The following is a 57671-nucleotide window of genomic DNA, read 5'->3' on the forward strand; positions in this document are numbered from 1 at the left end:
CCGCGCCGCCCGCGCCCACGACCTCATCGGCTACCTGGAAGCCGACCGCCTCTTCCACCTCACCCTGCTGGGCCTCGCGGGCAATGACCGCCTCGTGGAAACCGTCGGCGACCTGCGCAAACGCTCCCGCCTCTACGGCCTCACGGCCCTGGACGAGCGAGGCGACCTCATCCCCTCGGCCGAGGAACACCTGGAACTCCTCGACCTGATGCTCACGGGCGACACCGAGGGCGCGGAAGCCTGCATGACCCGCCATCTCGGCCATGTCCGGTCGCTGTGGGCGGAGGGCGAGAGCGGGGAGGGGTGAAGGGGGGCGGGTCCCACTTGGGCGACCGGCGGGGAGGGTCTTTTCGGCGCAACGTCTCACCGCATCGCACTGCTTCGCGGATTCGACTGGGATGGGAAGGAAACCCTCGGACACACCCACATCGGCGTCTACACCCATGTTCGATTGCTCCGTCCTCGGTGGTGATCGTCCGCCGACTTCTTTGCTGGTTAAACGGACTGTAGAGGGAACCGTAGGGCATGGTGCCGGGGTGCGGATTTTAATGATGGAAGTTTCGGTGAGCGGCTTGTAGTGCATGGCATGAGTTCGGGGTGGCAGTGGGATTGGATGCCATGGTCAAACCTCTCTTGCTGGCCGCGAACTGGTCGAGCTTGGCGGAACATCGGCCAGAGGGCGTGGCTTGAGTCAGGCGGTACACGTCCGCTGACGTTTTTACATGTTGCTGTTGAACGCCCCAGGAGTCCCTGACCGGGAAATTGAGGCCAGGGACTCCACGTTCACTCTGTCGAACTACTGTCCGTCCGTCAGTTAAAGGGGCACTTTTCGGGAGCTGAGACCAGGCCCTCCTGTAGCCTTACAACCAGATTGGGCCCCGACTTCCTCGCCGCCTCAAGTGCTTGCTTCACCCGTCGGTCGACTTCCGAGTCGGACGTCATCACGTGGATCCGAGAAGATCCCTCCGGCAAATAGGTGAGATGCGGCTCAATGTGGACCGCGATATCACCCCCCAGTCGCCAGGATGTCTCCCGCGATGAGGCGAACTCGGCTTCGGGAAGTCCGTTCAGGTCGTCCAGAGCTTCCAGTGCGTCGCTCGGATTACCGCCGCACGGGGCCGATCTATTCCATCCGGTAAGATCGGCCCAAATTGCGCTTGATTCGATTAGATGACGTACATCGACATGCCACGGAAGGAATTCTCCCGACCACGATACTCCGAAGTAGCCATCCACCCTGCAGGCGAGTCCGTGCCGAGCTGTACCGACTCGATGTTGTCGGCGAGGGTGGAGAGGTAGCCGCGGCCGTCGGTGCTGAGGTAAGAGGGCCTTCCCTCGAGGGTGGTCCAGGGCAGCAGGCGCGGACCGGTGATGCCTGCTGCCGCGTCGTGGAGGTCCCGGCGGCGCATCCGGTCCGCGTCGCTCCTGGGCTGGTTCATCGTGTACCCCCGGGCCTGGGTCGCTGATAGGGGCACGAAGACCGTGGGTATTGACCAACCGTCACTCCAGTTGCGCATCACGGAAATTGGTGACACCGGGTGCGGGAAGCGTTGCGTGGCGTGGCAGTTAGCCGACGACGCCCAGGTGGTCGGCCATCTCGCGCATGTCGGCGGTGAGGGTGCGCTTGCGCTTCTTGAGGATCTCCTACATCGTCTCGGCGGCCGTCCGCTGGTGCCGCAGCCATTCAGGGGAGGCGTGGCGGACGCCGGCCAGTTCGTCCATTGCGCCGGTCAGGTAGCCGGTGCGGGCGTGGGCGCGGGCCACGTCGAGGCGGTGGCGGTTCCAGTTGCCGTCACTGGGGCGGCCGGTGTGCTTCCGCGCCTTGGGCGACATGGCGTCCTCGCTGGACTTGCGGACCACGGTGCGGGCGTCGCCCACGATCGTGGCGTCCTCGACGCCCTTCATGCCGACGGTGAGCGGCCCGAAGGCGGTTCAGTGCCGGAAGAACGATCCGGTGTGTTCCCGGCCGGCGGGGGCTGCGGCGGTGGCCACCCGGTAGTAGTGGCGGGCTTCCTGGAGGCGGTTGTCGCGGCCAGCGGCTGCGGCGGCGCGCAGGGTGAGCCATCCCCAGGCCGCGCATTCGTCGGGTGTCGCGCGCGAGAGCCGGGGCTCGATCACGTCGGTGGTCTGGGCCGCGAGTTGTTCGGCTTCGTCCAGGCGTCCCTGGCGCAGCAGCAGCCAGCACATGCCGATGATGCCGGAGGCCGAGGTGAGGGTGTCCCCGGTGTGGCGGGCGTCGGTGATCGCGTGGGACAGGGCGGTGTAGGCGAGGTCGTACTGGCGTACCTGGGTCAGATAGCGGCCGGCCAGTTGCATGGCCTCGGCGCGGGCAAGGAGGGCCTGGTGGTGTTCGTCGCCGTGGTCGAAGTGGGCCACGGCGGTGTTGGCGTCGCGCAGGAGGGCGGGCAGTCGGGAGGCGACGCTCCTGTAGCTGTCGGAGTGGTAGAGCACGGCCCCGTCGTGGACGGCGCGCCGAATGCGCCGCAGGTTCGGCTCCTCCGTCGCGCTCTCGCCGTCGGTCTCGGCCAGTCCCACGGGTGGGGTGGGGGCGGCATAAAGCTGGATCAGGTTGGCCCGGTTCGGATCCTCTCCCCGCCCAACCGGCTGAGGCGCGTCCGGGGCCAGCGGGGTCGCCGTGGTCACACCCACGCCGGAGCCTTGTGGGCCCGATTCACCACCTACCTGCGCCGGGAGGTCGCCGCCCGACCCGGCATGACCCAGAAGGCCGCCCGCGAGGTGCTGCGCGTCTCGTTCGCCAAGGTCGCCGAGTATCAGAAACGCGGCCTGGTCCACTTCCACGCCGTCATCCGCCTCGACGGCCCCCACGGCAGCACCCAGCCTCCACCACCCTGCGCCACCGTCGGCGTCCTCGCCGACGCCATCCGGGCCGCCGCCTCGCGGGTCTGCGTCACGGTCGAGTCGGATGCGATCGGGGAGCGCGAACTCGCCTGGGGCGAACAGCTCGACGTGCGCGAGATCGCCGCCTTCGGCACCGATGCCGAACTCACCGATCAGGCCGTGGCCGCGTACGTGGCCAAGTACGCCACGAAGTCCGCCGACGCCTCCGGCACCCTCGACCGCGCCCTGTTCTGCCGCCCCTGCCAGGGACGCGGCGCCACCCTCCTACCCCACGGCACCCAGCTCCCCTGCACCACGTGCGACGGCACCGGACAGGCACGGCCGTTGCCCCGGCTCGCCGTCGCCCGGCACGTGCGGCAGATGATCCGCACCTGCTGGGAGCTGGGCAAGCTGCCGGAGTTCGCCGATCTGAAGCTGTGGAAGTGGGCGCACATGCTCGGCTTCCGGGGCCATTTCTCCACCAAGTCCCGCCGCTACTCGACCACGCTGGGCGCGTTGCGCGACGCCCGCCGCGCCTGGCGCACCGAACAGGCCCGCGCCCACGCCGGCCTGCCCGAGCACGCCCCAGACAGCACCCTCGTCGTCGACTACTGGGCCTACCTCGGCACCGGCTACAGCCCCGGCGCCGTACTCCTCGCAGCCGCCGTCTGGCACCGCAGAGAACTCGCCTGGCAGTTCATCGCGGAAGGGGGCTGCTGATGACCGCCCTTCGGACCATCGCGCCCGACGAGACGCCGAGCACGCCCGACGAGCTGCTGACCGTGCCCCAGGTCATGGCCCGTCTCCAGCTCGGCCGCTCCGCCGTCACGACCTGCTCCGCACCCGCCAGCTCGCCTCGATCACCCTCGGCCGTGCGCGCCGCATCCCCGCACATGCCCTGGCCGACTTCATCCGCACCCGCCTCGAACAGGAAGCCGCCGCCTGATGACCACGCCCCGCGACACCCCCGCCTCCCGCCGTGTCCGAGCCAACGGCGACGGGACCGTCTACCAGCGTAAGGACGGCCGCTGGGAAGCCGCCGGATACGTCCTTGCACCCGGCAACACCCGCCGCCGCGTCCGCGTCTACGGCACCACCCGCAAGGAAGCCCTGGCCAAGCTCACCGAAAAGCTCGCCGCCAGCAACCGCGGCCTCCCTATTCCGTCCGCGCAGGGCAGCGTCGGCGCGTACCTGACGTATTGGCTGGAGAACGTCGCCGTACACCACCTCCGCGAGAACACCCACACGCGGTACGCCGCATGCATCGACCGGTACCTGATCCCCGGCCTCGGCAAGAAGAAGCTGGCCAAGCTCACCGCCAAGGACGTCCGCACCTGGCTCGACCGGCTCCGCACCACCTGCCAGTGCTGCATGCGTGGCATCGATGCCCGGCGTGATGAGCCCCGCTGCTGTGCCGCCGGCCAGTGCTGCCACAAGCTCTCCCCGCTGACGCTCACCTACATCCACTCCGTACTGAAGTCCGCCCTGGAGCACGCCGTCCGCGAGGAAGAGATCCCCCGCAATGTCGCCCGCAACGTCCGCACCGGCACCCCACGGCCCCGGCGCTTCGAACCCCTCACTGTCGACGAAGCCCGTCAGCTCCTCACCACGGCCCAAGGCCACCGGTTGCATGCCCTGTTCGAACTCGCCTTGCACACCGGACTCCGCAAGGGCGAACTCCTCGGCCTCCACTAGGGAGACCTCGACCTCGACGCGGGCACCGCCGCCATCCGCCGCACACTCCAGCGCACCGGTACCGGCGGTCTCACCACGCTGCCCACCAAGACGCGAGCCTCCGAGCGCCGCATCGCCCTCCCCGCCCGCTGCGTCCGGTTTCTGAATCTCCACTGTGAGCAGCAGCAGCGCGAGCGGGAGGCTGCGGGCGCCGCGTGGCAGCACAGCGGGCACGTGTTCACCACTGCGCAGGGCACACCGCTCGACCCGACCAACCTCAGCCGCGCCTTCACCACGCTCCTCCGTCAGGGCGGCCTCCGCCGCATCCGCTTTCACGACCTCCGCCATTCGACTGCGACCCTGCTCCTGGAACAGGGCGTCGAACTCGTCGTGATCAAGGAACTCCTCGGCCACGCCCACATCGGCGTCACCGCCACTGTCTACGCCCATGTAAGGCTCCGCCTCCAACGGGACGCCTTGACCGCACTCGGCAACTCCCTCGACCGTCCCTGACCACGCACGGCAACGGCGGCGAACACCCCTGGTGTTCGCCGCCGTTGCCGTCAATTACTGACGTCAGCGCCGATCAATACCGACAAAACCGACACTCCGAGAAGTCCGAATTCACGGAAGTGAACCTGTCGGCCCGGAATCAAGGACGCTGTGTCACCCCTCTTCAAGCAATTCACCCCTGATTTCACGATGAATGAACACCTGATCGCTAACGCTCGTACGCAGCAGCGACTTCAAGCCCTGAATGCTCTCAATCGGATTGACCGCCCGCGCTACTGGAGTTGCAATCTTTTCGACAAGGCCCATTCGAAGGGAATCCTCACCACGCGCCTCCGCTGCTTGTCCAGATAGGAGGTCGAGATCTTCGCGGGAAATGGAGGTGATTGCGTCCGCCCTGAACCTGACGAGACATTTCGACTCCGGGAGCCACCCCGCCTTGGCATTGACCGCTGGCGCGAATCCGACATTTACGTAGCACGACTCATCCCAGCGGGACTCCTGGACGCCGACTACACAGTAGAGATCGCCAGACACTCTGTACCAGTTCGCCGACTTCTTTCGAAAACCCAGCGGCTTGAAGACTTCATTGAGAGCCTCCAGGAGGATTGAGTTAACCATCAGCCGAACCTCTTATACGTGTCGAGATGGCCAGTCCAGCTCTGACCGGTCATATCCTCCAACTCGGCGACGTACTCCTGCAACTGTCGCCGCCCCGTCGCCTGGCTGCTCGTCGCATCCGACTTCAACTCACGCACGACACGGTTCTTCCAGTCGACCGCATCAGGCCGGAGCCCGCTCGGAAGCCTGACTTCGAAGTCGTACCCGGCCCCCAGGGCATTCTTGTAGTTCAAGTGTGTCTGACGGCCACGGGCCGCGTCCGCATTCTCCCCAGACGTGAACTGCCCCTTCTCGTTACGGGCGACGCCGCAGTTGCTGTTGTGAACGAGTACCGGCGTAGCTCCTGCCAGCACATAGTACGTGTGCACGCCCATCACCGTGAGGTCATGCGTGCGCTGGTGCTCGTCGAAGTGGCGGGTGGCCGTGAGCTTGGCCGTGGTGCCGTCCGCGGTGCGGAGGGTCATGCCGGGGTGGAGGTCGCCCGCCTCGATCCACTCGCCTTCGGACGCCACCCAGAAGGGGTGGGTCGTCGTCGAGATCAGAGCCTCGGGCTTTCCGGACTTACCCGAGATCGTGAGGTCGACGAAGTGCTTGTCGTCCTCGGTGACGATCGTGCCCACGATCTCGCGGACCGTCGTCTCACCGGTCACCGGATCAGTGGCGGTGACCTTGTCGCCCAGGGTGATGTCCTTGATGGGCTTGGTCGTGCCATCGGACAGGAGGACCTGGGTGCCGGGCAGGAAGCTGTGCTCACATATTCCCTTGCCCTTGTTCAGGGCTGCGGAGAGTTTCTCCCTTGCCGCGGCCAGCGAGTCCTTTGCCTTCTGGACTGCCTTCCGGTTGTCCCACCACTGCTTGAACCCGGAGTACATCTCCTCGGCGAGACGGGCCACCCTCTTGAGGAGATCAGCAGCCTTACCCAAGCGCAGGGCGTATTTGGCGACAAGCTTGCCTGCGAGTCCGCCTACGAAACTCCCCGCGACGTTGAGTGCCGTCTCACCGCACGATCCGAGGTCCCCGCTGGAGAGACAGTCGAGCGCGGCGTCGATTCCCAGCTCGTCGCGAGCGATCTTGACGAGTTCCTTGGCTGCCGTCGTCACCCTCTGAGTGGCAGTGGTACTCCGGCGCTCCGCATCGTCGAGGTTGTTCTCCGCCTGGGTGACGACACCCGCCGCAACTTCGCTCTCGGAGGGATCTTCCGTTGGCGCCGCAGAGTCCGGCTGCCCGTTCGTGCAATGTGCGTGTCCTCCGATCCAGCAGTCGTCCGACATGAGCCCGCTGGGGTCGGACTGTGTCACCGGCGAGTTGTTCGCGTAGTTGTAGCCGTTCATCTGGTGCGGCTGCGAGAAGTCGATCAGAGGGTCGGCGGAGATGAACCGGCCGGTGCTCGGGTCGTACTCGCGTGCGCCCAGATGGGTCAGTCGGGTCGACGGATCCGCAGTTCCGCCGACGAAGCCCTTCTCGCCGGGCCAGACACCGGTCGCCTGGCCCCGCTCCAGCCCGAAGGGGTCGAAGCGGCGTTGCGCGACCGCGCCGGTCGTGGCGTCGATGGCCAGTTCGCCCGTGCCGTGGTGGTCGGACGCGAGGAACGAGACGTTTCCGCCGTTCATGCGTACGGCGACGGTCTGGCCCGCGTGCGAGTAGTAGCGGGTGGCTTCCTTCTTGGTGCCGTCGGCGGAGAGCTTCAGCTCGGTTCCGGGCAGGTAGACGGTCGTGCCCGTCGAGTCCTTGCGCAGAACCCGGCTGCCGGAGCTGTCGTACAGGTAGGTCGTCTTGGTCCCGTCCGCCTCCGTAGCCGTGGCCAGCTTGCCCGTGTCGGTCCAGGCCAGGGTCTGGGCGTCGCCGCCGATGGTGCGCTTGGTGCTGTTGCCTGTCTTGTCGTACTCGAAGGCCATCTGGCGGCTGCCCGTGGGCCCCGTCTCGGTGACCGAGGTCAGCTGGTGAGGACCGCTGCCGAGGGCACCGGCACCGCCGTGGGAGTACGTGCGGGTGGTGTTCTTCGTCGGGTCGAGACCGACGTCGTGGTGGGTGTCGGACGTGCGGTTGCCGATGGCGTCCGTCACATACGACTTCCAGTACGGAGCGGGGCCGCCCAACGGGGTCGCGCCGGGCGTGGCGTCACACGCTGCCGGACCCGTGCCCGAGACCGGGGCGACCGTTCCGAGCGTTCCGCGCTTGGCGGCGTCCTGGACGGTCGTCGCGGGGGTCCACGCCTCCGCGAGCCGCTTGCGCCCGTCGTAGGCGAAGCACTGGGCCTCGGGGGAAGCCGGGTTCGACGTGTCCGCGATGGACAGGACGTTACCCGCCTGGTCGTAGGAGTAGTTGCTCTCCTTCACGGGCGCGACGCCGTAGACGTCGACGACCGAGCGGGTCAGCCGGTCGGTTCCCGTCTCGTAGTCGAAGGTCTGCCAGACCTTCTTTCCTCCGGTGTTGAGTTCGAGCTGCTGGAGGTGGCTGGTGGGAGACCAGATCGTGTTGGTGACGTACGAGGTCGTGCCCGTCAGCGTCGTCGGCCGTTGGAGCGTGTCGTAGCCCGTTACCAGTACTTCGGCTGGAAGGTCACCCATCGCCGGCATACCGGCGGACTGCTGGGTGCCGTCGCTGTTGTACGCGGCGGTGAACGTGTAGCTGCCGGCGAGGGTTCCGGCGGAGGCGGGAACCACGTAGTTCGTCTGCAGCGGACGGTAGCGGGAGTCCCGCGTCAGGACGGTGGTGCCGAGCGACTCGGTCGGCGTGACCCAGGTGATGTCGGCCCAGGCGTAGCCCAGCGCGCCCGCCTTGTCGTACCGCGTCTCGGTGAGCTTGGTTCCCTTGGTCACCTCACCTTGCCAGGTGGACACGACACGACTGAGCTTGTCGTACGCCGTCGAGATCTTCTTCTCGCGACTGTTCGTCGTCGAGACCGGACGATCCAGCTTGTCGTACTCGAAGGTCGACTTGCCGGCATCGGGATCGACGCTCTCCGTCTGTCGGCCCAACTGGTCATACGTGAAGCTCCACTTGTTGCCGTCGGCGTCGGCGACGGACTTGAGCTCGTTCCTCGGCGTGTAGGTGTACGTCGTCGTGTCGTAGCCCAGGAGCGCGTTGGGTGAATCGCCGCGGTAGTGCCAGACCTGCTGGGTGTTGCCCTGAGGGTCCTGGATCGTCGTCGTGGGCACGCCACCCTGGGGAGGGTCGACCGTCGTGCGCTCACCGTTGTACGCGATCGTGGTGCGCCACTGCTCGACGCCCGAGACCGCCGTGATCTGAGCGGTCGGACGGCCGAGGCCGTCGAACTCCGTGAGGTTCTGCCGGCCGACCTGCCCGCTGGGCACGGTCAGCAGGTCCGGGGAGGCCGCTCCGGTCGCGCTGTACGTCTCGTTGGTCTGCTTGACCTGCCCGGCGCCGTCGTAGAACACGTCAGCGACGAGCCGGGTGCCGCCGGGGCCTTCGGTCTGGATCTGACGTGGACGCAGCATGCTGTCGTACAGGTCGTACTCGGAGCCGTAGGAGCCGTCGTTCTCGATCTTCTCCGTACGGATCCAGGTGACCTTGTCCTGGCGCGCCCCGTACGTGTACTTGATGCTCGGGGTCTGTGTCTTGATGCGGTCGGGCAGCCAGACCGAGGTCAGCCGGCCGAGTCCGTCGTAGGCGAGGTCCGTGCGCTTGCCGTTGGGGTCGGTCTGGCCGCTCGACATCCCCCAGGCGGGGGCATAGTCGGTGGTGGTGACATGGTCCAACGCGTTGGTGGACTTCACCTGCGAGAGCAGACCGTTGACCTCTGCGTACACCGTCTTGACCGTGTTGTCCGCGCCGTCCTTCTGGGACAGCGGGCGTCCGTAGACGTCGTACGTGGTCGTTCCGGTGGTCTCGTAGGTACCGGTCGTGCCGTCGTGGGAGGTGAGCCGATCCGTCTGGGTGGCGTCGCCCTTGGTCGGAGCCGCGTTGAACGCCAGACCGTCGTACGAGGTGCGCTCGTCCGCGAAGACCTGCGTCTTGCGGTCCGGCGTGGCCGAACACTTCACCCCGACCGACTCGCTGCGCGAGGGCAGGCTGAGGATGTTGGCGGTGGCGTTGTCCGCGTACCAGATGCGGGTGCAGGAGTCGTCAGCCGGGTTGGAGACGTCTCCCTGGTCTTCGGTCTCCGTCATCCGACCCGTCCCGTTGGAGGTGTCGTACTTGGTTACGGTCTTCGACTCCAGCCACGTGCCGTTGGCTCGCAACTGGTAGTTCCGGTGGGTGTCGGCGCGGACGATCGTCGAGTGCGAAGTGCCCCAGCTCTGCGTCTGCGTGGCGGTGTCGACCTTCCACGGCTCGGCGATCACCTTGGAGACGACGGTGGGACCGTTGTAGGTCCATGCCTCCAACTGGTGGCCGGTGAACTCCTTGGAGTCGGTCCAGGTCTTGCCAGTGGAATCGGTGACGGAGGCCGACTTGATGCCGTCCGCCGAGGTTTTGTCACCGTCCAGACCCTGCATGTAGGTGTAGTCGACCCGGGTGTTCTGCTTGTCGGCGGTGCCGGAGGTCACGGTGACCTTGCCGTACCCCTGCCAGGAGCCCCACGTCAGGTACTTCGGATCGGTGATGCCGTCCGGCTCTGCCTTCCGCCAGCCCGCGTTGCCCTTGTAGTCGTACGTGGTGACGAGCTGGTCGCTGCCACCCGTGCGGTCGGTCTCGACGATGGCGGCGACGACGTACTTGTGGAACCAGTCCGTGATCGGCTCGATGTTGCCCGGAGGAGCCCATTCCACGGGATAACAGCGCTTGACGGAGTTCCCGGGGGCAGGCAGTGACGCCTTGGTGCACTCGGCCGGTGCGTAGTTCACGTCGAGCTGTGCACCGGTCTCGCTGAGGACCGCCGTGAGCCGGTAGCGGTGGAAGGGGGCGATGTTGTCCCCGATCGCGTCGACACGGTTGACGAGCTGCTGGCCGAAGAGCTCCAGCGTGGGCAGTTGCGCGACGGTGCCGACCCGGCCCGCGTGGTTGATCTTGGAGAGCCAGAGGGTCTTGGAGGTGTCGCCGTTGTCCGTGAACAGGTGGGTGAACGTCCAGGCGTCCACGTCCTGGTACTCCGTGGCGCTCTTGCGCATCTTGGTGGTGATGCCCACGAGCCGCTTGGTGGTCCAGAAGGTCTGGCCGACGGTGCACTTGGTGTTGGCCTTGCACTCCTGGTCGATCGGAGTGTCGGGCCAGTACGCGGCGTTGGCGGCGGTGCGCTTGCCCTCCGTGCAGTCGAAGCCCGAGGAGGGGATACAGCGCTCGGTCGTCTCGAAGACGACCTGGGCCGGTGCCAGTGCCGCGTAGACGGAGCCGTGCTGCTGGCCGTAGTCGATCCGCCTCAGGTACCCGCCGCGGTGGTAGCCGGTGCCGTTGACGTCCGTCTTGCCGTTGAGGGCGTAGTAGTTGACCTCGGGAGTGTAGAAGTAGGACATCACATTGCCGTGGGTGTCCTTGACGTAGTCCAGGTTCCAGCGCCATGCCTGCTTGCAGTGGGCGTTGGCGAACGTGGCGTTGTAGCAGGGCTCGCCGGTGTCGTCACCGAAGACGGGTGCCGTCCACGTCGAGCCGGTCTTCTCCTTGCCGGTGGTCCAGCCGGGGAGCTGGTTGAGCCCGAACCAGTACTCGGTGCCGTTGGGAGTGGTGACCTTCCAGTGTTCGCCGTTGTCGTCGTCGTTCGCGGCACCGGTCAGCTTCTCGACCTTGGTGCCGTCGTCGGCCGAGAGCTTCCACTTCCCGGTCTTGTCGTCCTTGATCAGCTCACCGGCACTGCCGTTGAGCATGAGGGTGGCGTTGTCGAACGCCCAGCACTGCTCGCCGGAGCCCGCGTGTCCGTCGTCGGCGCAGGGCTTGTACCGGCGCTCGATGTAACCCGGTTCGTACGAGAAGCCCTCACCGGCCCATGAACCCTGGTTGTTGGTCGCGGAGGTGCGACCGTCCGCCGACTGGGAGGAGTAGCCGAGACCGACGGTCGGCGTCAGACCACCCGGGGTGGGCACGGTCCGCATCGGATAGTTCCAGCTGAAGCCACCCGACGAGGGGGCGACGCTCCAGTTCGCCGACGGGGAGAGCGGCGTCGCCTTGTACGTCCCCTGGGCCGAGGACGGGCCGGCGACGAGCGCGACGATCGGCGCGGCTTCGCCGGTCATGGTCGAGGGGCCGGACTCCGGGGACCGGGCCGCGACGACCTCGGCGGAGACCGTACGCCTCTCCGGGTCGTGGACCGTGGGGAGCGGCGTCGGCTGGGCGGGGCAGGACGCGCTGCCGGGGGTGGCGAAGGTCGCACAAGGCGGCAGCTGCACCAGGTGGAGCCGGGAGGCGTAGGCGCCGCCGAAGCCCTCGGCGAAGGAGGAGTAGTCGATCGTGAGCCGGACCTTCGCGGTCTTGGCCCGGGTGTCGGCCCGCTCGACGCGCAGGAGCGCGGCGGCATGGAGGTCAGTGGCCCGCTGCGAGGGCAGCACGTCGACTTTGACTCCGGAAGGCGCCTCGGACGAGGAGGCGGTACGCGCGGACCCTGTTCCGGCCGCGGGCACCGAGGTGACGGCGACGGGCAGGCCGCCGACCGGTGTCCATGCGGCCGTGCCGGAAGCCACGGCGAGTTTCGCGCTGCCCCCGGACGGCCACACGGCCCGGTCGAGGCTCCGGACGGAGGCCTTGCCCGCCTGGTCCGTGGGTCGCTTCGTGGCGGCTTTGGCATCCCTGCCTTCGACGGGATCGCCGAAGTCCTGCACGCCGGGGCGGCCCCGGCCTCCGTCCTGGGGGGTCAGGGGTATCGCCTGGACCGTACTGCCTGTCAGGGACAGGGTCACTCCCAGGGCCGTGGCCGCGAACAGCCGCCCTGGTATGAGCCGGTTCGACAACCGGCTGCGAGATGGCATCACGTGTCTCCACACGTAGAGAGGGGTGTTGGAAACGACGGGCGGGTGGTGGGGCCGCGGGGACCCCACCACCCGCCCGCCGGGGTCACATGTCCGGCAGCGCCATCGGGTTGGCCAGCTGCTGGATGGCGGTCGCGTCCGCGGCTCCGCTGTAGACGCGGACCTCGTCGATCACGCCGCCGAAGTACTCGCTGCCGCCGCCGAGCGCGGAGCGGCCCACCTGGAGGCCGCCCGTGGCCGCCCACAGCGTGTTGTCCGTGCCGTACGCGGTGGAGTCGAGCTGTCCGTCGACGTAGAGGCGGATCTGGTTGGCGACCGCGTCGTACACCACGGCCAGGTGCTGTCCGCCCGCGTCGCCGTTCGGAAGCCGCTGGGAGTCGGTGAAGGTCTTCACCCGTGCGGAGGTTCCGTCGCTTTCGGCGACGGCGAGTTCCCACTTCCCCGCCTGTAGGTCGGTGGCGTAGCGGTAACGCAGCGAGATCCGGTTGGCCTGGGCACCGGGCAGCGACAGCACGGTCTGCGTCTTGGTGGAGCCGAGCGAGGCGACCTGCACCCGGGCCGAGAGGGTGAAGCTGGACGCACCGGTCACGGGGGCCGAGGCGGTGAAGGCGTAGTTCGTCGCACCGTCGAGCTGCAGGTGTCCCTTGCCGACCATGGGGCGTTCCTTGGCGGAGAACGGGTCGTCCCACTCCTCCTGGGTGAGGGTGTAGAGCTTGGTGCCAGTGGCGAGCTGGAGCGGCTGCCCGTCCTGCGTGTCCTGGGAGAGGCCGGCGTTCTCCGCGTCGAGTTGCCAGTAGTTCTTCCGGTTGGGTTTGACCGTCATCATCGAGGCGACCTGCGGTGCGGTCACCACGCGGTCGAAAAGGCGGACTTCGGCCATGTCTCCCGTGAAGTGGGCGCGGTAGCCGGTCTTGTCCGTGGCGCGGCCGATCTGGAGCGGCCCGTACGACTCCCAGGTCGAGCCTCGCCGGGCGGTGCCCTTGACGTCCTTGTTGACGTACAGCTTCATCTCCGACGTGGCGGCGTCGTAGACACCCGTGAGCAGGACCCACTCGTTGGGGACCACGCTGATGCCCGAGGCGACCGCCTTCCACTCGCCGAGGGGATCTCCGTTGACCACCGGCATGGAGAACGCCCAGGTCCTGGCGGTGTGGTCATAGTCGAGGACGAATGCCGCCGGGGTTCTGCGCGAGTTCCGTGATCTTCCTCGGCTTGTTGTTGTAGCTGATGGACAGGTAGGCGTTGCCGCAGACTCGCTTCCACTCGGGGAGCCGGGTCTCGTCGGCGGCACGGAGTCCGAGGGTCAGCGTCGACCAGCTGTCCGCGGCGGCCGCCGCCACGGTGTTCGTCAGGTCGCCCCCCACGCCGGATTCGAAGTGCAGGTTCGCCTGACCGGTGCAGCTGGTGGGTGAGATCGCCTTGTCGACGGTGCCGATGTGGTCGGCCCAGGCGTTCTGGGTGCTGGACCAGCTGGTCGCGGACGTGAGCGGGTAGTTCTTGCCCCCGACGCGGTAGAGCCGGATCGGTTCGGCCGTGGGAGTGGCGCTGTAGATGTGCTCGACCCGGGCGGAGAACGTCGCGCCGAGGATCTGCTTGCCGGCGTAGTAGGAGACCGGCATGGAGAACAGCACCCGTCGGACGCCGACGCCGTTGCAGGACACCGGGTTGTAGTCCGTCGGGCAGCGGCCCACACCGGCGCTTCCGGAGTACTTCCAGTCCTGCTCGCCCGGCATGCCCGACATGATGCCGGACCAGCCGCTCGCGGTGGCGGGCCGCTGGATCGGGTCGATGACGACCGGGAAGACGGTGTCCTCGCCCTGGAGCAGGCTCTGGTCCGGCGTCAGGGACAGCTTGCCGTCGCCGACGGGCAGTTCCATCTCGGAGGTCTTGCCGCCACCGCCGGGGCCTTCGAGGGAAGGCGCGAGAGCGAGGGACCGGGCCGGGGCCGCCTTGGTGGTGGACGGCGTGCCCGCGGTCTTGGCGTCGGCTGCTCCGGCCGCCGCTTCGCCGACGGCGGCCGAGTCCCACATGACGGGCCTGCCGGATTCGAAGACGGTGCCCCCCACCGCGGCGTCCTCGGCCTTGAGCCCGCCGTTCGCGCCGACGGTGACCTTCAGGCCTTCCGTCGTGAGGCCGAAGTCAAGCTGCGTCAGCCGGGGGTCGTCCGCCGCCTCGGGCGTCTTGACGACGAGCAGATGGGCGAAGCCTTCCGTCTCGGCGCGGACCGTCAGGTCCACGCCGGGCAGGGCGTCCGGGTACGTGGCCGACTCACCGTGCAGAACGGGTGTGGGCAGAGCCCCGTACGGCCAGGTCAGAGCCAGGGTGCGGCCTGCCTTCTCCATGGTGACGAACGGCTCGCCGGCCGCTCCGTCGGAGAAGACGAGAGGAGTCGCGACGGCCTTGGGGGCCATGCTGCCGTCGCCCCTGCGGACCAGGGTCCTGTCGATGTCGACCCACGCGCCGTCGCGGAGCGTGCGGACCGGTTCCGTGTACTCCCGGGCGGTGAAGGTGCCGTCCGGCTGGGCGAAGATCTCGCGGCGCGCCGTGCGCAGGCCGAGTACCTCGATCTCCTTGTCGCTGTTCCTGGCGGCCGCGAGGGCCTCCGCCTCCGTCTGCGCGGGGGCGTCCGAGCCCACCACGGCCTGGGCCGGTGCTGCGGCGCTCCCGCCGACCGGGCCTCCCTGTGACAGATGGGGCAGTCCGATCAGCACGGCGCCCGCGAGGGCTGCCGTGACCGTCCCGCGCAGCGCGGTGCCGCGGCGTCCACGTCCGGACATGCGCCGGGTCTCCTCGTCGCTCATCAGCGCACCACCGATCCGAATGCGGTGTCGCCTGCGGGAATTCCACCTTGGCCGGGCTTGAGGGTCTGGATCGGGGATCCGCCGGTGGTCACGTTCCAGGAGAAGGTGTGGACGGCGTGGCTTCCCGAGGGTCCGTACGGCATGCCGACGTGGAGTCCGCCCGTCGAAGCGCCGATACCGAAACCGGCCATTTGGCCTGTGGCCGGTTCGCCGGGAATTCCCGCTCCGGGGGCGATCCAGGCGTCGGAGGCACCTGCCGCCCCGATCAGCGGAATGATGTGGACTCCGCCGGTGTCCCGGGCGTCGTCGCCCGTCTCTTCGCCGGGCACGCCGATGGCGAGCCGACTGGTCGTAGCGGAACTGGTCGCGTTCGGCGTGGTGTTGATGGCAACGAGACGTTGCCCGAAGAGGTCGCCCGCCTCGCTCTCCTCCTCGACGTCAGCCGAGTTCTGGTCGACCCACATGGTCTCACTGAGCGTGCCCGCCGTGGTGATCCGGAACACCTGCACGGCTCCGGCGTCCAGGGTCGTGGACAGGTCTTCACCCGGTACGCCGACGGCGAGCAGCGACTCGGTGGTGCTGGTGGCGCCGTTGTGCCGGTACGGCACCATCGCCAGTGCCGTGGCGAAACCGTCACCGGGCTCCTCGACCCCGGCGATGATGGCCTGGTCCTGCCCGAGGCCGAGGAGCGGCTGGGGGTAGCCCGAGACCTGCGTGTGGGTGAAGACGGCACCACCGCCGGCGAACGGGGCCGAGCCGATGGACTCGCCGGGCGCGCCGATCGCGAAGTGGTTCGGAGTGGAGGCGAGGGAGGCCCCGAAGCGGTCGTCCGGTTCCACGACGCCGGGGACTTCCGCGCCGATCGCGGTGTCCTGCGAGATGCTGACGACCTTCTGGGCGACACCGTGGATGTAGACGGCGAGGCCCGCGTCCTCGTTCGTGCCGATGGACTCGCCGGGCACACCGGCGATCAGGAAGGGTTCACCGGCGGCCGTCTTGCCCGCGGTCAGCGCGTAGCCCAGCCAGTCGCCGGGTTCCGTCGCACCGCTGATGGTGCTGCCCGCCGCCTGGGAGTGCTCCTTGACGGCCTTGCCCGCGTTGAGTCCGGAGGGAGAGCCGTAGACGATGTGGATCCAGCCCGCGTCGACGACGGTGGACAGGTCTTCGTAGGGGCTGCCGACAGCGAGGTCGGCGCAGCCGTCGAGGTCGGCGTCGTAGACCGCGAGGGCGAAGCCGTACTGGTCGCCCGCCTCCGAGGCGCCGGGTACGCCGCCGACGCCCTGGACGAGTTCCAGGGTCCCCTTGCCACCTCCGTAGACGATGGTCACCTTGCCGGCCCTCGGCACCGTGCCGATGGTCGCTTCGGGGTCGCCGATCGCGGTGTCGCGGATGCCGTCGCCGTTGAAGTCCGACTCGACGCCGGAGCAGCCGGCCGCGCCGTCCGCGGTGGCCGCGGTGGCGGTCGGCACGATGCCGAGGCTGGCCAAGGTCAGGACGACGGCGCTTGTGACGAGCCCCGTTCGTCGTCGGAACATCCGCCCTCGCGGACGTATGGGGCTGCTCACTGGAGTGGTTCCTCTCGTGGTGCTGAGTGATGGCCGCCGAGTCCGGGCGTGTGGGGGAAAGAGAAGGGCGCACGGACGGCCGGCGGGGCTTCGGAGATCTGGTTCGGCGCGGTGTCCGTCGACGACTCCAGCGCATGGGCACGTGCCCACGCGCTGGTCGTGGCAGGGGAGGGCGTGTCCTTCCGGTCCGTAAGGACGGGTCAGCGATCTTCCGGCATGTCCGAGGCGGGCCAGAGCGGCAAGGACGCAGTGGGGTCCCCGATCGGGGAGCCCTGGGACAGCGCTGTCTCAAGCGTCGCCGGAGCACGCTCGTGTGGTGCCGAATACGCCATTTCCCGCCCCTGTGTCCCTGCCGGCCGTGCGACTACGCGGTCGCGTGTACGGCCAGGCGAATTCCCCATCAGGGTGACCGGAGAGTGTGTACGACGTGCCCCCCGGCACGGCTTCCCCTCACCCTGAAAACGAGACTGGAGCCTAAGTGGAATATGAAGATCCAGCAAGGTTTTCTTTAAGAATCCATCACTTGGCAAATATGGCCAATGTGCTCCTCTTCGGGGCGAGTTGACTCCTGATCGGATAGAGAATTCCGTCACTGCCGCAGCCAGGTCCCCGCCGGGTCACCCCAGGACTGACGGATGCCGGGACGTGACACCGGACGGCTCGATAGAGTCGCTCACCACCCTCCGCACAGCTCGGCGGGGGACAGTGCGGCGTCCCGCACCGGCCCCGCCAGGGCCGGTCCGGCCCTGGCGGAGAGCCAGCCCCGGCCGCAGGGGCTTCCCGGAGAGATGAGAGGGTCTAGCGGGTGAGTGAGACACCACCAAACACCCTGCAATACCGCGTGGACGGCCCCGACGACGCGCCCGTCCTGGTCCTCGGGCCCTCCCTGGGCACCACCTTCCACATGTGGGACCGGCAGATCCCCGAACTCACCCAGGACTGGCGGGTCGTCCGGTTCGACCTTCCCGGGCACGGTGGCGCGCCCGCACTGCCCTTCAGCTCCGTCGCCGAACTCGGCGACCGGCTGCTCGCCACCCTCGACGCGCTCGGCGTCCAGCGCTTCGGCTACGCGGGCTGCTCCCTCGGCGGCGCCGTCGGCCTCGACCTCGCCCTGCGCGCGCCCCACCGGGTCGCCTCCCTCGCGCTGGTCGCCACCTCGCCCCGGTTCGGCACCGCCGACGAGTTCCGCCAGCGCGGGGTCGTCGTCCGGGCCAACGGCCTGGAGCCGATGGCCAGGACCGCGCCCGAACAGTGGTTCACCCCGCTCTTCGCCGGAGCGCAGCCCGCCATCGTGGACTGGGCCGTGCAGATGGTCCGCACCACCGACCCCGCCTGCTACGTCGCCGCCTGCGAAGCCCTCGCCGTCTTCGACGTCCGGGCCGCCCTGGACCGGATCGGCGTGCCCGTCCTCGTCCTCGTCGGCTCGGAGGACCAGGTCACCGGGCCCGCCGAGGCCCGCACCCTCGTCGCCGGCATAGCCGACGCCCGGCTCGCCGTCGTCCCCGCAGCCTCGCACCTCGCCCCCGTCGAGCAGCCCGCCGCCGTGACCGATCTGCTCGTCGAGCACTTCGCCGGGACCGCGCCCGACACCAGCGGCCCGCTGACGCTGCCGCCGCTGCCCGCCGTCCCCGTGGCCGCGCCCGCCCCGGCTCCCGAGCCCACCGAGGAAGGGCGGCCCGACCCGTACGAGCGAGGGCTCTCGCTGCGCCGCGAGGTCCTCGGGGACGCCCATGTGGACCAGGCCCTCGCCGACGACCCGGACGGGGGCTTCCAGGACCTCCTCACCCGGTACGCCTGGGGCGAGGTCTGGAACCGGGACGCGCTCGACCGGCGCACCCGCAGCGTCGTCACCCTCACCGCGCTCATCGCGGGCGGCCACCGCGAGGCCCTCGCCGTCCACACCCGCGCCGCCCTCCGCAACGGTCTGTCGGCGGCGGAACTGCGCGAGATCGTCCTCCACTCGGGTGTCTACTGCGGCTTCCCGGCCGCGGAGACCGCGCTCGGCGTGGTCGCTCGCGTCGTCGAGGAGGAAACCAGGCCCCCGGCGTAGCCTGCCCCCGTGAAGCTGACGAAGAAGTCCCACGCCTGCGTACGGCTGGAGAAGGACGGCCGGACGCTCGTCCTCGACCCCGGCATGTTCACCGAGCAGGACGCCACCCTCGGGGCCGACGCCCTGCTCGTCACCCACGAGCACCCCGACCACTTCGACGAGGGACGGCTGCGGGCGGCCCTGGAAGCCGATCCGGCCGTCGAGCTGTGGACGCTGAGGAGCGTCGCCGAGCGGCTCTCGGCGGCCTTCCCCGGCCGGGTGCACACGGTCGGCCACGGCGACGCGTTCGCGGTGGCCGGATTCGACGTACGGGTCCACGGCGAACTGCACGCCGTGATCCACCCGGACCTCCCGCGCGTCACCAACGTGGGCTTCCTCGTCGACGGAGCCGTCTTCCACCCCGGGGACGCGCTCACCGTGCCGGACAGCCCGGTCGACACGCTGCTGCTCCCCGTCATGGCGCCGTGGAACAAGGTCTCCGAGATCGTCGACTACGTCCGCGAAGTCCGGCCCCGCCGGGCCTACGACATCCACGACGCCCTGCTCACCGATCTCGCCCGGCCGATCTACGACCGGGTGGTCGGCGAGCTGGGCGGCGCCGACCACCGCAGACTGGCCCCGGACGCCTCCGTGGAAATCTGAGCGGCCGCGAGGGGCCGGAGGCGGCGCGCTCCGGCCACGGCGGGCGCCGGTTGTCGGACCCCGCACGTAGGCTTGCGGACATGCGCATCGCCACCTGGAACGTCAATTCCATCACCGCCCGGCTCCCCCGACTCCTCGCCTGGCTGGAGAGCACCGGCACTGACGTGCTGTGCATCCAGGAGACCAAGTGCACCGCCGAGCAGTTCCCCACCGAGGAGCTGCGCGCCCTCGGATACGAGTCCGCGGTCAACGCCACGGGCCGGTGGAACGGCGTGGCCCTGATCTCCCGCGTCGGTCTGGCCGACGTGGTCACCGGACTGCCCGACGGCCCGGAGTACGACGGGGCGCAGGAGCCCCGGGCGGTCTCCGCGACCTGCGGCCCGGTCCGCGTCTGGTCGGTGTACGTGCCGAACGGCCGGGAGGTCGACCACGAGCACTACGCCTACAAGCTGCGCTGGCTTGAGGCGCTGAAGGCGGCGGCGGCACAGGACGCGGCGGGGGAGCGCCCCTTCGCGATCCTCGGCGACTACAACATCGCGCCGACCGACGACGACGTCTGGGACATCGCCGTCTTCGAGGGCGCCACGCACGTCACCGAGCCGGAGCGCGCCGCGCTCGCCGGGTTGCGCGAGACGGGGCTCACCGACGTGGTCCCGCGCCCCCTCAAGTACGACCACCCCTACACGTACTGGGACTACCGCCAGCTCTCGTTCCCGAAGAACAAGGGCATGCGCATCGATCTGGTCTACGGCAACAAGCCCTTCGCCGAGGCGGTCACCGACAGCTATGTGGACCGGGAGGAGCGCAAGGGCAAGGGCGCATCGGACCACGCCCCCGTCGTGGTCGACCTCGACGTGTAGCACCGAGGGGGTGGCCGGCCTCGGCACGTGGCTTCGGTACGCGGCCTAGATACACGGCTTCGGTACGCGGCCTTGGCACGAGGTTTCGGTACGCGGTTTCGCGGTCGGGGTCGGTCACGACACGCACCTCGGCGGTCGTGGCCGACCTCGATACGTACCGGCGTGGTCGTGGGCGGTCACGACGCGCGGCGCCGCTCCCGTTCCGGTACGTGGCGAAGACCACGGTCCGTCGGCCGTGGTGATGTCCGCGCGCCGGAGGGGGGCTCAGGGGGCGGGAATGCGACGCTATTGAGATGAACATCCCTTTTCTGGACAGCTGGCGCAAGCGGCATGCGTCGGAGTCGGCCGGCTCTCCCCTGGCCGTGGCTTTCGACCGCGACCCCGAAGGGGCGGGTGAGCTGCTGGGCGAGTGCGCGCTGCTGCGCGACCGGGTGGCCCGGTCGGGGGTGGAACTCGACGACACCCCGCGCTCCCTGCGGGAGCTGGACCAGCTGCCGCCCCGCTGGCGCGACGACCCCGAGGAGCTGCCCTGGGTGGGGAACGACGCAGGGCTCTACCTCGGCACGGTCATCGTGCGGAACGTGCCGGGCGCGCGCTGGGAGGTGTGGCCCGGCGGCGGTCCGGTGGTGCGGCTGGCCTCCGGGCGCGAGGTCCAGGTCGTCGAGGCGGGTCTCGACTGGGCGATGACGGGCTCGCCGGAGCTTTCCCAGGTGTACGCGGAGGCGGCCGAGCACTGAACCCGGCGGGCCCGTCCACGCCACCCTTCCGCAGTAAATACGGCTTATTGGGGTTTCATGCGTGTCGACCTGGAAGTCCCATTTGCGGTGGATAGTTTGCGCTGACTCGACACCGCTGAGAAATGGGGCAGAGCAGCGTATGGCCGTCGTCGATCCGCTGATCGAACTGCGTGGCGTCAACAAGCACTACGGCACGTTGCACGTCCTCCAGTCCATCGACCTCACCATCGGCCGGGGGGAGGTGGTCGTCGTCATCGGCCCCTCCGGCTCCGGCAAATCCACCCTCTGCCGGGCGATGAACCGGCTGGAGAGGGTCGAATCGGGCGAGATCCTCATCGACGGGCAGCCGCTGCCCGAGGAGGGCAAGGCGCTGGCCCGGCTCCGCGCCGAAGTCGGCATGGTCTTCCAGTCGTTCAACCTCTTCGCGCACAAGACCGTCCTCGCCAATGTCTCCCTGGCGCAGATGAAGGTCCGCAAGCGCAAGAGGGAGGAGGCCGACCGGCGTTCGCGCGAACTCCTCGAACGGGTGGGACTCGCCGCACACGCCGAGAAGTACCCGGCCCAGCTCTCCGGCGGCCAGCAGCAGCGCGTCGCCATCGCCCGCGCCCTCGCCATGGACCCCAAGGCGCTCCTCTTCGACGAGCCGACCTCGGCCCTCGACCCGGAGATGATCAACGAGGTCCTGGAGGTCATGCAGCAACTCGCCCAGGAGGGCATGACGATGGTCGTCGTCACCCACGAGATGGGCTTCGCCCGCTCGGCGGCCAACCGGGTCGTCTTCATGGCCGACGGGAAGATCGTCGAGGACCGTGCGCCGGAGGACTTCTTCACCGCCCCGCGCAGCGAACGCGCCAAGGACTTCCTCTCCAAGATCCTCAAGCACTGAGGGGGCCGGGACCATGCAGCGTACGCACCGCGCCCTGACCGTGCTCGCCCTGCTCCTCGCCATGGCGCTGACCGGCGGCTGTGGCCGGGAGGGCAGCCCGCCCGTCAAGGGCCCCAAGCCCGACCAACTTCCCGTCTACCACGTGGACACCTCCTTCACCCTGCCCGATTCCCCCACGTGGCGACGGGCGAAGAAACGCGGCCGGCTGATCATCGGCGTCAAGGAGGACCAGCCGTACATGGGGGAGAAGGACCCCGCCACCGGCGAGTACTCCGGCTTCGACATCGAGATCGCCCGGATGATGGCCGCCTCCCTCGGCTTCGACCCGGCCGGCATCGACTTCCGCACCATCGCCTCGGCCAACCGGGAAACCGCCCTCCAGAACGGTCAGATCGACTTCTTCGTCGGCACCTACACCATCAACGAGAACCGCAAGAAGCTCGTCGGCTTCGCCGGGCCCTACTACATGGCCGGCCAGTCCCTCCTGGTCCGCACCGACGAGAACGACATCCACGGACCCGAGGACCTGGCGGGCCGGCGCGTCTGCTCGGCCGCCGGATCGACCCCGTACCAGCGGATCGCCCGGGACTTCCCGAAGGCCGAACTCGTCGCCTACGACAGCTACTCGGTCTGCGTCGACAACCTGCTGACCTATCAGGTCGACGCGGTGACCACCGACGACACCATCCTCATGGGGTACGCGGCCAAGGCACCCGGCGAACTCAAGGTCGTCGGCAAGCCGTTCTCCAAGGAGCCGTACGGCATCGGCGTCCCGCGCGAGGACAACGCGCTGCGCTTCGCCCTCGACGACGCCCTCCTCCACCACCAGGAGAACGGCGACTGGCGCAAGGCCTTCGAAGCGACCCTCGGCCTCTCCGGGGCACCCGCCCCGAAACCGCCCCCCATCGACCGCTACCCGGCGAGCTGACCGGAGGAACTCCCCATGGACGTCCTGACCGACAACTTCTCGCTCTACGGCAAGGGATTCCTCGGCACCGTCGAACTCACCGTCTACTCCTCGGTCCTCGCCCTCGTGCTCGGCTTCGTCATGGCCTCCTTCCGGGTCGCCTCGGTGGCCTCCTTCCGGGCCTTCGGCACCGTCTGGGTCACCGTCCTGCGCAACACCCCGCTGACCCTGCTCTTCTTCGCCGTCATGCTGGGCCTGCCCCGCTTCGGACTCGTGCTGCCCTTCGAGCTGTTCGCGGTCCTCGCGCTCGGCTGCTACACCTCGGCCTTCATCTGCGAGGTGCTGCGCTCCGGCATCAACACCGTGCCGCGCGGCCAGGGCGAGGCGGCCCGCAGCCTCGGCATGACCTTCGCCCAGACACTCGCCACGGTCGTCCTGCCCCAGGCCTTCCGCACGGTCATCCCGCCGATCGGCTCCACCCTGATCGCCCTCGCCAAGAACTCCGCCATCGCAGGGGCGTTCAGCGTCACCGAACTCCTCGGCACCTACAAGACCCTCAGCGAACTCGGCTACAACATCATCTGGACCTTCGTCTGGATCGCCGTCGGCTACCTCATCATCACCCTCACCATCAGCGCCCTCTTCCACTTCATGGAGAAGCGCTGGGGAGTCGCCCGATGACCGAGTCCACCGCCCTCTACGACATCCCGGGGCCCCAGACCCGCAAGCGCCACCGGCTCTACAGCGTCCTGTCCATCGCGGCCATCCTGGCGCTGGCCGGCTGGGTCCTCTATCTCCTCTTCGTCAACGACCAGTTCACCTCGACCAAGTGGTCTCCCTTCCTCTACAAGGGCATCCAGCACCTGCTGCTCGACGGCCTCGTCAACACCCTCAAGGCCTTCGCCTACGCCTCGGTGCTCTCGCTCGTCCTCGGCGCGCTCCTCGCCACCGGGCGCCTCTCCGAACACCGCCCGGTGCGCTGGGTCTCCGCCCTGCTCGTCGAGTTCTTCCGCGCCATGCCCGTCCTCGTGATGATCTTCTTCATCTTCGTGGCGCTCAAGGTGCAGCCGCTGCCCGCGCTCGTCGCCGGACTGACCCTCTACAACGGATCGGTCCTCGCGGAGGTCTTCCGCACCGGCATCCACTCCGTCGAACGGGGCCAGGGCGAGGCGGCGTACGCGCTCGGCATGCGCAAGACCCAGGTCATGACCTTCGTCCTGGTGCCGCAGGCCGTCCGCGCGATGCTCCCCGCCATCATCAGCCAGTTGGTGGTGGCCCTCAAGGACACCTCGCTCGGATTCCTCATCACCTACGAGGAGTTCCTGCATGCGGGCAAGCTGATCGCCTCCAACCTGGACTACGACCTTCCCTTCATCCCGGTCGTCATGGTGATCTCCCCGATCTACATCGGGATGTGCATGCTGCTCTCCTGGCTCGCCACCTGGGTGGCCAGGAGGGAGCGGCGCAGCCTGAAGACCAAGGCCGTCGAGGTCGCCCCGGCCGAACCGGAGACGCTGCTGCCGGGCACCCGGTAGCGGCGGCCGGGCGCCCACCCGCCCGGCGGCAGCCGGTGATCACTCCTTCCATGGGGGTCCCGCCCGTACGACGGGCCGTGACCAGGGGGGAGGAGAAGGTCAGCTGCGCGCCGGTCGGGTAGTGCTCGGCGGAGCGCGGGGCGGCGGCGCCGGTGACCGGGTGGCCCCGTGTGACGGCGGGGAACCGGAAACGGGCGTCCGCTCCGCCCCGACGCCGGCGAGACGCCCTCGCTCCCGGACCCGCGCCATGGAGGCACCCGCGCCCCGGACCGGCACCACGGAGGCATCTTCGCCCCCGGACCCGCATCGTGGAAGCGCCCCCGTCCCCCCCGACCCGCATCACAGGAGACGTCCCCGCCCCCGACCGGCATCATGGAGCCGTCTTCGTCCCTGCTCCGGTCCCGATGGGGAGGCATGGTGGAAAGCACCCGGGCACAGCGCCCGCAGGACGGCCCGAGCGGCCTCCCCGACGTCTTCGACCCCCGCGTCCACGCGTCCGGCATCCCGCACGAGCGCTTCCGCTTCCTGCGCGACCACGCCCCCGTCGCCCGGCAGGAGGAACCGGGCATCCTCGGCTGGCCCGCCGGACCCGGCTTCTGGGCGGTCACCCGGCACGCCGACGTCGTCCGGGTGCTCAAGGACTCCGGCACGTACTCCTCCTTCCTCGGCGCCACCCAGATCCGCGACCCCGCCCCCGCCGACCTGCCGTTCATCCGGCGCATGATGCTCAACCAGGACCCGCCGGGCCACGGCAGGCTGCGGCGGCTCGTCAGCCGTGCCTTCACCCCCGGCCGCGTCGGGCGCTTCACGGACACCGCCCGCGCACGGGCCCGAAGGCTCCTCGCCGACGCGATCGACACCGGTGCCGGGGAGAGCGTCGATCTCGTCCGCACCGTCACCGACGACTACGCCCTGCTCAACCTCGCCGATCTGCTGGGCGTCCCCGCCTCCGACCGGGAGCTGCTGTACGCCTGGACCGAACGGGTCATCGCCTACCAGGACCCCGACGAACCCCCCGTCCGCGACGCCCGGGGCCGCCCCGTCGACCCGCGCTCACCCGCCATGCTCGCCGAGATGTTCGGCTACGCCCAGGAACTCGCCGCCCACAAGCGGGCCCACCCCGCCGACGACGTCATGAGCGTCCTCGCCGCCTCCGAACTCGCCGACGCCGAACTGGAGATGTTCTTCTTCCTGCTCACCGTCGCCGGGAACGACACCGTCCGCGCCGCCGCCCCCGGTGGACTCCTCGCCCTCGCCGCGCACCCCGGCGAACAGGCCCGCTGGTGGCGCGGCGAGGTCGGTGCGGGGACACTCGTGGACGAACTCCTGCGCGTCCACCCGCCCGTGCTCTCCTTCCGGCGCACCGCGATCCGCGACACCGAACTGGCCGGACAGCCGATCCGGCGCGGCGACAAGGTCGTCGTCTTCCACGCCTCCGCCAATCACGACGAGCGCGTCTTCGCCGACCCGCACCGACTCGACCTCGCCCGCGACCCGAACCCGCACGTCTCCTTCGGCGACGGACCGCACGTCTGCCTCGGCGCCCACTTCGCCCGGCTCCAACTCCGCGTCCTGTACGAGGAGATGCGAAGCGCCTGCGGCGGGATCGAATCCGCCGGACCGCCCCGTCGGCTGGTCTCCAACTTCGTCAACGGCGTCAAGTCGCTGCCCGTACGGCTGCGGGAGCCGTCCGGGCCGCCTCGGTGACATCGGCCACCAGCTCCACCACATCGGGGCCGTACGCCCCCGAGTTCACCACCTTGAGCAGCAGCACGAAGGAGGCGGAGCGGTAGCGGCGCGCGAGCCGCTCGCAGTGGCGGGCCAGATAGCGGGTCGCCGCCTGGTTGGTGATGGCCCGCTGGCCGCAGAAGAGGAAGACCGGCCGGCAGTCCTCGCCCGCCATGAGCCGGGCGAGGATCACGTACTCCTCCGTCCCGGGAACCATCAGGTAGCGCTCCGAGCCGATCAGGAACGACGCCTGGTCGGGCCCCCGCTCGGCGTCCACGTTCACGGTGAGCCCCGGCAACAGAGTCCCCAGGTGAGCGGCGGTGCGTCTGTTCGACCCGGGGCCCCCGAGACACAGCTCCGTCCGGTCGCCGAAGCCCTGGCGCGCCTCGTCGTGCGGGACGATGCGGGCGTGCGCGCCGCACTCCTTCACGAGCGAGCAGAGTTCGAGCAGCGCGAAGACGTCGAAGCGGTGCACCGAGCCGCTGCTGCCGCCCGGCTCCCTGTTCACCACGAGCAGGCATTCGGAACCCCCCGGCAGACCGAGGAAGTCCCGCTTGCGCCGGAGCCTGCGCCGCCAGGAGTACGTACGGCCAAGCCACCCGAACGACGCACTGACCCCCGTCGCGAGGACCCCGAGCACGATGTTGCGCAGGTCTTCGTTCATGGGCGCGCATGCTAGCGGGGAACGCCACTCCGTTCGAGGCGGTCCTGACGTGAGGGGCCCCGGGAAGTTACGCTGCGCGGACGGTCGTTGACTGGAGGTAGGGAATGCGTCGCTCCGCCGCTGGAAAAGTCTCCGTCGCTGGAAGGGTCTCCTCCGCAGGGAAGTTCTCCGTCGCTGGAAGGGTCTCCGTCGCGGGGAAGGTCTCCGTTCTCGCCGTCGCCGCGACGATGCTCTCGATGGGCACCGCCGCCCCGGCCTCCGCCCCGCCGGGCGCCCCGCCCGCCCCCGCCAAGACACCGGTCGCCGTGGGGTACGGCGGCGCCGTCGCCAGCGTCGACGCCGACGCCTCCGCCGCCGGGGTGGAAGTGCTCCGCAAGGGCGGCAACGCGGTGGACGCCGCCGTCGCCGTCGCGGCGGCCCTCGGTGTCACCGAGCCCTACTCGGCGGGCATCGGAGGCGGCGGCTACTTCGTCTACTACGACGCCAGGACCCGTACGGTGCACACCGTGGACGGGCGCGAGACCGCCCCCCGCTCCGCGGACGCCGGCCTCTTCACGGAGAACGGCGCCGCCATCCCCTTCGAGGAGGGTGTGACCAGCGGCCTCGGCGTCGGCACCCCCGGCACCCCGGCGACCTGGCGGACCGTCCTCGACGCCTGGGGCACCAGACGTCTGGGCACCCTGCTCGAACCCGCCGAGCGACTGGCCCGGGACGGCTTCGTCGTCGACCCCACCTTCCGCAACCAGACCGCGAACAACGAGGCGCGCTTCCGCGACTTCCCGGCCACCGCCGCCCTCTTCCTGCCCGGCGGCGAGCTGCCCGTGGTCGGCTCCCGCCTGAAGAACCCCGATCTGGCCCGTACGTACGAGAAGCTGGGCCGGGAGGGCGTCGGCGCCCTCTACCGGGGCCCGCTCGCCCGGGAGATCGTCGACACCGTCCGCAAGCCCCCGGTCCGCGCGGGCGCCACCCGCAAGGTCCGCCCCGGCGATCTGACGGAGCGCGACCTGGCCGCGTACAAGACCCTCTTCCGCGAGCCCACCCGGGTCGGCTACCGGGGGCTCGACATCTACGGCATGGCGCCGTCCACCTCCGGTGGCACGAGCGTCGGCGAGGCCCTCAACATCCTGGAGCGCACCGACCTCTCCGCCGCCTCCGAGGCGCGCTATCTGCACCGGTACATCGAGGCCAGCCGTATCGCCTTCGCCGACCGGGGGCGCTGGGTCGGCGACCCGGCCTTCGAGCCGGTGCCCACGCGCGGACTGCTCTCCCAGCGGTTCGCCGACTCCCGGGAATGCCTGATCCGCGACGACGCCGTCCTCACCAGCCCCCTCGCGCCCGGCGACCCGAACAGCCCGGTGCCCTGCGCGCCCGGCGGGACGGCCGCACCGACCACGTACGAGGGTGAGAACACCACGCACCTCACGGTCGCCGACAAGTGGGGCAACGTCGTCGCCTACACCCTCACCATCGAGTCCACCGGCGGCAGCGCGATCACCGTGCCCGGCCGGGGCTTCCTGCTCAACAACGAGCTGACGGACTTCTCCTTCACCCCGGCCAGCCCGGCCGTCCACGACCCGAACCTGCCCGGACCCGGGAAGCGGCCGCGCTCCTCCATCTCCCCGACGATCGTCCTCGACGGACACGGAAAGCCGGTCCTCGCGCTCGGTTCCCCGGGCGGCGCGACCATCATCACCACGGTCCTCCAGACCCTCACCGGCTTCCTGGACCGAGGACTGCCGCTCGTCGACGCGATCGCCGCGCCGCGTGCCAGCCAGCGCAACCAGTCGACCACCGAACTCGAACCGGCCCTCTGGAACAGCCCGGTCAGGGCCGAACTCGAAGCCATCGGGCACGGTTTCCGGCTCAACCCGGAGATCGGCGCGGCGACGGGCGTACAGCGCCTGCCCGACGGACGCTGGCTCGCGGCGGCGGAACCGGTCCGCAGGGGCGGCGGCTCGGCGATGGTGGTGAGGCCGGCGGGACGGTAGGGGCGCGAGAAGCGCCAGGAGTACGGGGCGGGCGGGCCGCTCCGCCGTACGGGCAGGCCCGTTCGCCCTACGGTTCCGCCGGGCGGGAAGGCCTGTCCACCCTTACGGCGCCGTCAGGATCCGGGGCCCCGCGGTGGTGATCGCGACCGTGTGCTCGGCGTGCGCGGCGCGTGAGCCGTCGGCCGTACGGATCGTCCAGCCGTCGCCCGCCGTGTAGTGGTCGTCCCCGCCGCCCCCGATCAGCATCGGCTCGATCGCGAGCACCATCCCGTGGCGGAGCTTCATGCCCCGACCCGGGCGGCCCTCGTTGGGGACGCCCGGGTCCTCGTGCATCGCGCGGCCGATGCCATGGCCGCCGAAACCGTCCGGGATGCCGTATCCGGCGCTTCGGCAGACCTGGCCGATGGCGTGCGCGATGTCCCCGATCCGGTTGCCGACGACGGCCGCCGCCGTGCCCGCCGCCAGGGCCTTCTCGGCGGTGGCGACGAGCCGGGCGTCCTCCGGCCTCGCCGGTCCCACCGTGAAGCTGACGGCCGCGTCGCCCGCCCAGCCGCCGAGCGTCGCCCCGAAGTCCACCGAGACCAGGTCGCCGGGGGCGAGCCGGGTGCCGTCCGGTATGCCGTGGACGATGGCGTCGTTCACGGAGACGCAGACGGTCGCGGGGAACGGCACGGGCGCCCACTCCGGGTGGTAGTCGAGAAAGGGCGATCCGGCGCCCGCCGCGTCCAGGATCCCCCGGGCGGCCCGGTCCAGCTCGGTCAGGGCGACGCCGGGCGCGGCCTTCTCCCGTACGGCCGCGAGGGCGCGGGCCACCACCCGCCCCGAGGCACGCATGGACGTCAGGTTCTCGTTCGTCTTGATCTCCACCATGCCCATTACTATACCGGTATTAGAATGGCCTCATGGTGCGCACACCCCTGACCCCCGAAGAGCGCGAACGCGGCGAACGGCTCGGCCTCCTCCTGCGCGAATCGCGCGGCGAGCGGTCCATGGCCGAGATCGCCGCCGCCGCCGGACTCTCCGCCGAGACCCTCCGCAAGATCGAGACCGGCCGGGCCCCCACCCCCGCCTTCTTCACCGTCGCGGCCCTCGCCGGAGTCCTCGATCTCTCGATGGACGAACTGATCACCCGCTGCGCGCCCGCCCCCGTCTGAGCGGTCCGCCGCTACCCGGCGGTGACGCGCTCCCGCCGCCCGCGACGGGGACCCGCCCCGCAACCCGGTGGCCTACTCCCGGATGCGCCGCGTCGGGGGCTCGGCGAGCGTGAAGACGTGCACCGTCGACAGAAGACCCTCCTCGCCGTGCTCCTCGGCCCCGCGCTTCTGCTCGGGAGCGCCTGCGGGGCCGGAAACAGCGGCACCGGGACCGGTGCCGGAGCCGTGCCCCCGGGTGTCGCGCCCGAGCACTTCCGGCACCCCGGCGTCGTCGTCGGCGGCGCCCAGCTGGCCGCGGTACGCCGCCATGTCGCCGCGGGGGAGGAGCCCTGGGCCTCCGCCTACCGGGCGATGATCCGCAGCCCGTACGCCTCGCTCTCCTACACGCCCCACCCCGCCAAGGTCGTCGCCTGCGCCTCCAACGCCGGTACGGACGCCTGCGTCGCCGAGCGCGAGGACGCCATCGCCGCCTACACCCACGCCCTCGCGTGGTCGGTGTCCGGCGAGACCGCGCACGCCGCCAAGGCGGTCGAGATCATGGACGCCTGGTCGGAGACGGTGAAGGAGCACACCCGCGACGACGCCGACCTCCAGACCGCCTGGTCGGGCTCCTCCTGGGCGCGCGCCGCCGAGATCGTGCACTCCGGCTACCCGGCGTGGGGCGGCCCCGCCGTCCAGCGGTTCAAGTGGATGCTCCGCAAGGCCTACCTCCCCGACGTCACCGCCGCCGTGCCCGACTACAACGGCAACTGGGAGCTGGCGATGACCGACGCAGCCATCGGCATGGCGGTCTTCCTGGAGGACCGCACAGTCTTCGAGCAGGCGGTACGGCGCTACCGCGCCCGGGTCCCCGCCTACTTCTACCTCTCCTCCGACGGCGCCCGGCCCAAGCCCCCGCCCGGCGGCACCATCGACACCCCCGACGAACTGGCCACCTACTGGTTCGGGCAGCGCACGTACGCCGACGGTCTCGGCCAGGAGACCTGCCGCAACTTCATGCACATCGGCTACTCGCTCGCGGCCACCGCCCACATCGCCGAGACCGCCTGGCACCAGGGACTCGACCTCTACCGCGAACAGGCCGACCGGCTCCGCGCGGCCCTGGAGTTCCACGCCCGATACCAGCTGGGCGCGACCGCCCCGAAGTGGCTGTGCGGCGGCAAGGTCGAGCGGACCATGGGCCCGGACGTCGAGGTCGCCCTCAACCACCTCGAAGGACGCATGGGCCTGAAGCTCCCGCAGACCGGGAAACTGGCGGCGAGTCAGCGCCCCGGCGGCACGGACGACCTCTTCGTGGCCTGGGAGACCCTGACCCACGCCCGTAATCCGACCCCTGCGTGAAAGACCGTTCGTGTCGGTGCGAGACCGGTATGGACCACTCGGGTATGAAACTTGATCGACCCGGCTGCATCACGGCGGCGGTCTTGCTCCGGGGTGTGACGGGGCTTACGTTCTCCTCCTACGTACCGCGTCTACGTGCGTAGAGGCTCTCTGACGCCGTGCCGAAGGAGCAGCTCATGAGCGATGTCGTACGCGCCGCGCTCGTCCAGGCCAGCTGGACGGGCGACACCGAATCCATGATCGCCAAACACGAGGAGCACGCCCGGGAGGCCGCCCGGCAGGGCGCCCGGGTGATCGGCTTCCAGGAGATGTTCAACGCCCCGTACTTCTGCCAGGTCCAGGACGCCGAGCACTACCGCTGGGCCGAGCCGGTCCCGGACGGCCCGACCGTCCGCCGCATGCGGGACCTCGCCCGGGAGACCGGCATGGTGATCGTGGTCCCGGTCTTCGAAGTCGAGGGCGAGGGCTTCTACTACAACACCGCCGCCGTGATCGACGCCGACGGCAGCTATCTCGGCAAGTACCGCAAGCACCACATCCCGCAGGTCGAGGGCTTCTGGGAGAAGTACTACTTCCGCCCCGGCAACGCCGGCTGGCCGGTCTTCGACACCGCCGTCGGCCGCATCGGCGTCTACATCTGCTACGACCGGCACTTCCCCGAAGGCTGGCGCGAACTCGGCCTCAACGGAGCCCAGTTGGTCTACAACCCGTCGGCCACCCACCGGGGCCTCTCCGCCCACCTCTGGCAGCTGGAACAGCCCGCCGCCGCCGTCGCCAACGAGTACTTCGTCGCCGCCATCAACCGCGTCGGCGTCGAGGAGTACGGCGACAACGACTTCTACGGCACGAGCTACTTCGTCGACCCGCGCGGGCAGTTCGTCGGCGACGTCGCATCCGACAAGAGCGAGGAACTCGTCGTCCGCGACCTCGACTTCGGACTGATCGCCCAGGTCCGGCAGCAGTGGGCCTTCTACCGGGACCGACGCCCCGACGCCTACGAGGGGACGGTGCGCCCGTGAAGAGCCTGCACGAGCGGCACCGGGCCGTCCTCCCCGACTGGCTCGCCCTCTACTACCGCGACCCCCTGGAGATCACCCACGGCGAGGGCCGGCACGTCTGGGATGCCGACGGACGCAAGTACCTCGACTTCTTCGGCGGCATCCTCACCACCATGACCGCCCACGCCCTGCCCGAGGTCACCAAGGCCGTCGCCGAGCAGGCCGGACGCATCATCCACTCCTCCACGCTCTATCTCGACCGGCCCATGGTGGAACTCGCCGAGCGGATCGCCGGGCTCTCCGGCATCCCCGACGCCCGGGTCTTCTTCACCACCTCCGGCACCGAGGCCAACGACACGGCGCTCCTCCTCGCCACCGCCCACCGCCGCTCGAACCAGATCCTGGCGATGCGCAACAGCTACCACGGCCGCTCCTTCTCCACCGTCGGCATCACGGGCAACCGCGCCTGGTCGCCCACCGGCCTCTCCCCGCTCCAGACCCTGTACGTGCACGGCGGCGTCCGCACCCGGGGGCCGTACGCCGGCCTCGACGACGAGCGGTTCATCGAGGCGTGCGTCGCCGACCTCGAAGACCTCCTCGGGCACACCCGGGACGTCGCCGCGCTCATCGCCGAACCCGTCCAGGGCGTCGGCGGCTTCACCTCCCCGCCCGACGGCCTCTACGCCGCCTTCCGCCGGGTCCTCGACCGGCACGGCATCCTGTGGATCTCCGACGAGGTGCAGACCGCCTGGGGCCGCACCGGAGACAACTTCTGGGGCTGGCAGGCACACGGCCAGGCGGGACCGCCCGACATCCTCACCTTCGCCAAGGGCATCGGCAACGGCATGTCCATCGGCGGAGTCGTCGCCCGCGCCGAGATCATGAACGGCATCGACGCGAACTCCATCTCCACCTTCGGCGGTTCGCCGATCACCATGGCCGCGGGCCTCGCCAACCTCGCGTACCTCCTGGACCACGACCTCCAGGGCAACGCGCGCCGGGTCGGCGGTCTGCTCATCGAGCGGATCAGGGCGGTCTGCGCGGGAGTCGAGGCGGTACGGGAGGTCCGCGGCCGGGGCCTCATGATCGGCATCGAGCTGACCGAGCCGGGCACCGACCGCGCCCACCCGGAAGCGGCCACCGCCGTTCTGGAGGCGGCCCGCGAGAACGGCCTGCTCATCGGCAAGGGCGGCGGCCACGACACCAGCACCCTGCGGATCGCCCCGCCGCTCTCGCTGACCGTCGCGGAGGCCGAGGAAGGCGCGGCAGCGCTGGAGAGCGCGCTGAGGAGCCTGTAGTTCCCGGGGGCGACGCCCGGCAGCCCGGCCGGACCGGCCGTCCCGCCGGGCGTCCCTCCCCGCGCCCGGGAGCCCGGCGCCGCCCCTGTGGCCGCCCCGCCCCGGCGCCGGACCGCCCCCGTAGTCGTACCGCCGCAACGAGCAGGGAGACTCCCGTGAGCACCCGTACCGTCATCCGGGGCGGCCTCGTCGTCACCGCCGCCGATGAACTCCACGCCGACGTGCTGATCGAGGACGGCCGGGTGGTCGCCCTCGCGGCCACCGGATCGGACGCGGCGGCGAGCTGGACCGCCGCGCGCGTCCTGGACGCCACCGACCGCTACGTGCTGCCCGGCGGCGTCGACGCCCACACCCACATGGAATTGCCCTTCGGCGGCACGTCCGCCTCGGACACCTTCGAGACGGGGACGCGGGCGGCGGCGTGGGGCGGGACGACCACGATCGTCGACTTCGCCGTCCAGAGCGTCGGGCGGAGCCTGCGCGAAGGGCTCGACACCTGGTACGCCAAGGCCGACGGCAACTGCGCGATCGACTACGCCTTTCACATGATCATGTCGGATGTGAACGCGTCGACGCTCAAGGAGATCCCCCGGCTCGTCGAACACGGCGTGACCTCGTTCAAGCTGTTCATGGCCTATCCGGGGGTCTTCTACTCGGACGACGGGCAGATCCTGCGGGCCATGCAGGTGGCCGGGGACACGGGCGGGCTGATCATGATGCACGCGGAGAACGGCATCGCGATCGACGTCCTGGTCGAACAGGCCCTCGCCCGGGGCGAGACCGACCCGCGCTTCCACGGGGAGGTCCGCAAGGCACTTCTGGAGGCGGAGGCCACGCACCGGGCGATCCAGCTGGCCCGGGTCGCGGGCTCCCCGCTGTACATCGTGCACGTGTCGGCGGCGGAGGCGCTCGCGGAGATCGCCGCCGCCCGGGACAAGGGCCTCCCGGTCTTCGGCGAGACCTGCCCGCAGTACCTCTTCCTCTCCACCGACAACCTGGCGGAGCCGGGCTTCGAGGGCGCGAAGTACGTGTGCAGTACGCCCCTGAGGCCGAAGGAGCACCAGGCGGCGCTGTGGCGGGGCCTGCGGACCGACGATCTCCAGGTGGTCTCCACCGACCACTGCCCGTTCTGCTTCACGGGCCAGAAGGACCTCGGCCTCGGCGACTTCTCGAAGATCCCGAACGGCCTGCCGGGGGTGGAGAACCGCATGGACCTCCTTCACCAGGCGGTGGTGGACGGGCACATCTCCCGGCGCCGCTGGATCGAGATCGCCTGCGCCGCCCCGGCCCGCATGTTCGGCCTCTACCCGCAGAAGGGCACGATCGCGCCCGGCGCGGACGCGGACGTGGTCGTCTACGACCCGCACGCCACCCAGGTGTTGTCGGCGCAGACCCACCACATGAACGTCGACTACTCGGCGTACGAGGGGAAGACGGTCACCGGACGCGTCGAGACGGTCCTCTCGCGCGGCGAACTCGTCGTCGACCGGCGGGCGTACGTGGGCCGGGCCGGCCACGGCACCTTCGTACCGCGCGCCACCTGCCAGTACCCGACCTAGGAGAACGACGTTGGACTTCGGAATCGTCCTACAGACCGACCCGCCCGCCTCGCAGGTCGTCGGCCTGATGCGCCGGGCGGAGCGCAACGGCTTCCGCTACGGCTGGACCTTCGACTCTGCCGTGCTCTGGCAAGAGCCCTTCGTCATCCACAGCCGGATCCTGGAGCACACCGGCAAGCTCCACGTGGGGCCGATGGTGACGAACCCGGGCACGCGTACGTGGGAGGTGACGGCGTCCACCTTCGCCACCCTCAACGACATGTACGGCAACCGGACCGTCTGCGGCATCGGGCGCGGCGACTCCGCGATGCGGGTCGTGGGCCGCGCACCGAACACCCTGGCCCGGCTCGGCGAGGCCATCGACGTCATCCGCGACCTGGCGGAGGGCCGGGAAGCCGTGGTCGACGGCACCCCGATCCGGCTCCCCTGGGTACGGAACGGGAAACTGCCGGTGTGGATGGCGGCGTACGGCCCCAAGGCCCTGGCGCTGGCCGGGAAGAAGGCGGACGGCTTCATCCTCCAACTGGCCGACCCGTTCCTGACGGAATGGATGGTGAAGGCGGTCCGGCAGGCGGCCGCCGACGCGGGCCGCGACCCCGACGAGGTGACCATCTGCGTCGCCGCCCCCGCGTACGTGACGGCCGACGACTCGCCCGAGGCCCTGGCGCACGCCCGTGAGCAGTGCCGCTGGTTCGGCGGCATGGTCGGCAACCACGTGGCCGACCTGGTCGCCCGCTACGGCGAGCACTCCGGCATGGTTCCCGAGGAACTGACGGAGTACATCAAGAACCGGCACGGCTACGACTACTCCCACCACGGCCGCACCGACAACCCCGACACCGCCTTCGTCCCCGACGAGATCGTCGACCGCTTCTGCCTCCTGGGCCCCGCCGAGGCCCACATCGGGAAACTGCGGCGGCTGGCCGGACTCGGAGTGGACCAGTTCGCGGTCTACGCCATGCACGACGACAGGGAGGGGACGATCGACGGGTACGGCAAGGACGTCATCGCGGCGCTCGGCGGAACCTGACAGGCTGACGACCCGAAGGGCCGCGCCTGGGGCCGGACGGCGGGGCTCACTTCCCGCTTCGGCGACCCACGGACATCGTGGTGGGCTCCGTCGACGGGGTGGACCCGCCAATGGGGCGCGGCCGTATGCCGGGCCGCTCCGTGCGAACTACCATGACCGGGTTCCGTCCGGGTACTGGTGAAGGAGGCGCCTCGTGTCAACTCCCGCAGCGGGCCCTGAACTCGGTGCGTTCCTCCGGGCCCACCGAGCCCTGCTCAAGCCCGAGGACGTCGGCCTGCCCGCCACGTCCCGCCGTCGGACCCCCGGCCTGCGCCGTGAGGAGGTCGCCTCCCTCTCCGGTGTCAGCATCGCCTGGTACACATGGCTGGAGCAGGGACGGGTCACCGCCTCGCGGCAGGTGCTCGAGTCCGTCGGCCGTGTGCTGCGGCTCGACGACGCGGAAGTGCGCCACGTCCTGCGGCTGGCCGGCTACTACGAGCCCGAGGCGAGCATGGCGAGGAAGTCGGTGAGCGACTCCCTCCAGCCCGTCCTGGACTCCTGGCCGACGAGCCCGGCCGTCCTGCTCGACCGGAACTTCGACCTCGTCGCGTGGAACGCGGCCTGGTCGGCGGTATGGGGCGAGCCCTCGGCCGTGCCGGCCGACCGGCGCAACCTTATGTGGTTCATGGCGGCCGACGAGCATCTGCGCGGTATCCTGCCGGACGCCGACTGGGAACCCCTCGCCATGAGTGTCTTCCAGCACTTCCGTGCCGAGGCCGGTCTCCACCCGAGGGACGCGCGCGTCGCCGAGCTGTACCGCAGGCTCGCTGCCGACGCACCCGAGCTGAGTCACTGGTGGAGCTGCCACTCCGTGGGCGAACTCACCACCAGGGTCGTCACCGTCACCCCTGCGGGCAGCGGGCCGCTCCGGATGGCGTTGTCCTCCCTGCGCCCGGTCGACGCCCCGGGCTCCCTGATCCTGCTGTTCACCCTGCGGAGCAAGGAGGACCGTGCCATCCTCGCGGACCTCGTCGACCGGCCGCTGCGGTGCGTCGCCCCGGCACGGGAAGCAGGCTGAGGGCCTGGGCCCGAGAGGGATGGACGACCGCGCCTTCGGCCCTGTCGTCGGGGTGGGGGATCACTCATCGGGCCGCGTGGTGAGCGCGGGCCCCGGACGAGTTCAGGACCGCTCCGCGCTCATCGGGTCGGTGCTCGGCACGGGCTCGGCGCCGCGGCGCAGCTGCGCGTTGACCCTCACACCACCGAACGCCGCGACCAAGGCCAGCGCGACACCGATCACCGCGGTGCCCAGCGTCAGATCGCTGAAGAAACCGACCGCCCAGGCACCGATACCCGTACCGGCGTACAGGGTGGAGGTGAGCCACGCGCTGGACGTCGCCCGCAGTTCGGGAGTGGCGGCGCCCGCGAGCGTCTGCTGATCGGTGACGAAGCCACCACTGGCCACGAACCAGACCACAACGCCCACCAGCGCCGGGATCAGACCCGGGCCCCACACGGTCAGCGCGATGCCCACGGCCAGCAGAAGCCCCCACATGGCCAGCATGGGAAGGTCTGTACGGCCCCGGACCCTGGCCCGGTCGCCCAGACGGCCGCCGACCGTCGAGCCGACGATGCTGCCGACGCCGACAAGGACGCCGACCAGGCCGAGTGCGGTCACGGACAGATCGAAGCGCTCCGCGAGGACCACGCCCATGAACGTGTAGGCACCCAGGTTCGCGGCGTTGAAGACCGTGTTGACCAGCAGGGACTTGCGCAGCGCACCATGACCCCAGGCAGCGAACACCGCGCGGGCCCGCAGGGCACCGACCGCTTTGGCCGCGCCGGTCGGAATCTGCTGGAGCAGCATCGGGACGACCGGCAGCGTGCTGATGGCCATGGCCCAGAACGCGGCCCGCCAGTCGACCGCACCCGCGAGGAAGCTGCCCAGCGGGACGCCGAGCACCTGACCGCAGGAGAAGAACGCCATGCCGAGGCCCAGGGTTCGGCCGCGCACGGTGGCCCCGGTGGTTTCCGAGATGTGCGCCCAGATGGCCGGGCCGGTGGCGGCAGCCGCGGCCCCGGCCAGCGCACGTGATACCACCAGGAGCGCCAGACCGTCGGATAGCGCGGCGGCGATGTTCGACAGCAGGAAGAGGGCCGAGCCCACCAGCAGGGTGCGACGGCGTCCCGCACGGTCGCTCACCAGGCCGAGGAAGGGCGCGCAGACCGCGTACACCAGCACGTACGCCGTGACGGTATAGGCCGCCGCCGATTCGGAGACACCGAGGTCCGAGGAGATCGTCGGGAGCAGCGGGGACACGAGGAACGTCTCGGTTCCGAACAGGAAGAGCAGGGCGAACACGGAGGTGTAGGGGCCCCAGCGGAACCGCGCAGGGAGGGGGGATGTGGAGGGAGGAGTGCCCATGACGGGAGAGGCCTTTCGAACAAGTCTCAGGGGGGTGTCGACGCCGACTCGACAACCATGACGCTCCCGACGAGGGCTAGCCAGCAAGACGTTGGTCCTGTGAGCGGAAGTAATGGCATCAATGCCTGGCTGGTCGGGGTGGGTGTTGCGTGAGGTCAACACAGCCGGGGAGACGGGCGGCTCAGCGGGCGCGGAAGGCGCTTCCGGACGAGGTCGTCGACAAGCTGTTCCTCAGCGGTTCACCCGAGGAGCGAGGGGAGCACCGAGTGGGCGCGGTGCCACGTGATTCCGGCAGCCCGCTCACAGACCTGCGCGGGACGGCCGGGCGGGTCCCGCGCCATCGGTCCAGGGGCCCGCCAGACGACCGATGTCGGCGAACCTCTCGAAGAGATCGAAGAGCGAAGGGATACGACGGAGCGGACCGGACTTCCCCTGGCGCTACGGTGAGCGCCGCCACGCATGGAGAAGAATGAATGGTCCCGGAGCGTCAGCCGCCCCGGGACCCTTGCTTAACAGGTCAGAGCGCGCAGCATGTCGGCCGTCTGCTTGCCGATATCCAGCGCGTACTGACGGGACGGCGGAACCACCATCCCGATCAGCCACACCAGGCCGATGATCGCGACCAAAAGCGTCGCGGGCACCATGAGAACCGCCCTCGCCCACGCGCTGGTCGGGAGTGTCACAGGCGCCCCCGAGGATCCGGTGCCCACGTGATTCGGTGTTGCCCTATGAGTACAGGGTGCTCTACCTTGGGTTTCAAACAGGCCTTCCCTCATCGGATGAAGGTGGAGACGGCTCCCGCGCCATCGGGGGCCGTCGATGTGTGCGCCGACGACCGGTCTCCCTCTCTTCAGAGGCTAACTGGCAGGCACCGGAGAGAAGTTCCACTCCACCGTGCGCACAGAACGCGATTTGACAAGCTTTCTGCGGAGTTCTGGCCGGATTGGATTCGCTCCCATCGCCGTCGAGGCTGGTGAAAGCACTTGTGAGCTGTGCTGCTGCCTTCGCTTCCCTGATTCCTGCTGGTTCGGTGGGGTGGCTGATTCTCGATCTGCCGCACGCCGCAAGCTGTCAACTATTTTCGACAGATGGCAAAACGGGGGTGGCTCGGGCCGTCGCACTTTGATGACTGCCCGGACTCATACGGTGATGATCTCCGGGTTCCGCTGGGGACGCGAGTACTGCGGGAGGCCATGGCGCGACTCCGGGACCTCGCCAAGCGTCCGCGGGAGGGAGGGGCTGTGGAACTTCTCGACGCGCTGGAACGCTTGAGGGCCATAGAGCTGGCCATCAGTGCCGAGAAAACGCTGATCATCGCGGAGTTGCTGGCCCATGGGGGGACCTGGCAGAAGGCGGCCGATGCCTGCAAGGTCCAGAAGCAGACACTGCACAAGGCGTTCAAGGACCAGGTCAACGCCGTCTCGCGCATCTGCAACGGTGAATCGTCCGAGAAGGTCCTGAGGCTGATGGATCTCCTCCACCCGCAGACCGTGGCATGGCTGATCCGCGTTGGGCACATTGAAGTCCACACCGCGATGGTCAACGGGCGGCGCGAACGCGTGTTTCGTCGAAACGTCCCGGCGATCGCCGCTGAACAACCCGTCAGGCGGGCTCATCGCGGTGGTTCGGCAGCCATTCCACCCAGAGCGCTGCGACACGTCCCACTCCCGCGACGCCCGTCCACCTAACCCCGATGGGTGAATTCTTCATCGGCCCCTGGGCGCGATTCGACTACGAACTCCCGGCCCGCACTCCTCGGAGGAGACTTGCGGATTGTCCGGCTCGGATCCCCAGAGGGCCCATGTGCCGGCCCCTCCGTCCTGCGGGCAGCCGCTCCGAGGGGAAAGAGGCTTCCATTTAATCCCGGACGCGGTGAACCGGCGATCCTCCCGGAGCGTCACGGTCTCTCCATCCTTGCCTTTCCACGTTCCGGTCACCGATTCGACGCCGACTCGGGACAGCTTCTCCAGGCCGCAGGCCGTGGAACAGAAGGCAACGGCCAGCGCTGGAGTCCAGAATTTTCCTGCTGATTTCATGCTCTATAGCGCCTCTCCGCCCCCGGTCTTCCCGCTCAGGCTATCGGGCCTGAGTTCGGGTCCCTGGGCCATGGGTCGGTGATGAGAAGAATGAAATCGACACGCGGCCTGGCTGGGGCGGCAGCTGCTCTCGTGGCCGTCGTGACACTGGCGGGCTGCGCGGAGCACGAGGACGCGGCGGGGCCCTCCCCGTCCGGCTCCACCGGACCGGCGTCGTCCGCGCCGACCAGACCCGCATCCAAGCCGTCCGCCGCCTCGGCGACCGCTTCCGTCGAAGAGAGCGTGAACCGCCGTCCGCCGCGGAATGGCCGGACCGGGCCGTGCGGACCGACCAGGTCCCCAGACTGGGGGAGAGCAAGGCCATCGCCGCCGGATACCGCGCGGACGACTTCCTGACCGGGCTCGCCGCACGGTGGGGCATCCCGCTCACGGGGCCACGGCTCATCGACTCGCCGGGAGGCCGCAAGACGTGGCACATCGCGGGGGCACCCCGCGTGACGGGCAGCGGCGGCAGCTGGCCATCTCCGGCGTCCCGACGGAGCAAGGCGACATGCTGACGTTCAGCTGCATGGCGATGACCAACCAGGCGATGGCCGGCGCCTTCCTGGAGGACTGGTCGGCACACGGACCCCGGGGTGGGACGCCAAGGGCGCGACCGCCTGGATCAGAACGGCGAAGGACCAGGTCGACGCGCTCTTCGCCAAGAAACAGCGTCCGGTCGTGAGTTCCCTGTACGTGTCCAAGGGTACGTGTGCGTTTCTGCGCCGTGCCAATCCAGGGACCGAGCCGTACGGGCTCTACACGCTCACCATCGCGGGCGGAGGGATCGCCGAACACTCCTGACCGGATCAGTCGAAGAGCGCGACGACTCCGACCACCCAGACCGCGATGAACGCGATGAACACGAGGCTCGCCACCAGGCAGCCGATGCCGAACCGGACGCGGTCCGCCGTCCGGGTCGGAGTCTCGTACGGCTCCTCCGGGGCCTTCCGGTAGGAGTCGGGGTCGTCCCAGTCGACGGGGTGTCCCGACTCCTCGGCGCAGGCGGTCCGTACCGCGCGCAGCCTGGCCTCCGCGAAGGGGGTGGCCGCCGTCGTCTCGGGGCCGCGCCAGGCGAGGGCCCGCATCCGCAGCCGGGGGGACGCGTACCGGGCTTCGAAGGCGGCGGTCTCGTCCGCGTCGCGGTCCTCTTCGAGGTACGTCCAGCGTCCGGCCTCGGCCGCGTCGCCGTAGAGCCGGTACACCTCGGCCAGTCGGCGGCGGAGTGCCGGATCGTGCGGGAAGGACGCGACGAGACCGCGCAGGCGTTGGCGGGCGAGGGGGACGCGACCGGCGGCCAGGTCCGTGTCGACGCGGGCGAGAGTCTCTTCCAGGGGCATGCGTGAATGATCGGTTACGGCTCCGACCTGCGTCGACCCGATATCTGGCGATGCCCGAGCCGCCCCGTTCCCGTCATCATGCCCATGCCCATGCCCATGCGCGTTCCCGGTCCCGGTCCCGCCCGACTCCCGACGGCGGAGGCCGGGTGCGGGGCGGGAACGGGGGCGGGTCCTTCGTCACGCCGGGTCGCCGGGCACCGCCTTCAGCAGGCTGTGCAGGATCGGGCCCGCCGAGCCGCCGCCCGTGACGCCCTGTTCGACGACGCACGCCACGGCCACGTTGCCGCGCCAGGCGACCATCCAGCCGTTGTTGGGATCGTCCTCGGCGACCTCCGCCGTGCCGGTCTTCGCGCCGATGCCGCCGGGCAGGTCGGCGAGGACGTGGGCCGTGCCGTCGGTGACCGTGGCCCGCATCAGCTCGCGCAGCCGGGACGAGACCTTGGCCGGGAGCGGCTTCGTCGGGACCTTGTTCCCGGCGCCGGGGACGACGGTCGGCTGATGGAAGGTGCCGGACACGGCGGTCGCCGTGACGGACGCCATGACCAGCGGGTTCGCCTGGATGCGGCCCTGGCCGATCATCGAGGCGGCCTTCTCCGTCTGGTCCGTGGGCTCCGGCACCGAGCCGTCGTACGAGGGGATGCCCACCTTCCACTCCTGCCCGACGCCGAAGTAGTCCCGGGCCACATCGCCGAGTTCGGTGTCGCCGAGCTTGTCGCGCAGGCTGATGAAGGCGGTGTTGCAGGACTTCATGAAGTCCTGTCGGAAGGTGGCGCCGGGGAACTCGGACGTCTCGACGTTGTGGAACTCCTTGCCGACGGTGAGGAACTTGGGGCAGTCCACCACGTCGTCCGGCTTCACCGCGTCCTTGAGCAGCAGCGCGCTGCTCGTCACGATCTTCCAGGTGGAGCCGGGCGCGTACGTGCCGGAGAACGCGCGGTTGAAGCCGGTGGAGGGGGAGTTCGCCAGGGCGAGGACCTCGCCGTTGTCGACCCGCAGGGCGACGAGCGAGGCGTTGCGCCCCTCGGCCGCCTCCGCCATGGCCTGGTCCGCCGCCGCCTGCCAGGTCGCGTCGAACGTCGTGGCCACCGGCTTGTCGGACCGCGGCTCCTCCTTCGCACCGAAGGTGGTCTCCGTACCCTCGATCTCACCGGAGTGCCGGTCGACGAGACGGATCGCGCCGCGCGGTCCTGAGCCGCCCCCGGCCAGCCGGTCGAGGACCGGGCCCAGCGACGGATGGGCCCCGGCCGTCAGCGGCTTCCCGTTGCGGTCGTCGACCCGCGGCTCGGTCTCCTCCTCCCGTTCCAGACGGAACTTGGCGCTGTCGCTGAGCCGGGGATGCACCAGCGAAAGGGACCAGTCGACCTTCCAGGACCCGTCCTTCTGCTTCCGTACGGGCAGCTCGGAGCGGTAGGCCCAGGTGCCGAGCCCCGTGACCGGCATCTTCGCCGCGAAGGCGACCCGGACCGTGTCGTCGTCCCGCTTCGTGACCTGCCCGGGAGTGAGCACCGGCTTGCCGATGTCCAGGCCCACGGTGAAGTTGCGCAGCACCTCCCGGGCCTTCGCGGGATCCGTGGTGCGGGCGCCCGCGCTGTCGAGCCGGCCGCCCGCCCAGTCCGCGAGGAAGCCCCGGGCAGCCGCCGTCGCCGCCGGATCGGGGGTGTCGTCGCGCCCGGCGCGAGCGGGACCGAAGGCGTAGTAGCCGCACGCGCCGACGACCGCCGCGACCGCCACGGCGATGCCCGCCCGCCGACCGCGACGACGGCCCTTGCGGTGCTGGGTGGGGGCGTTCCAGGAGGCCCCGTCGGGAGGTGAGGAGAGGTGTGTCATGCCGTGAGGAGAACAACCGGCGGGACTTTCCGTCCAATTCCGATATCGATCACCTATTGATTAAAATCGCATATGATTGCTGGTCGTGGACCTGATCAAGCACCTGGAGTGCTTTGTGGCTGTTGCAGAAGAGTCACACTTCGGCCGCGCGGCGGCCCGCCTCGGCATGGCCCAGCCTCCCCTGTCCCAGCGCGTCCGGCGACTGGAGCGGGAACTCGACGTACGGCTCTTCGACCGGACCAGCCGCCAGGTGACCATCACCAAGGCAGGACTGCTCCTCCTCCCCGAGGCACGCGAACTGCTCGCCCGCTCCGAAACCCTGTGGGCGGCCGTCCGCCGGATCAGGGACGGCGACAGCGCCCTGCTGAGAGCCGGACTCCCGCCCGACATCGCGGACGACACCGTCGCCGCCCTCCTCACCGGCTTCCAGGACCGCGTCTCCGGCGTCGAACTCGAACTCCACGAACTGTCCACCACCGACCAGCTCGCCCGCTTCGCCGCCCACGACCTCGACGTCGGACTCATCCAGCACCCCTGCGACGTCACCGGTCTCGAACTCGGCCCGGTCCTCCGCCGCGACCTCGGCGTCCTGCTGCCACGTGACGCCGGCATCGCCGCCGCCACCGAAGTGCCGCTCTCCGCGCTCACCGGCTTCGACCTGGTCCTCTTCCCCAGAGCCGGAGCGCCCGTGCTCTACGACGACCTGCTCACCCTCTGCGCCCGGGGCGGCTACCAGCCCCCCGCCATCCGGCACGGCCAGGGCGCCAGCTTCGTACGCGGTCTGGTGCGCTCCGTGGGCGCCGTCGCCTTCGGCGCGCGCGACGCGGCGACCACCGAACCCGACGCCGACCTGGTCTGGCGCCCCCTCGCGGGCGCTCCCCTGGCCTGGCGCCACTCGGTTGCCTGGCCGCGCGGGCACGGCGACACCACCGTACGGGCCTTCGCCGACGCCGCGACCCACGCGCTGCGCACCACCACCGACGCCCGCCCCGACACCCCCACCCGTCCGATGCATCTGCGCCCGGCAGCGGAGTACTGGCTGTGACCCATCCCGTGAACGCGACCGACACCACCGACCGTATCCGTGCCGCCTTCGCCGACGCCGGAGTCACCGGCAGACTGCACGCCATCGACATCGACTCCGGCGACCAACTCGGCCTGGAACCCGACCACTTGGTCTGTACGGCGAGCGTCCACAAGCTCTGTCTGCTCGTCACGCTGCACGACCGGGCCGCACACGGCGCCCTCGACCTCACCGAACAGGTCGAATGCCCGCCGGGCGCGCGCACCCCGGGCCCCACCGGGATCGCCGCGATGCTGGACGCCGTCCGGCTGTCCCTGCGGGACCTCGCGTATCTGATGATGACCGTCAGCGACAACGCGGCGGCGGACCTGCTGCTCGCCCGCGTCGGCATCGACGCCGTCAACCGGATGACGGACCGCCTCGGTCTCGATGCCACGCACGCCACCCACTCCTTCGGCGACATGCTCGCCAGCGTCCGGCAGGACGCGGGAACCGCCGGTGTCCAGGCGCTGGCCGACCCGCACGTCATCGCACGGCTGCGCGCCCTCGACCCGGCCCGCACCAACCGCAGCACCCCCCGGGACATGACCCGGCTCCTGGCCTCCGTCTGGCGCGACGAGGCCTGTATCCCCGAACACGGCGCCGCCATCAGGCGTCTGATGGGCCTTCAGGTCTGGCCGCACCGGCTCGCCTCCGGTTTCCCCTTCGACGACGTCCACGTCGCGGGGAAGACCGGATCACTGCCGACCCTGCGCAACGAGGTGGGCGTCGTCGAGTACCCCGACGGCGGGCGCTACGCCGTCGCCGTCTTCACCCGCACCGCCCACACCGCCGCCACCCTCCCCGCCGCCGACGCCGTCATCGGCACGGCCGCCCGCATCGCGGTGGACGCCCTGCGCGGCCGGATGTAGCGGGCCCCGAGCCCCCGCACGGGGAACGGCCCGGCAGGACCACCGTCCCGCCGGGCCGTTCCCTTCCATGCCCTGCCGTCAGAAGAAGACCCCGCAGCGCAGCAGCACGTTCGCGTACGGGCTGGCCTCGCCGGTGCGGACGACCAGGCGGGCCCCCGCCGTCAGCTCCTTCAGCCGCTCGTGCGAGACCAGCGTCAGACCGGGGAAGCTGTCGTCGAGGAGGGCCGACGCCTCCGGGTTCGCGGAGCGGACCTCCTCGGCCGCCGTCGCGCCCTCGATCACCAGCTCGTCCAGGAGCCCCGCCAGGACCTCCGCGAAGGACGGGACCCCGGCGCGGAACGCCAGATCCACCACGCGCGGACCCGCCGGGACCGGCATTCCGGCGTCGCACACGAGCACCCCGTCCCCGTGCCCCAACTCCGCGAGCGCGCCCGCGAGATGACGGTTCAGGATTCCGGACCTCTTCACAGCGCCGCGACCTCCTCCGCCGTCGGGTACGACTCCTGGGCACCGGCCCGGGTGACCGCGACCGCACCCACCCGCGCCGCGTACGCCGCCGCCTCCGGCAGCGCCGCGCCCTGGCCCAGACGCCAGGCGAGCGCCGCCGTGAACGCGTCGCCCGCACCGGTCGTGTCGACCGCGTCGACCCTCACCGACGGCACCCGCGTCACCGAACCGTCCGCCGCGACCAGCGCGCCCCGCTCGCCCAGCGTCACCACGACCGAGCGCGGCCCGAGCGCGAGCAGCGCCTCGGCCCGCTCCTCGGGCGAGGCGTCCGGCGCCCCGCCCGCGATGACCCGCGCCTCGTGCTCGTTCACGATCAGCGGGTCGCAGGCCGCGAGCACCTCGGCGGGCAGCGGCACCGGCGGGGACGGGTTCAGGACGAACCGGGTGCCGGACGGCAGGCTCCGTACGACCTCCACGACCGTCTCCAGCGGGATCTCCAACTGCGCCGAGACCACCCGGGAGGCGCGCAGCAGCTCCGCCGCCGAGCGGACGTCCTGCGGCGTCAGCCGCCCGTTGGCACCCGGCGACACCACGATGCTGTTGTCCCCCGAGGGGTCCACGGTGATCAGCGCGACCCCGGTGGGCGCACCGCCGACCAGGACCCCCGCGTTGTCGACCCCGGCCTCCCGCTGCGTGTCCAGCAGCAGCCGCCCGTGCGCGTCGTCGCCGACCCGCGCCAGCAGGGCCGTACGGGCTCCGAGCCGCGCGGCGGCCACCGCCTGGTTGGCGCCCTTGCCGCCCGGGTGGACGACCAGGTCGGAGCCGAGCACGGTCTCCCCGGCCGAGGGCCTGCGCTCCACCCCGATGACCAGGTCGGCGTTGGCCGATCCCACGACCAGGAGGTCGTAGTCGTACATGAGCTGTCTCCCTAGGAATGGCACGGATGCCATGGATGCCGGTGGGTCCCGGTGGACCCCGCCGGCGGTCGGAACAGGTGCCGCGGGGGTGGGCGGCGCCGTCCCGCACGACGCGCCGCCCACCCCCGTGACGAGGACACGTGCCTGGTCAGCCGGTGAACTCGGCGACGTTGTCCTTGGTGACGACCTTGACCGGGACCTTCACCGTGGTGTCGATCTTCTCGCCCTTGGCGGCCTTGACCGCGTTCTCCACGGCCAGCTTGCCCAGCAGCTTCGGCTGCTGCGCCACCGAGGCGAGGAGAGTGCCCTCCTTGACGGCGGTCAGGCCGTCCGGGGTGCCGTCGAAGCCGACGACCTTGACCGACTTGCCCGCCTTGCCGCCGAGGGCCTTGATCGCGCCGAGCGCCATCTCGTCGTTCTGCGCGAAGACGCCGGTCACGTCGGGGTGGGCCTGGAGCAGGTTGGTGGTGACGTCGAGGCCCTTGGTGCGGTCGAAGTCGGCCGGCTGCGAGGCGACGACCTTGATGCCCGGGTAGGCCTTCAGGCCCTCGGTGAAGCCCTTGCCGCGCTCGTTGGCGGCCGAGGTGCCGGTCACGCCCTGGAGGACCAGGATGGAGCCCTTGCCGCCGAGCGCCTCGGCGATCGTCTTGGCGGCGAGCTTGCCGCCCTCGACGTTGTCGGAGGCGACGGTGGTGACGACCTCGGCCTTGTTGACCGTGCGGTCGGCGGCGACGACCGGGATCTTCGCGTTGTTGGCGGCCTTGACGGCCGGGCCCGCGGCGTCGGAGTCCACCGGGTTGACGATGATCGACTTCACGTTCTGGCTGGTGAAGTTCTGGATCTGGTTGGCCTGCTGGGAGGCGTCGTTCTGGGCGTCGGTGACGGTGAGGGAGACGCCTTCCTTGTCGGCCTCGGCCTGCGCGCCGTCCTTCAGCTGCACGAAGAAGGGGTTGTTGAGGGTGGAGACCGACAGGCCCACCTTCGTACCGGAGGAACCGGACGAGCCCGAGTCGCAGGCGGTGACGGTGAGGGCGAGCGTGGCGGCGGCGGCCACGGCGACCGCGAGGTGCTTGGTACGCATGGTGTTCTTCCTTGCGGGTGAGGGTGATCCCGGAGAACGGGAGGTGGGGGCGTGGGGGCCGGTGGGGGGTGTGGGGGTGTGGGGGGAATCCGTATGGGGGCCCGGTCGGGCGGGTCCGGGGGTCCGGTCAGGCGCGTCGGCGCAGGGTGTCCACGAGGACGGCGAGCGCGATGACGACACCGATGACCACCTGCTGCCAGAAGGCGGAGACCGAGAGCAGGTTGAGGCCGTTGCGGAGGACCGCGAGGATCAGCGCGCCGATGAGCGTGCCCGACGCCTTGCCGACGCCGCCGGAGAGGCTGGCGCCGCCGATCACGACCGCGGCGATGGCGTCCAGCTCGTATCCGTACGCCGCCTGCGGCTGGGCCGAGGCCAGCCGGGAGGCGAGGACGATGCCCGCGACGGCGGCGAAGCCACCGGCCAGGGCGTAGATGACGAGCTTCTGGCGCTTGACGCGGATGCCGGAGAGCCGGGCCGCTTCCTCGTTGCCGCCGATCGCGTACATCGTGCGGCCGATGTAGGTGCGGTTGAGGATTACGGCGGTGATCAGGCCCATCGCGATCATCACCAGGACCGGAACCGGCAGCCAGCCGCCGAGGGTGGTGCCCAGCCGGGAGATCGAGTCGGGGAAGGCGATGGGGCTGCCCTGGGAGATCACCAGGGCCAGACCGCGGCCGATCGACAGCATGGCGAGGGTCGCGATGAAGGGCGGCAGCTTGCCGAAGGAGACGAGCGCGCCGCTGACCAGACCGCAGGCGATGCCGGTGCCGAGGGCGAGCAGGACCGAGATCCAGACCGGCAGGCCCATGGTGGTGGCGGTGTAGGCGAGGACGGTGGCCGACAGGGCGGCGACCGAGCCGACCGACAGGTCGATGCCGGCCGAGACGATCACGAAGGTGACGCCGAAGGCCAGGATCGCGGTGACGGCCGCCTGCACGCCGATGTTGAGAAGGTTCTGGGTGGCGAGGAAGTCCCCGGAGAGGAACGACATCACCACGGCCAGGACGACCAGCGCGGTCAGCGCGCCGTTGTCGAGGAGCATGCGGCGCAGCACGTGGGCCTTGCCCGTGTCCGTACTGCTCTTGAGCGTGTCAGTGGCCACGGGAGACCTCTTCATCCTTTACTGCGGTGTCCGTTGTCGCTGCGGCGCTGACGGCCAGCGCCATGACGGCGTCCTGCGTCGCGTCGTGCGCGGCGAGTTCGCCCGCGATCCGGCCCTGGGACATGACCAGGACGCGGTCGCTCATACCCAGGACCTCGGGGAGGTCGCTGGAGATCATCAGAACGGCGTGACCGGAGGCGGTCAGCTCGTTGATCAGCTGGTAGATCTCGACCTTGGCGCCCACGTCGATGCCGCGGGTCGGCTCGTCGAGGATCAGCACCTTGGTGTCGGCGAGCAGCCACTTGCCGATGACGACCTTCTGCTGGTTGCCGCCGGAGAGGGTGCCCACGCGCTGGTGCAGTCCGGCCATCCGGACCTTCAGCTGCCGGGAGATCCGGTCGGCGGCCTCGCGCTGCCCGGCCCGGTCGACGAAACCGGCGCGGCTCGCCCGGCCGAGGGTGACCAGGCCGAGGTTCTCCTGCACGGTGGCGTCGAGCACCAGGCCCTGGCCCTTGCGGTCCTCGGGGACCAGGCCGATCCCGGCGTCCATGGCCGCGTTGACGTCACCCGGGCGCAGCGGACGGCCCTGGACCTCGACGGTGCCGGAGTCGTAGGGGTCGGCGCCGAAGACGGCGCGGACGACCTCGGTCCGGCCGGCGCCGACGAGCCCGGCGAGGCCGACGACCTCACCGGCCCGCACCTCGAAGCCGACGTCGTGGAAGGTGCCGGTGCGGGTGAGCCCGGCGACCTTGAGCAGCGGCGCCCCGGTCTCCCCGCGTTCGCGCGGGTACTGCTGGTCGATGCTCCGGCCGACCATCAGCCGCACCAGTTCGTCCTCGGGGGTGCTCGCCGGGACCTGGTCGACGCTGCGGCCGTCGCGCAGGACGGTGACGCGGTCGCCGAGGGCGGCGATCTCCTCCAGGTGGTGGGTGATGAAGACGATGCCGACGCCTTCCTCGCGCAGCCTGCGCACGATCCGGAAGAGCTTGTCGACCTCTTCGGTGGTCAGGACGGCGGTGGGCTCGTCCATGATCAGCACCCGGGCGTCCAGGCTCAGGGCCTTGGCGATCTCGACCATCTGGAGCCGGGCGATGCCCAGTTCGCGTACCGGGGTGCGCGGGTCGACGTCGACGCCGACCCGGGTCAGGAGCGCGGCGGCGTCGGCCTCCATCCGCTTGCGGTCGATGAGACCGAAGCGGCGGGGCTGGCGGCCCAGGAAGATGTTCTCGGCGACGGTCAGGTCGGGAACGAGGTTGAACTCCTGGTAGATCGTGGCGATTCCGAGGCGCTCGGAGTCCTGCGCGCCCTGGATGCGCACTTCCTGGCCGCCGACGGTGATCCGCCCGGCGTCGGGCCGGTAGGCGCCGGAGAGCATCTTGATGAGGGTGCTCTTGCCCGCGCCGTTCTCGCCGAGCAGGACGTGCACCTCGCCCCGGCGCAGGTCGAAGTCGACGCTGTCGAGCGCCACCACGCCGGGAAAGGTCTTGCGGATGCCTTCGATGCGCAGCAACTCGTCCGGGTTGCTCACGGCGTGCTCCTTCGCGGGGATGAGGGCCGCGCGGTGGGGGAGTGCGCGGCGGACGGTTCGCCGCAGGAGCGGCGTACGACGAGACGGGCGGGGAGGGTGACGGACCGGGCGGTCCGTCCTTCGACGCGATCGACGAGCGCGCGTACGGCGGACCGGCCGAGTTCGGCGGTCGGCTGGGAGATCGCGGTGATCGCCGGATCGGTGTGCGTGAACCAGGGGATGTCGTCGAACGCGGCGAGCGCGATGTCGTCCGGGATCCGCAGTCCGCGCGCCCTGATGGCGTCCAGCGCGCCGAGCGCCATCAGGTTGTCGGCGGCGAAGACCACCTCGGGCGGCTCGGCCAGGTCGAGGAACCGCTCGGTGGCCCGGCGTCCGCTCTCGGCCTGGAAGTCGCCCTGGCCCGTGTAGGCGTCGGGGAGCGGGAGCCCGTACTCGCCGAGGGCGGCGCGGAAGGCCTCCACGCGTTCGCTGCCCGTGGTGGTCGCCGCCGGGCCCGCGATGATCGCGAGCCGGCGGTGGCCGAGGGCGTGCAGATGGGCGACGAGGTCGTGCACGGCGGCCCGTCCGTCGGCGCGTACGACGGGGACGTCGACGCCCGGGATCCAGCGGTCGACGAAGACCATGGGGGTGCCTTCGCGGGCCGCGTTCAGCATGAGCGGGGAGCCGCCGTCGGTGGGGGAGACGAGCAGCCCGTCTATCCGCCGGTCGAGCAGGGTCCGCACATGGTGGTCCTGGAGGTCGGGCCGCTCGTCGGCGTTGCCGATGATCACGCTGTAGCCGAGCGCGCGGGCCTCCTCCTCGACCGAGCGGGCCAGGTCGGCGAAGTACGGGTTCACCACGTCGCTGATGACCAGGCCGAGGGTGCGGGTCTCATCGGTGCGCAGGGACCGGGCGACGACGTTCGGCCGGTAGCCCAGCTCCTCGACGGCGGCCCGTACCCGGGTGCGCGCGTCGGCACTGACCGACGGGTGGTCGTTGAGGACGCGGGAGACCGTCGCGACGGACACGCCCGCCGCGGCGGCGACGTCCTTGATGCTCGCCATCGCCGGAAACACCTCCTTGTGAGTCCGTTCGCACAGATCGCCGTGGAATCGTTTACACGGGCGATATGGAGGATTGGAATCGATTACACGGGGATGAATCAAGGGTGAATGGGCGGTCGAGACCTGATTGTGACCTGATGTGAGGGTGTCCGCTCAGATGAGCGAGTCCGGTGAGGGCGCGGAAACGCCCCGGGTGGTGGGCTGGGCCGTGCCTTGTGGATCTGCCGGGCTCCACGGCGCCCGGCATGATCCGGAAGGGGCACTCTAGGCCGCTTGCCGCAACGAGGGCCCCGCGTTCGCGGTACGCCCCTGTCGTGTCCGCCGGGCTCCCCGACGCGCCCGTGCGACCTTGCCGCTTACTCAGGCTTCGAACCCGCCGAGGGCTTCGAACCCGCCGAGCAGCACGGAGAGGAACAGCCCGGATGACGCGGTCTCAGGGGACGTCCGGCGGCAGGTCCGTGAGGCATCGGCTGGTCGCCCTGTGGGCGGCCCTGCTGGGCCTGGTCGGCGCGGTCCTCGTCGGCATGGGACCCCGCGCGTCCGCGCAGGGCGACTGGGACTGCCTCGGCGGGCCCGAGACCCGCATCGGCTACCTCTTCGAGGCCGAAGGCTCGGGCTCGGCGCCGTACGACATCGCCCGGATCGACTACACCACCGGCGCCGCGACCATCGTCGGCGGCACCCCGGTCCCGGTGGACGCGGTCGGCTTCAACACCCTCGACGGTTACTACTACGGCGTGGCCGGCGGCAATCAGATCGTCCGGATCGACAGCTCGGGGAACACCACCCAGGTCGGCACCTCCAGCGGCACCGTCTACACCAGCGGCGACTTCGACCCGAACGGGCATCTGTGGCTGCTCGGCAACATCCTCCCCGGCAACTGGGCCGAGATCGACCTGGTGCCGGGCTCGCCGACGTACGGGCAGACGCTCGCCTTCGGCACCGTCACCTACCCCAGCAACCAGTACCGCGCCCTCGGCGACTGGACCTATATGACCGGCCCCGCGGGCACCGGTCTCTACGGCGTCGTCGACATGGTGGGCCAGCGCCTGCCGAACATCCTGTTCTTCAACCCGGCCACCCGCACCTACACCGTCATCGGCGAGGTCGCCGGGATGCCCGTCGGCATCGGCGGGGTCGACACCCGGGGCAGCTTCACCGACGGCACCTACCTGTACGTGTACACGTTCACCTCCGGAGTGATCTACCGGGTCGACTTCACCACCCTGGTCGGCACCCCCCTCCCGGTGAACCCGGGCGCGATCACCTTCGGCGACGGCGCCCAGTGCGCGGCGGCGCCGTCGAGCACCGTCAACGTCGTCAAGGAGGTCAAGGGCCGCAACACCCCGCTCGACCAGTTCCGGGCCGGGCTGAAGGACTCCGGCGGCAACGAGGCCGGCGGGGTCACCACCTCCGGCTCCGAGACCCGCGCCGAGTCCGGTCCGCTGTCCGTCGCCTCGGCCCAGACGTACCAGCTGTTCGACCGGCCGGCCGACGGCACCCTGCCACCGGAGCCCGGTCTCTACGACACCTCCGCCACCTGCGTCGACGACGCCACCGGCGCCAACGTGCCGCTGACCGGCGGCGCCGGGTCCTGGTCGCTCACCCTCTCCCGGCTGAGCGCCGACTACACCTGCACGGTGACCAACGCGGCCCGCGGCACCGGCGGCATCGACCTGGTCAAGAAGGCGGACCCGCAGGTCGCGACGGCGGTCGGACAGACCGTCACCTACACCCTGACCGTACGCAACACCGGCACCACCTCGGTCCACGACCTCGGCCTGACCGACTCCCAGCAGACCGGCACCTTCCCCTGCGACCTGCCCGCCGAGGGCCTGCTCCCCGGGCACGAGGCCACCTGCGCGACCTACACCCACACCGTCACCCAGACCGACATCGACAACGGCTCCATCACCAACACCGCCCAGGCGAGCGGCACCGACAACCTGGGCCACCCGGTCGGCGCGAGCGACTCGGCGCGCGTGGACACCGTGCAGCCCTCGCCGGAGATCGGACTGGCCAAGTCCGTCTCCCCGGAGACCGTCACGGCCGCCGGGCAGGAAGTCGCCTACACCTACCGCGTCACCAACACGGGCCGGACGGAACTGCACGGCGTGACGATCGCCGAGCACGGTTTCACCGGCACCGACGGCGCCCCGTCGGCCACCTGCGAGCAGACCACGCTCGCCCCGGGCGCATCGACCGACTGCACGGCGACGTACACGGTGACCCAGGCCGACATCGACGCGGGCGGCATCGACAACACGGCCACCGCCCGAGCGGTCGACACCCTCGGCGACGAAGCCGACTCCGCGCCCTCGTCCGCCCACGTCACCGCCACCCGCACCCCGGCGATCGTCCTCGACAAGGCGGCCGCCCCCACCACGGTGGACAGCGCGGGCACCCCGGTCACGTACACCTTCACCCTCGCCAACACCGGCAACACCACGGTCACCAACGCCGATCTGGTGGAGACGGAGTTCAGCGGCCACGGCCAGCCCGGCCCGCTCGTCTGCCCGCCCGGCTCCGACCGCACCCTCGCCCCCGGCGAGAAGCTCGTCTGCACCGTCACCTACGAGGTCACCCAGTCCGACATCGACCAGGGCGGCGTGGACAACACCGCGCACGCCACCGCCTGGCAGAACGGCGCCGAGGTCCGCAGCGGCGACGTCCAGGCGCACGTCGCCGCGGACCGCACCGCGGAACTCAGCCTGATCAAGCAGGCCAGGCCGGACGAGAGCGCGGACTTCACCGTCGGCCGTGTGATCACGTACAGCTTCCAGGTGCGCAACACCGGCAACACCAGTGTGAGCGGCATCGCCCTCGTCGAGACCGACTTCACCGGCCAAGGCACCGCGCCCGACATCGTCTGCCCCGGGGAACCCGACCCGCTGGCCCCCGGTGAAGCCGTGGTCTGCCAGGGCACGTACACCCTCACCCAGGCCGATATCGACCAGGGCACGGTGTCCAACACCGCGCACGCCACCGGAACGGCCGCGGGCGGGGCCACCGTCGTCTCGAACGACGCCTCGCAGACCCTCGTCGGCGCGCCCGGCTCCGCCCTGGCGGTGGAGAAGTCGGCGCAACCCGCCACCGTCACCTCCGCCGACGACACCGTGACGTACACCTTCCACGTCACCAACACCGGGGAGACCACCCTCACGGGCGTGCAGATCATCGAGACCCACTTCACGGGCACCGGGACGCCCTCGCCGATCACCTGCGCGCAGATCACGCTCGCGCCCGGCGAGTCGACGGACTGCACGGGGACGTACGAGGTGACCCAGGCGGACATCGACGGGGGAGGCGTCACCAACAGCGCCGTCGCCTCGGCTACCGTCCCCGGCGGGGAGACGACCTTCTCCGACGTCAGCACCGTCACCGTCGACGCCACGGCCGCGGGCTCCCTCAGCCTCCAGAAGAAGGCCGACCCGGACGTGGTGACCGGGGCGGGCGACACGATCAGCTACCACTACACCGTGCGCAACACGGGCGCCGTCACCGTCCACGGCGTCGGCGTCACGGACTCCGCCTTCTCCGGCACCGGCACCCCGCCGTCCGTGACCTGCCCCGGCGGGCCGCTCGCGCCCGGGGAGGAGACCGAGTGCACGGCCACCTACGTGGTGACCCAGGCGGACGTCACGGCGGGCGAGGTCACCAACACCGCGACCGCGAGCGCCGCCCGCGCCGACACCGGAGCCGCCGTCACCTCCAACGAGGAGAGCGCCAGGGTCCGGGTCGCCGCCTCCTCGCTCGCCCTGACGAAGTCCGTGTCCCCGGAGACGGCGACCGTCGGCGACCAGGTCACGTACACGTACACGGTGACGAACACCGGGGAGACGGCCCTGACCGGCCTCTCGGTCACCGACACCGCGTTCAGCGGCACGGGCACCCCGCCGGTCGTCGCCTGCCCGGCGACCACGCTCGACGCGGGCGCCTCGGTGACCTGCACGGCCACGTACACCGTCACCTCCGCCGACACCCAGGCGGGCGAGGTCACCAACACGGCGACCGCCACCGCACACAACTCGGCGGGTACGGAGGTCACTTCGGTCCCGTCGAGCGCCGCCCTCACCACCCCCGGTTCCTCGCTCGGTCTGACGAAGTCCGTGTCCCCCGAGACGGCGACCGTCGGCGACCAGGTCACCTACACCTACCTGGTGACGAACACGGGAGACACGACCCTCTCGGGTCTGACGGTCACCGACACCGAGTTCAGCGGCTCCGGCACCCCGCCGTCCGTGATCTGCCCGGCGACCTCCCTCGACCCCGGCATCGCGGTGTCCTGCACGGCGACGTACGTGGTCACGGAGGCGGACGTCACGGCCGGCCAGGTCGCCAACACCGCGAAGGCGACCGCCCAGACCGCTTCGGGAACCCCGATCGACTCGGCGCCGTCGGACGCGGTCTTCACGACCCACCAGCCGCCGACCTCCTCGCTCGCCCTGACGAAGTCCGTGTCCCCGGAGACCGCGCACGCCGGTGACCAGGTCACGTACACGTATGTGGCGACGAACACCGGAGAGACGGCCCTGACCGGTCTTACGGTCGCGGACACCGCGTTCAGCGGCACCGGGACCCCGCCGGTCGTCGCCTGCCCGTCGACCTCGCTCGACCCCGGCGCTTCGGTGACCTGTACGGCGACGTACGTGGTCACCGAGGCGGACGTCACGGCGGGCGAGGTCACCAACACGGCGGCGGCGACGGCGCAGAACCCGACGGGCGCGGAGGTCGAGTCGGCCCCCGCGCACGCCGTCCTCCTCACCCCGCCCTCCTCGCTCGGCCTGACGAAGTCGGTCTCCCCGCAGTCGGCGGTCACCGGCGACGAGGTCACGTACACCTATGTGGTGACCAACACCGGGGAGACCACCCTGACGGGTGTGAGCGTCACCGACACCGCGTTCAGCGGTACGGGCACTCCGCCGTCGGTCTCGTGCCCGGCGACGACCCTCGCCCCGGGCGCCTCGGTGACCTGCACGGCCACCTACACCGTCACCTCGGCCGACGCCGACGCGGGCCAGGTCGCCAACACGGCGGTGGCGACCGCCCGCAACTCCTCGGGTGGAGAGGTCGTTTCGGAGTCCGCGAACGCGGTCCTCACGACGGCCCAACCACCGGTCTCCTCGCTCGGCCTGACGAAGTCGGTCTCCCCGGAGACGGCCACCACGGGTGATCACGTCACGTACACGTATGTGGTCACGAACACCGGGGAGACCACCCTGACGGGTGCGAGCGTCACCGACACCGCGTTCAGCGGCACCGGCATCCCGCCGGCCGTGGACTGCCCGAGCGGCCCGCTCGCCCCCGGCGCCTCGGTGACCTGCACGGCCGTGTACGTGGTCACCCAAGCCGACGCGCAGGCGGGCCAGGTCACCAACACGGCGACGGCGACCGCCCGCAACCCCGCGGGCACGGAGGTCACTTCGGACCCCGCGAACGCGGTCCTCACGACCCATCTGCCCCCGGTCTCCTCGCTCGGTCTGACGAAGACCGTGTCCCCGGAGACGGCGACGGTGGGCGACCAGGTCACGTACACGTACGGGGTGACCAACACCGGGGAGACGAACCTGTCGGCGCTGCGGATCACGGACACCGCGTTCAGCGGCACCGGCACCCCGCCGACGGTGACGTGTCCGGCGACGACCCTGGCCCCGGGCGCGTCGACGACGTGCACGGCGACGTACGTGGTCACGGAGGCGGACGTCACGGCGGGCGAGGTCGCCAACACGGCG

At 70.4% G+C, this 57671-nt stretch carries 41 protein-coding genes and 4 pseudogenes (2 of these 45 cut by a window edge); 26 read left to right on the top strand and 19 right to left on the bottom strand.

Annotated features, from left to right (window positions below; genetic code table 11):
* Window positions 1-307, top strand: partial view of a GntR family transcriptional regulator gene (locus BU197_RS27030; RefSeq protein ID WP_188270928.1) — the 3' portion only. The gene continues 371 nt to the left of window position 1, outside the view; 307 of the gene's 678 nt are visible here — the last part of the coding sequence; its start codon lies beyond the left edge, outside the window; its stop codon occupies window positions 305-307.
* 859 nt (window positions 308-1166) lie between these two features.
* Here BU197_RS27030 and BU197_RS27035 read toward each other — a convergent pair.
* The 3 genes from BU197_RS27035 to BU197_RS27045 all read right to left on the bottom strand — a co-directional run bounded on the left by BU197_RS27035 (window position 1167) and on the right by BU197_RS27045 (window position 2649).
* Window positions 1167-1439 carry a hypothetical protein gene (locus BU197_RS27035; RefSeq protein WP_223182688.1) on the bottom strand — a complete coding sequence of 91 codons (273 nt, stop codon included), beginning with the start codon at window positions 1437-1439 and terminating at the stop codon, window positions 1167-1169.
* 205 nt (window positions 1440-1644) lie between these two features.
* Window positions 1645-1905, bottom strand: coding sequence for a hypothetical protein (locus BU197_RS27040; protein ID WP_188270929.1), 261 nt, complete (start codon window positions 1903-1905; stop codon window positions 1645-1647).
* Between the two features lie 27 nt (window positions 1906-1932).
* The gene (locus tag BU197_RS27045; protein WP_188271019.1) at window positions 1933-2649 is read right to left on the bottom strand and encodes a hypothetical protein; all 717 of its coding nucleotides are present in this window, start codon (window positions 2647-2649) and stop codon (window positions 1933-1935) included.
* On the opposite strand from BU197_RS27045, the pseudogene BU197_RS27050 reads away from it, so the two are divergent.
* The 3 pseudogenes from BU197_RS27050 to BU197_RS27055 form a co-directional block, all read left to right on the top strand.
* A pseudogene (locus BU197_RS27050) lies at window positions 2641-3558 on the top strand (replication initiator); the annotation flags it as partial. The gene BU197_RS27045 and the pseudogene BU197_RS27050 sit on opposite strands and share 9 nt — an antisense overlap.
* Window positions 3558-3784, top strand: a pseudogene (locus BU197_RS30825) (helix-turn-helix domain-containing protein). The pseudogenes BU197_RS27050 and BU197_RS30825, both read left to right, overlap by 1 nt.
* Window positions 3784-5025, top strand: a pseudogene (locus tag BU197_RS27055) (tyrosine-type recombinase/integrase). Before BU197_RS30825 ends, BU197_RS27055 begins: the two co-directional pseudogenes overlap by 1 nt.
* 153 nt (window positions 5026-5178) lie before the next feature.
* Here the strand turns inward: BU197_RS27055 and BU197_RS27060 are convergent.
* From BU197_RS27060 to BU197_RS27075, 5 genes are all read right to left on the bottom strand, one after another.
* Window positions 5179-5643 carry a DUF4304 domain-containing protein gene (locus BU197_RS27060; protein ID WP_188270930.1) on the bottom strand — a complete coding sequence of 155 codons (465 nt, stop codon included), beginning with the start codon at window positions 5641-5643 and terminating at the stop codon, window positions 5179-5181.
* Window positions 5643-12497 (bottom strand): polymorphic toxin-type HINT domain-containing protein, encoded by a 6855-nt coding sequence (locus BU197_RS27065; protein ID WP_188270931.1) that lies wholly within the window; start codon window positions 12495-12497, stop codon window positions 5643-5645. The genes BU197_RS27060 and BU197_RS27065 overlap by 1 nt, the downstream gene beginning before the upstream one ends.
* A gap of 85 nt (window positions 12498-12582) precedes the next feature.
* Window positions 12583-13623 carry a LamG domain-containing protein gene (locus BU197_RS27070; RefSeq protein ID WP_223182659.1) on the bottom strand — a complete coding sequence of 347 codons (1041 nt, stop codon included), beginning with the start codon at window positions 13621-13623 and terminating at the stop codon, window positions 12583-12585.
* A gap of 28 nt (window positions 13624-13651) precedes the next feature.
* The gene (locus BU197_RS30830; protein WP_223182658.1) at window positions 13652-15274 is read right to left on the bottom strand and encodes a hypothetical protein; all 1623 of its coding nucleotides are present in this window, start codon (window positions 15272-15274) and stop codon (window positions 13652-13654) included.
* Between the two features lie 23 nt (window positions 15275-15297).
* On the bottom strand, window positions 15298-16767 hold the full coding sequence (locus BU197_RS27075) for an FG-GAP repeat domain-containing protein (protein ID WP_188270933.1): 1470 nt from the start codon (window positions 16765-16767) through the stop codon (window positions 15298-15300).
* A 901-nt stretch (window positions 16768-17668) separates the two neighbouring features.
* On the opposite strand from BU197_RS27075, the gene BU197_RS27080 reads away from it, so the two are divergent.
* From BU197_RS27080 to BU197_RS27120, 9 genes are all read left to right on the top strand, one after another.
* Window positions 17669-18913, top strand: coding sequence for an alpha/beta fold hydrolase (locus tag BU197_RS27080; RefSeq protein ID WP_188270934.1), 1245 nt, complete (start codon window positions 17669-17671; stop codon window positions 18911-18913).
* Window positions 18914-18922: 9 nt separating this feature from the next.
* A complete protein-coding gene (locus BU197_RS27085) occupies window positions 18923-19555 on the top strand; it encodes an MBL fold metallo-hydrolase (protein ID WP_188270935.1) in 633 nt (210 codons plus the stop codon).
* 80 nt (window positions 19556-19635) lie between these two features.
* Window positions 19636-20415 (top strand): exodeoxyribonuclease III, encoded by a 780-nt coding sequence (locus BU197_RS27090; RefSeq protein WP_188270936.1) that lies wholly within the window; start codon window positions 19636-19638, stop codon window positions 20413-20415.
* A 293-nt stretch (window positions 20416-20708) separates the two neighbouring features.
* On the top strand, window positions 20709-21152 hold the full coding sequence (locus BU197_RS27095; RefSeq protein ID WP_188270937.1) for a DUF6278 family protein: 444 nt from the start codon (window positions 20709-20711) through the stop codon (window positions 21150-21152).
* 139 nt (window positions 21153-21291) lie between these two features.
* Entirely contained in the window at window positions 21292-22038 is a 747-nt protein-coding gene (locus BU197_RS27100; RefSeq protein ID WP_188270938.1) for an amino acid ABC transporter ATP-binding protein, read from the top strand.
* Between the two features lie 13 nt (window positions 22039-22051).
* On the top strand, window positions 22052-22966 hold the full coding sequence (locus BU197_RS27105) for a glutamate ABC transporter substrate-binding protein (RefSeq protein WP_188270939.1): 915 nt from the start codon (window positions 22052-22054) through the stop codon (window positions 22964-22966).
* 15 nt (window positions 22967-22981) lie between these two features.
* On the top strand, window positions 22982-23626 hold the full coding sequence (locus BU197_RS27110) for an amino acid ABC transporter permease (RefSeq protein WP_188270940.1): 645 nt from the start codon (window positions 22982-22984) through the stop codon (window positions 23624-23626).
* Complete coding sequence (locus BU197_RS27115; RefSeq protein WP_188270941.1) at window positions 23623-24480, top strand: amino acid ABC transporter permease; 858 nt, start codon at window positions 23623-23625, stop codon at window positions 24478-24480. The genes BU197_RS27110 and BU197_RS27115 overlap by 4 nt, the downstream gene beginning before the upstream one ends.
* 414 nt (window positions 24481-24894) lie before the next feature.
* On the top strand, window positions 24895-26187 hold the full coding sequence (locus BU197_RS27120) for a cytochrome P450 (RefSeq protein ID WP_188270942.1): 1293 nt from the start codon (window positions 24895-24897) through the stop codon (window positions 26185-26187).
* Here the strand turns inward: BU197_RS27120 and BU197_RS27125 are convergent.
* The gene (locus BU197_RS27125) at window positions 26138-26872 is read right to left on the bottom strand and encodes a hypothetical protein (protein ID WP_188270943.1); all 735 of its coding nucleotides are present in this window, start codon (window positions 26870-26872) and stop codon (window positions 26138-26140) included. The two genes, BU197_RS27120 and BU197_RS27125, sit on opposite strands and share 50 nt — an antisense overlap.
* A 227-nt stretch (window positions 26873-27099) precedes the next feature.
* On the opposite strand from BU197_RS27125, the gene ggt reads away from it, so the two are divergent.
* Window positions 27100-28860, top strand: a complete 1761-nt coding sequence (gene ggt / locus BU197_RS27130; protein ID WP_188271010.1) for a gamma-glutamyltransferase — start codon at window positions 27100-27102, stop codon at window positions 28858-28860.
* Between the two features lie 102 nt (window positions 28861-28962).
* Here the strand turns inward: ggt and map are convergent, their stop codons facing one another.
* Window positions 28963-29730: a type I methionyl aminopeptidase gene (gene map / locus BU197_RS27135; RefSeq protein WP_188270944.1), complete on the bottom strand. Its 768-nt coding sequence runs from the start codon at window positions 29728-29730 to the stop codon at window positions 28963-28965.
* Window positions 29731-29762: 32 nt separating this feature from the next.
* Between map and BU197_RS27140 the strand changes: the two genes are divergently transcribed.
* The 7 genes from BU197_RS27140 (at window position 29763) to BU197_RS27170 (ending at window position 37297) form a co-directional block, all read left to right on the top strand.
* Complete coding sequence (locus BU197_RS27140; protein WP_188270945.1) at window positions 29763-30014, top strand: helix-turn-helix domain-containing protein; 252 nt, start codon at window positions 29763-29765, stop codon at window positions 30012-30014.
* A gap of 117 nt (window positions 30015-30131) precedes the next feature.
* Complete coding sequence (locus BU197_RS27145) at window positions 30132-31355, top strand: alginate lyase family protein (RefSeq protein WP_188270946.1); 1224 nt, start codon at window positions 30132-30134, stop codon at window positions 31353-31355.
* A 176-nt stretch (window positions 31356-31531) separates the two neighbouring features.
* A complete protein-coding gene (locus BU197_RS27150; RefSeq protein WP_188270947.1) occupies window positions 31532-32374 on the top strand; it encodes a nitrilase-related carbon-nitrogen hydrolase in 843 nt (280 codons plus the stop codon).
* Window positions 32371-33651, top strand: coding sequence for an aspartate aminotransferase family protein (locus BU197_RS27155; protein ID WP_188270948.1), 1281 nt, complete (start codon window positions 32371-32373; stop codon window positions 33649-33651). The genes BU197_RS27150 and BU197_RS27155 overlap by 4 nt, the downstream gene beginning before the upstream one ends.
* Before the next feature lie 155 nt (window positions 33652-33806).
* Complete coding sequence (gene hydA / locus BU197_RS27160; protein ID WP_188270949.1) at window positions 33807-35210, top strand: dihydropyrimidinase; 1404 nt, start codon at window positions 33807-33809, stop codon at window positions 35208-35210.
* Window positions 35211-35220: 10 nt separating this feature from the next.
* Window positions 35221-36240, top strand: coding sequence for a TIGR03842 family LLM class F420-dependent oxidoreductase (locus BU197_RS27165; protein WP_188270950.1), 1020 nt, complete (start codon window positions 35221-35223; stop codon window positions 36238-36240).
* A 193-nt stretch (window positions 36241-36433) separates the two neighbouring features.
* On the top strand, window positions 36434-37297 hold the full coding sequence (locus BU197_RS27170) for a helix-turn-helix transcriptional regulator (RefSeq protein ID WP_188270951.1): 864 nt from the start codon (window positions 36434-36436) through the stop codon (window positions 37295-37297).
* 102 nt (window positions 37298-37399) lie between these two features.
* Here BU197_RS27170 and BU197_RS27175 read toward each other — a convergent pair whose 3' ends face one another.
* Both BU197_RS27175 and BU197_RS31140 read right to left on the bottom strand, forming a co-directional pair.
* Window positions 37400-38581, bottom strand: coding sequence for an MFS transporter (locus tag BU197_RS27175; RefSeq protein WP_188270952.1), 1182 nt, complete (start codon window positions 38579-38581; stop codon window positions 37400-37402).
* 572 nt (window positions 38582-39153) lie between these two features.
* The gene (locus tag BU197_RS31140) at window positions 39154-39288 is read right to left on the bottom strand and encodes a hypothetical protein (protein ID WP_262928277.1); all 135 of its coding nucleotides are present in this window, start codon (window positions 39286-39288) and stop codon (window positions 39154-39156) included.
* 597 nt (window positions 39289-39885) lie between these two features.
* Between BU197_RS31140 and BU197_RS27180 the strand changes: the two genes are divergently transcribed.
* Together BU197_RS27180 and BU197_RS31145 are read left to right on the top strand one after the other, a co-directional pair.
* Window positions 39886-40332, top strand: a complete 447-nt coding sequence (locus BU197_RS27180; protein WP_188270953.1) for a hypothetical protein — start codon at window positions 39886-39888, stop codon at window positions 40330-40332.
* A 1068-nt stretch (window positions 40333-41400) separates the two neighbouring features.
* On the top strand, window positions 41401-41523 hold the full coding sequence (locus BU197_RS31145) for a hypothetical protein (RefSeq protein ID WP_262928278.1): 123 nt from the start codon (window positions 41401-41403) through the stop codon (window positions 41521-41523).
* 5 nt (window positions 41524-41528) lie between these two features.
* Here BU197_RS31145 and BU197_RS27185 read toward each other — a convergent pair whose 3' ends face one another.
* Together BU197_RS27185 and BU197_RS27190 are read right to left on the bottom strand one after the other, a co-directional pair.
* Complete coding sequence (locus BU197_RS27185) at window positions 41529-42059, bottom strand: DUF6584 family protein (protein ID WP_188270954.1); 531 nt, start codon at window positions 42057-42059, stop codon at window positions 41529-41531.
* Between the two features lie 177 nt (window positions 42060-42236).
* Window positions 42237-43886 carry a penicillin-binding transpeptidase domain-containing protein gene (locus BU197_RS27190; protein ID WP_188270955.1) on the bottom strand — a complete coding sequence of 550 codons (1650 nt, stop codon included), beginning with the start codon at window positions 43884-43886 and terminating at the stop codon, window positions 42237-42239.
* Between the two features lie 85 nt (window positions 43887-43971).
* Here BU197_RS27190 and BU197_RS27195 point away from each other — a divergent pair, with 85 nt between their 5' ends.
* Complete coding sequence (locus BU197_RS27195) at window positions 43972-44931, top strand: LysR family transcriptional regulator (protein ID WP_188270956.1); 960 nt, start codon at window positions 43972-43974, stop codon at window positions 44929-44931.
* A complete protein-coding gene (locus tag BU197_RS27200) occupies window positions 44928-45821 on the top strand; it encodes a serine hydrolase (RefSeq protein ID WP_411158541.1) in 894 nt (297 codons plus the stop codon). Before BU197_RS27195 ends, BU197_RS27200 begins: the two co-directional genes overlap by 4 nt.
* A 78-nt stretch (window positions 45822-45899) precedes the next feature.
* Here the strand turns inward: BU197_RS27200 and rbsD are convergent, their stop codons facing one another.
* From rbsD to BU197_RS27225, 5 genes and pseudogenes are all read right to left on the bottom strand, one after another.
* Complete coding sequence (rbsD, locus tag BU197_RS27205) at window positions 45900-46289, bottom strand: D-ribose pyranase (protein ID WP_188270957.1); 390 nt, start codon at window positions 46287-46289, stop codon at window positions 45900-45902.
* A complete protein-coding gene (locus tag BU197_RS27210; RefSeq protein WP_188270958.1) occupies window positions 46286-47185 on the bottom strand; it encodes a ribokinase in 900 nt (299 codons plus the stop codon). Before BU197_RS27210 ends, rbsD begins: the two co-directional genes overlap by 4 nt.
* 148 nt (window positions 47186-47333) lie before the next feature.
* A pseudogene (locus tag BU197_RS27215) lies at window positions 47334-49368 on the bottom strand (substrate-binding domain-containing protein).
* Window positions 49358-50896 (bottom strand): sugar ABC transporter ATP-binding protein, encoded by a 1539-nt coding sequence (locus tag BU197_RS27220; protein ID WP_188270959.1) that lies wholly within the window; start codon window positions 50894-50896, stop codon window positions 49358-49360. Before BU197_RS27220 ends, BU197_RS27215 begins: the two are co-directional and overlap by 11 nt.
* Window positions 50893-51939 (bottom strand): LacI family DNA-binding transcriptional regulator, encoded by a 1047-nt coding sequence (locus BU197_RS27225; RefSeq protein WP_188270960.1) that lies wholly within the window; start codon window positions 51937-51939, stop codon window positions 50893-50895. Before BU197_RS27225 ends, BU197_RS27220 begins: the two co-directional genes overlap by 4 nt.
* Window positions 51940-52361: 422 nt before the next feature.
* On the opposite strand from BU197_RS27225, the gene BU197_RS27230 reads away from it, so the two are divergent.
* Window positions 52362-57671 carry the 5' portion of a DUF11 domain-containing protein gene (locus BU197_RS27230; protein WP_188270961.1) on the top strand. 2214 nt of this gene lie beyond the right edge of the window, so the window shows 5310 of its 7524 coding nt (coding positions 1-5310); it begins with the start codon at window positions 52362-52364; the stop codon falls past the right edge of the window.

It is taken from the genome of Streptomyces sp. CBMA291 (assembly GCF_014596525.1).
Lineage (GTDB): Bacteria > Actinomycetota > Actinomycetes > Streptomycetales > Streptomycetaceae > Streptomyces.

Coding starts and splice junctions, on each gene's coding strand:
- BU197_RS27060 (WP_188270930.1), bottom strand. CDS start 5,643: ATGGTTAACTCAATCCTCCTGGAGGCTCTCAATGAAGTCTTCAAGCCG.
- BU197_RS27185 (WP_188270954.1), bottom strand. CDS start 42,059: ATGCCCCTGGAAGAGACTCTCGCCCGCGTCGACACGGACCTGGCCGCC.
- BU197_RS27105 (WP_188270939.1), top strand. CDS start 22,052: ATGCAGCGTACGCACCGCGCCCTGACCGTGCTCGCCCTGCTCCTCGCC.
- BU197_RS27210 (WP_188270958.1), bottom strand. CDS start 47,185: ATGTACGACTACGACCTCCTGGTCGTGGGATCGGCCAACGCCGACCTG.
- BU197_RS27070 (WP_223182659.1), bottom strand. CDS start 13,623: ATGCCGGTGGTCAACGGAGATCCCCTCGGCGAGTGGAAGGCGGTCGCC.
- BU197_RS27125 (WP_188270943.1), bottom strand. CDS start 26,872: ATGAACGAAGACCTGCGCAACATCGTGCTCGGGGTCCTCGCGACGGGG.
- BU197_RS27095 (WP_188270937.1), top strand. CDS start 20,709: ATGAACATCCCTTTTCTGGACAGCTGGCGCAAGCGGCATGCGTCGGAG.
- BU197_RS30830 (WP_223182658.1), bottom strand. CDS start 15,274: ATGTCCGGACGTGGACGCCGCGGCACCGCGCTGCGCGGGACGGTCACG.
- BU197_RS27100 (WP_188270938.1), top strand. CDS start 21,292: ATGGCCGTCGTCGATCCGCTGATCGAACTGCGTGGCGTCAACAAGCAC.
- ggt (WP_188271010.1), top strand. CDS start 27,100: ATGCTCTCGATGGGCACCGCCGCCCCGGCCTCCGCCCCGCCGGGCGCC.
- BU197_RS27225 (WP_188270960.1), bottom strand. CDS start 51,939: ATGGCGAGCATCAAGGACGTCGCCGCCGCGGCGGGCGTGTCCGTCGCG.
- BU197_RS27040 (WP_188270929.1), bottom strand. CDS start 1,905: ATGAAGGGCGTCGAGGACGCCACGATCGTGGGCGACGCCCGCACCGTG.
- BU197_RS27065 (WP_188270931.1), bottom strand. CDS start 12,497: ATGCCATCTCGCAGCCGGTTGTCGAACCGGCTCATACCAGGGCGGCTG.
- BU197_RS27150 (WP_188270947.1), top strand. CDS start 31,532: ATGAGCGATGTCGTACGCGCCGCGCTCGTCCAGGCCAGCTGGACGGGC.
- BU197_RS27110 (WP_188270940.1), top strand. CDS start 22,982: ATGGACGTCCTGACCGACAACTTCTCGCTCTACGGCAAGGGATTCCTC.
- BU197_RS27090 (WP_188270936.1), top strand. CDS start 19,636: ATGCGCATCGCCACCTGGAACGTCAATTCCATCACCGCCCGGCTCCCC.
- BU197_RS31140 (WP_262928277.1), bottom strand. CDS start 39,288: ATGGTGCCCGCGACGCTTTTGGTCGCGATCATCGGCCTGGTGTGGCTG.
- BU197_RS27035 (WP_223182688.1), bottom strand. CDS start 1,439: ATGAACCAGCCCAGGAGCGACGCGGACCGGATGCGCCGCCGGGACCTC.
- BU197_RS27115 (WP_188270941.1), top strand. CDS start 23,623: ATGACCGAGTCCACCGCCCTCTACGACATCCCGGGGCCCCAGACCCGC.
- BU197_RS27190 (WP_188270955.1), bottom strand. CDS start 43,886: ATGACACACCTCTCCTCACCTCCCGACGGGGCCTCCTGGAACGCCCCC.
- BU197_RS27140 (WP_188270945.1), top strand. CDS start 29,763: ATGGTGCGCACACCCCTGACCCCCGAAGAGCGCGAACGCGGCGAACGG.
- map (WP_188270944.1), bottom strand. CDS start 29,730: ATGGTGGAGATCAAGACGAACGAGAACCTGACGTCCATGCGTGCCTCG.
- BU197_RS27120 (WP_188270942.1), top strand. CDS start 24,895: ATGGTGGAAAGCACCCGGGCACAGCGCCCGCAGGACGGCCCGAGCGGC.